This is a genomic window from Vibrio sp. 10N.247.310.17 (assembly GCF_041466605.1).
Taxonomy (GTDB): domain Bacteria; phylum Pseudomonadota; class Gammaproteobacteria; order Enterobacterales; family Vibrionaceae; genus Vibrio; species Vibrio tasmaniensis_A.
Genome location: NZ_JBFSTC010000040.1, coordinates 1 through 41634, shown reverse-complemented (window position 1 = coordinate 41634; position 41634 = coordinate 1). Strand labels below are relative to the sequence as shown.

The following is a 41634-nucleotide window of genomic DNA, read 5'->3' as shown; positions in this document are numbered from 1 at the left end:
TTTGGACATAAAAAGACCCCCAATAATTGGTGTCCAACTATTGGGGGTCAGTTCAAGAGTGGGCTTTGAGCATTTATATCCGCTTAACAGCGATACGCGTTAGTCTATTAAGCTAGAGAAGCTTTAACTTGTGCGTGTAGCTCTTGAACTGAAGTTACTGACGTTTTTGCGTCTGCAGTGTGCGCCATACAAGTCGCGAATGCTGCGTTTAGCGTAGTCGTGTAGTTCACTTTCTCAGCCAATGCGCCACGACGAAGAACTTTAGAATCTTCAATCGCTTGACGGCCAGCCGCAGTGTTCACGATGTACGTGTACTCGTTGTTCTTGATACGGTCAAGAATGTGAGGACGACCTTCGTGTACCTTGTTTACTAGACGTGGGTTAATGCCCGCTTCGCCAAGGATAACAGCTGTACCGTGAGTTGCGTCTAGCTGGTAACCAAGCTTAGATAGCTTAGATGCTAGGTCAACAACACGCTCTTTGTCGCCTTCGCGAACAGAAAGCAATGCACGACCACCTTCAGGGTAGATGTGACCACAACCCAATTCAGCTTTAGAGTATGCTTCAGCAAACGTTGCGCCAACACCCATAACTTCACCAGTAGAGCGCATTTCTGGGCCTAACAGTGGATCAACACCAGGGAATTTGTTGAACGGAAGAACAACCTCTTTCACTGAGTAGTAAGGTGGGATGATTTCTTTCGTAAAGCCTTGAGACTCTAACGATTGACCTGCCATCACACGAGCTGCAATCTTAGCGACTGCTGCGCCTGTTGCTTTCGATACGAACGGCACTGTACGTGCTGCACGAGGGTTAACCTCGATTAGGTACACTTGGTTGTTCTTAACAGCAAACTGCGTATTCATTAGACCACGAACACCCAACTCGAACGCTAGCTTTTCAACTTGCTCACGCATTACGTCTTGGATTTCTTGGCTTAACGTGTAAGCCGGAAGAGAACATGCTGAGTCACCTGAGTGAACACCCGCTTGCTCGATATGCTCCATGATACCCGCAATAACAACACGCTCACCGTCACAAATCGCATCAACGTCCACTTCAACAGCATCGTCTAGGAAGCTATCAAGTAGTACTGGAGATTCGTTTGAAACGCTAACTGCTTCGTTGAAGTAGCGGCGTAAGTCTTGCTCGTCGTATACGATTTCCATCGCTCGACCACCAAGAACATAAGAAGGACGAACAACCAGTGGGAAGCCGATTTCGCGAGATTTCTCTACCGCTTGATCCATTGTTGTTACTGTCGCGTTTTCTGGTTGTAGAAGACCAAGACGGTCAACAGCAACTTGGAAACGCTCACGGTCTTCTGCACGGTCGATTGCGTCTGGGCTAGTACCAATGATTGGTACGCCAGCAGCTTCAAGCTCACGAGCCAGTTTCAGTGGTGTTTGACCACCGTACTGAACGATAACGCCTTTTGGCTTCTCAACACGAACGATTGCTAGTACGTCTTCCAGAGTTACTGGTTCAAAGTACAGACGGTCAGACGTATCATAGTCTGTCGAAACTGTCTCAGGGTTACAGTTAACCATGATTGTTTCGTAGCCATCTTCACGTAGTGCTAGAGATGCATGTACACAACAGTAATCGAATTCAATACCTTGGCCGATACGGTTTGGACCGCCGCCTAAGATCATGATTTTCTCTTTGTCTGTTGGGTTCGACTCACATTCATCATCGTAAGATGAGTACATGTAAGCCGTATCAGAAGAGAACTCAGCCGCACAAGTATCTACACGCTTGTAGACTGGGTGAATATCGTATTGGTCACGTAGACGACGGATTTCGCTTTCTGCTACACCTAGAATCTTAGATAGGCGAGCATCAGCAAAACCTTTACGCTTAAGCTTCATTAGCTCGTCTTTATTCAGACCAGCAAAGCCTTTCGCTTTGAGTTCTTGCTCTAGTTTTACGATGTCTTCGATTTGAACTAGGAACCAACGGTCAATTTGCGTTAGGTTGAATACACCATCAACTGACATACCAGCACGGAAAGCATCTGCGATGTACCAAATACGGTCAGAACCAGCTTCTTTAAGCTCATGGCGAATCGTCGTTAGTGCGTCAGGTGCATCTAGGTCGACCATTTCGTCAAAACCAGTTGCGCCAACTTCTAGACCGCGAAGTGCTTTCTGTAGAGATTCTTGTTGGTTACGGCCGATAGCCATAACTTCACCAACCGACTTCATTTGAGTCGTTAGACGGTCGTTAGCACCTGCAAACTTCTCGAAGTTAAAACGAGGAATCTTAGTTACTACGTAATCGATTGTTGGTTCGAATGATGCTGGCGTTGCGCCACCAGTGATGTCATTCATTAGCTCGTCTAGCGTAAAGCCAACAGCCAGTTTCGCTGCAATCTTAGCGATTGGGAAACCTGTTGCTTTAGAAGCAAGTGCAGAAGAACGAGATACACGTGGGTTCATCTCGATAATAACCATACGGCCATCTTTCGGGTTAATACCAAACTGTACGTTTGAGCCACCCGTTTCAACACCAATCTCACGCAGTACCGCTAGAGAAGCGTTACGCATTAGTTGGTATTCTTTGTCTGTTAGCGTTTGAGCAGGAGCCACGGTGATCGAGTCACCAGTGTGAATACCCATTGGGTCAAAGTTTTCAATCGCACATACGATGATGCAGTTGTCGTTCTTGTCGCGAACCACTTCCATCTCATACTCTTTCCAACCGATAAGTGACTCATCGATTAGAAGTTCGTTGGTTGGAGAAAGATCCAGACCACGACGACAAATTTCTTCAAATTCTTCTTTGTTATAAGCGATACCACCGCCTGTACCACCCATCGTAAACGATGGACGAATGATACAAGGGAAACCAACCATTTCTTGAACTTTGTAAGCTTCTTCCATCGTTTTCGCTGTATCAGCCGTTGGACACTCAAGACCAATAGCTTTCATTGCTTTATCAAAACGAGAGCGGTCTTCAGCTTTATCGATAGCGTCAGCAGTTGCGCCAATCATCTCTACGCCGAACTCTTCAAGTACGCCGTATTTTTCTAAATCTAACGCACAGTTAAGTGCAGTTTGGCCGCCCATTGTCGGTAGAACTGCATCAGGCTTCTCTTTAGCGATGATGTTACGAACCACTTCCCATTGGATAGGTTCGATGTAAGTCGCATCAGCCATGTCTGGGTCAGTCATGATTGTCGCTGGGTTCGAGTTTACAAGAATAACTCGGTAACCTTCTTCGCGAAGTGCTTTACAAGCTTGAGCACCAGAGTAATCAAACTCACATGCTTGACCGATAACAATCGGACCAGCACCTAGAATTAGAACACTTTTAATGTCAGTACGTTTTGGCATTATCTACTACTCCGGATTACGCTTTGTCTTGTTTGTTTGCAACAGACTGGTTAATTAATTCAATGAAGTGGTCGAATAGCGGCGCCGCATCTTCTGGACCTGGACTTGCTTCTGGGTGACCTTGGAAGCTAAATGCTGGTTTGTCTGTACGGTGGATACCTTGTAGAGAACCATCAAATAGAGACTTATGAGTCGCTCGTAATGTCTCTGGAAGCGTATCTTCGTCAGCAGCAAAGCCGTGGTTTTGTGAAGTAATCATCACAACATCACGTTCTAAATCTTTAACCGGGTGGTTTGCACCGTGGTGACCAAACTTCATTTTCACTGTCTTAGCGCCTGACGCAAGAGCAAGAATCTGGTGACCTAGACAGATACCAAAGATTGGTAAACCTTTTTCTAGGAACACTTTTGTTGCTTCAATTGCGTAAGTACATGGTTCTGGGTCACCAGGGCCATTTGAAAGGAAAACACCGTCTGGGTTCAGAGCAAGTACTTCTTCAGCAGAAGTTTCAGCAGGAACAACCGTTAGGCGGCAGCCGCGGTCAACAAGCATTCGTAAGATGTTTCGTTTTGCACCGAAGTCATAAGCAACAACGTGGTATGGCAATTCAGAGTCTGCTTTCGCTTCAGGAAGTCCACCCGTAAGCGTCCACGAACCTTGTTTCCATTGATACGCTTCTTTTGTTGTAACTTCTTTCGCAAGGTCCATACCTTTCAGGCCAGGGAATTCTTTTGCTTTAGCTAGAGCCAAAGCTTCGTCTAAATTTCCATCATTTACTGAAGAGCCAGCTACGATACAACCGTTCTGTGCGCCTTTTTCACGAAGAATACGCGTCAGCTTACGAGTATCGATATCAGCGATACCAACAACGTTTTGCGACTTAAGGTAATCAGAAAGAGATTGTTCATTACGGAAGTTAGAAGCGATTAGAGGGAGATCGCGAATCACAAGGCCTTGAGCGTGGATTGAAGAAGATTCTTCGTCTTCGGAATTGGTTCCGGTATTGCCAATGTGAGGGTAAGTAAGGGTAACGATTTGTTGAGAATAGGAAGGATCAGTGAGGATTTCTTGGTACCCCGTCATCGAGGTATTAAAAACGACTTCACCAACTGCAGAACCTACAGCGCCAATGGCTTCACCGTGAAATACTGTCCCATCTTCTAGGACGAGTAGTGCTGACTTCTTCAAGACAACCTCCAGAAATAAAAATGCATTAAAATTGATTTAATTTGCAAATCTACCTTCCTGCAACACCAAAAACTGCGTGTTTATGGAAATTAGACAAATTGGCGGTATTTTAGTGATCTGCGTGATACGTGTCAACATTTAACGCAAAAGAAATTAAACATTTGTAATAACTAATTCAATTTCTCCCATCAAAGCTTCAAAAGTTCAACTTTCATACTCAATTAATAGGAATATTACGATTTTCTAATTTTCGCCCGTCATTTTCACCCACCATTAGGTGGCAAAAATATCACCAACAAAACGCAATCGATAAATACAATGAGTAAACACGTAGATTTAAAGCTTTAAATCAAAAATAAGAGTCAAGCGGTGATAAACAACAACTAAATACAGTTCTAATCAGGAAAATCGGAGAATAAGAAGAAAGTGACCAAGAGGAGTTTAAGTAGAAAAAAGGGGTAAATAAAGAAAGCGCCGGCAATTGCCAGCGCATAAATATCTATTTACAGATCGTTTAAACCAAGGACGTCTGTCATGGTATAAAAGCCTGCTGGCTTATCATTTAGCCAAACAGCTGCCTTGATTGCGCCATTAGCAAAGGTCATTCTATCCGTGGCTTTATGGGTAATTTCAACGCGCTCACCAATATCAGCAAACATTGCGGTATGCTCGCCAATGATGTCACCGGCACGGATTGTCGCAAAACCAATCTCATCTTTTGTACGCTCGCCCGTAATGCCTTCGCGTGACCATACAGCGACATCGTTTAGCTCATTGCCCATCGCACCAGCGATCGCTTCACCCATGCCGATCGCAGTACCTGACGGCGCATCGACTTTATGACGGTGGTGAGCCTCTACGATTTCAACATCACAGTAATCGCCCATCACTTTAGCGGCCTTCTCTAACAGCTTAAAAACCAAGTTCACGCCAACGCTATAGTTCGGTGCCATTACGATAGCCATTTCTTTTGAAGCCGCATCGATAACCTGCTTTTCTTCTTCAGAGAAACCCGTAGTGCCGATGATCAGTTTTTTACCGTGACGTTTACAAAGTTCAATATTCGCTAATGTGCTTACAGGTGCGGTAAAGTCGACGATCACGTCAAACTGTTCAATCGCTTTCGAAAGGTCATCAACTAGAGCCACATCAAAACGACCTTCACCGCATAACTCGCCGACGTCAACACCGACCAAAGATGATTCTGGACGTTCTGAACCAGCACCAACGCTTGCTTCTGAATTATGGTGAGCGGCTTTCACCAAGTTACGACCCATACGGCCAGCTGCTCCTGCAATTGCAATTCTTACCACTGCGAATATCTCCATTGTTTTGGTTACCGTTGCCACTTATCTCTTGCAGCAACGTTCAATCGATTAATCTCTTTAAACTAACAACAATCTCAAACTCAGGCTAGCAATTACGAAAACTCTTTTATTACTCGCTCTAAAATTGGCACGTTTGCTTCGGGGAAGGCGTATTGACTCAATGATTCAAGATCGACCCATTCACCTTGTTGACCTTCTTTACCATAAGGCTGTTGCTCGAATTCGGTCACAAGGATGAAATCAAACTTAAGTGACTTATCCGTATAGTCAAACTCAAGGTGTTCAAACAAAGTCTGTTCTGTCACCTTAATACCAATCTCTTCATCAAGCTCACGAGTCATTGCTTGTTCGATGGTTTCGCCCGCTTCAACCTTGCCACCTGGAAATTCCCAAAAACCGCCTTTGTGTTTATCGTCTGGGCGCTTAGTGATAAATACCTGTGACTTATCTTGATTGAAGATGATGCCCGCTACAATGTGGATTCTTTTCATATGATGGTGTTCCTTCTATGTTCCTAGCGTCATTCCCTACAATGAGGAACGAATTAGATAGGGAATCTGCTCTTTTGTTAGTTCGAAAGATCCCCGATTCGCTCGTCCCTCACTCTCGATGATGACGCTATCGAAACCTTATTATTTTCACATACAAAAAGAGCCGCCTAAGCGACTCTTTTTATCAATAAGTTTGTGTGAAGCTAAGCTGTGACGTGGTGAGTGCAAGGAGGAGGCACGGAGCTTACGTTAGTAAGTGAGTACCTCCGACACTACAATCATCCGTTACAGCAACGATTCACCAGACTTAGTCTATTTTACCGTGACACTGTTTGTACTTCTTACCACTTCCACATGGACATGGTTCGTTACGACCCACTTTACGCTCATCGCGTACTACCGTTTGTGGAGATGCCGCATCCGCTTCATCGTCAGCTAGCTGGTTTTCAGCCGTTGCATGTTGTGCTTGTGCACGACGCGCCGCTTGTTCAGCTTGAGCTTGACGTTGAGCTTCCATCTTTTCAACTTCTTCTTGTTGCTGAACACGAACTTTAGAAAGGATGGTCACAACGTCTGTTTTCAGTACATCTAGTAGGCCTTCAAACAGTTCAAACGACTCGCGCTTATACTCTTGTTTCGGGTTCTTCTGAGCATAACCACGTAAGTGGATACCTTGACGAAGGTGATCCATCGCAGCCAAGTGCTCTTTCCAAAGGCCGTCTAGCGTTTGTAGCATCACAGACTTCTCGAAGTTACGCAGTACTTGAGCACCAACCACTTCTTCTTTCTGTTTGTAAGAATCAACCGCCATACCAAGAATGCGCTCACGCAATGCTTCTTCATAAAGCTTGTCGTCTTCGTCTAACCAACCTTGAATGTCAAAGTCTAGATCGAAGTCATTCTTCAGACGATCTTGCAGACCCGCAATATCCCACATATCTTCAAGAGACTGAGGAGCGATGTATTCATCAATAACTGACGCCAGTACATCTTCACGGTTGTGTTCGATCATTTCACTGATGTCATCTGAACTCATCAGTTCATCACGTAGCTCATAAACAACCTTACGTTGGTCATTGGCTACATCATCGTACTCAAGAAGCTGCTTACGGATGTCGAAGTTACGACCTTCCACTTTACGTTGTGCTTTTTCAATTGAGCGAGACAGCATCTTAGATTCAATCGCTTCGCCTTCGTCCATACCACTTTGGATAAGACCAGCCATACGATCAGACGTAAATATACGTAGTAGAGAATCTTCCATTGATAGGTAGAAACGAGAAGAACCCGCATCACCTTGACGACCAGAACGACCACGTAGCTGGTTATCGATACGGCGAGATTCATGACGCTCAGTACCAATGATGTGCAGACCACCTGACTCAAGTACTTTATCGTGAATGATTCTCCAATCAGCTTTGATCTTCTCGATCTGCTCTTTGGTTGGGTTCTCTATCTTCTCAAGTTGTGCCTGCCAGCTACCACCTAGCACGATATCGGTACCACGACCGGCCATGTTAGTTGCGATAGTTACCGCACCAGGCATACCAGCTTGTGCAACGATCTCAGCTTCCATTTCATGAAACTTAGCATTTAGAACGTTGTGCTTAATTTTTGATTTTTTCAATGCGTTAGACAGCAGTTCAGATTTCTCGATAGAAACTGTACCAACCAGTGATGGCTGACCAGCCGCTACACGGTCTTTGATGTCTTCAATGATCGCATTGAACTTGTCTTCTTCAGTACGATAAACCACATCTGGCATATCGTTACGAACCATAGGCTTGTTGGTTGGGATAACCACCGTTTCTAGGCCGTAGATAGACTGGAATTCGAACGCTTCTGTATCAGCAGTACCTGTCATACCTGACAGTTTTTCATACAGACGGAAGAAATTCTGGAATGTGATCGATGCTAGCGTTTGGTTTTCATTTTGAATCTTCACACCTTCTTTAGCTTCAACAGCTTGGTGTAAACCTTCAGACCAACGACGACCTGGCATAGTACGACCAGTATGTTCATCAACGATAACCACTTCGCCTTCTTCAGTAACGATGTAGTCGACGTTTTTCTCAAACAATACGTGTGCACGAAGCGCAGCATTCACATGGTGCAATAGGCTGATATTGGTTGGAGAGTAAAGTGTGTCACCCTCTTCCATCAAGCCGTTTTTGACCATTAGTTCTTCTACAAATTCTTGACCGTTTTCAGTCAGGTGAACCTGTTTTGATTTTTCGTCCATGGTGTAGTGACCTTCACCACGGTACTCTTCTGAATCTTCTTTATCTTGACGCTCTAGAGAAGGAATTAGAGTGTTAATGCGCGTATAAAGGTCAGAACTATCTTCAGCTGGGCCAGAGATAATTAACGGAGTACGAGCTTCATCAATTAAGATTGAGTCAACCTCATCGACTACAGCGAAGAAGCGCTCACGTTGAACTCGGTCTTCAGCACGAAAAGCCATGTTGTCACGAAGGTAATCAAAACCAAACTCGTTGTTTGTTCCGTATAGGATGTCAGCTTGGTACGCTTCTTTTTTCTCTGGCGGAGCCATGTTTGCCACATTCACGCCAACAGTCATGCCAAGGAATTCAAATAATGGACGGTTTGTTTCCGCATCACGCTTCGCTAGGTAATCGTTCACCGTTATTACGTGCACACCTTTGCTTGGTAGCGCGTTTAGATAAGCTGGTAGGGTTGCGGTAAGTGTCTTACCTTCACCAGTACGCATCTCTGCAATTTGGCCAGCATTTAGAACCATGCCACCAATCATTTGCACGTCAAAATGACGCATGCCGTAAACACGCTTCGACGCTTCACGTACCGTAGCGAATGCTTCAGGTAGAAGTTGATCTAACGATTCACCTTTATCTAAGCGCTCGCGAAACTCAACCGTTTTTGCTTTTAGCTCATCGTCTGAAAGAGCTTCAAACGTTGGTTCGAAGTTATTAATTTCTTTTACAATTTTTCTAAGGCGGCGCAGTGTTCTGTCATTGCGACTGCCAATTACCTTTGTCAGCAGCTTAGTAATCATGTGCTTGGAATCTCTTCGTTCTCAGATCGTCCGCGATCTATTTTAAATGCCGTCAGTCTCTACTAGCTATAAACTAGTCTTTAGTTACTAACCAAGGATACTGAGATAAATCTAGTATCTTTGATATTGTACTTGAGAGTAGAGTTTTCAAGGCTTTCGTTAAAATTAATGCCCTCTAGTGTAAGTAATTTTCACACCAACGACCATTTATAACCCCATTTGTTTGATGTGCTTGGTACTTTTCTTTCTAATTGTTGATGGATTAGCCAGACTGTAGCCAAATACTAGACAACTTTTAAATACTGACGACACTGTATCTGGAAAATAGATACAAAAAAACCAGGTCAATGACCTGGTTTTCAAAATCTTATATTGTCGTAAACAACAATTACGCTAGAACCATTCCTGGTTCGGCAAACGCAACAGGAGAACCAACTTCTTCTTCGAATGTTGCCCATTCCCAAGCTTCTGCATCAGCAAGTACTGCGCGTAGTAGTTGATTATTTAGGCCGTGACCTGATTTGTATGCACGGAACTCACCGATAATAGCGTGTCCACACATGTAAAGGTCACCAATCGCATCTAGCACTTTATGCGTTACGAACTCGTTTTCGAAACGTAGACCTTCTTCATTAAGAATTCGGTATTCGTCTAGTACTATTGCGCAATCAAAGCTACCACCCAAACACAAGTTTTGTGATTGTAGATATTCAATATCACGCATGAAGCCGAAGGTACGAGCACGAGAAATTTCTTTCACAAAGCCTTGTGAAGAAAAATCAAACAACAGGTGCTGTTCATCAGATTCAATTGCTGGATGGTTGAATTCGATTTCGAAGTCCATACGGAAGCCGTTAAATGGCACAAACTCTGCCCACTTATCGCCATCTTCAAAACGGATTGGCTTTTTGATTCGAATAAAACGTTTCGCTGCATTCAGTGTTTCTACACCCGCTTGCTGTAGCAAGTATACGAATGGGCTTGCGCTACCATCCATAATTGGGATCTCTGGTGCATCGACTTCAACAATAATGTTGTCGATACCCATACCCGCTAGAGCTGCGTTAAGGTGTTCCACTGTAGAGATACGTACGCCTTCGTCATTAACAAGAGCAGTACATAACATAGTGTCACGAACTGACGCTGGATCAGCTGGGAAATCTACAGGTGGATTTACATCTGTACGACGATAAACAATACCTGTATTTGCAGCTGCCGGGCGAAGAGTAAGTGTGACTTTACGACCAGAGTGGAGACCCACACCAGTTGTTTTCACAATTTCTTTCAGAGTACGTTGTCTGATCATCTGCTTGCCTCGTTATCAGTGCTACAAATCACGGTCAGTATTTACCGACCGCGAATTTTACCATTAATTCGACGATAGTCAAACTTTGGGTATTTGTTAATCAGCCTGACGTCGTAAGAATGCCGGAATATCTAAGTATCCACTCTCTTTCTCAGCTTTAGGTGCTGCACTTTGGCTAGCGCCTGTACCTGAAGAAACAGGTGACGTTGTTGGCTGCGGCTTAACTTGAGGTTTTACCTCAGTTTTTTCTTGCAATGGTTGTGCCACTTTATCTTCCACTTTTGGTGCAGTTTGAGCCGCGACCTGTGGTTGAGGAGTTGGTGCAACCTTAGCTTTACCACCAGCAACTAATGTAATGTCTGGTTTTTTCTCTGTGCCGATACCTGTTGCTACAACAGTTACACGGATTTCATCCGTCATATCAGGGTCTAGAGAAGTACCAATCACAACTGTTGCGTTATCAGATGCGAATGCCTTAACTGTATTACCTACTGTTTCGAATTCATCTAAGCGCATATCTAGGCCTGCTGTGATGTTCACAAGAACGCCACGAGCACCAGCTAGGTCGATGTCTTCTAGTAGTGGGCTAGAAATTGCCGTTTCAGCAGCTTCTTCAGCACGGTCTTCGCCTTTTGCGATACCGCTACCCATCATTGCATGACCCATCTCTGACATTACGGTGCGAACATCCGCGAAATCGACGTTAATCATACCTGGGCGAGTAATTAGCTCAGCGATACCTTGTACAGCATTTTTAAGTACATCATTTGCACTTGCGAAAGCTTCTAGCAGAGTGACGCCGCGGCCAAGTACCTTAAGTAGCTTTTCATTTGGAATCGTAATTAAAGAATCCACATGCTTAGACAGCTCTTCGATACCTTGCTCAGCAAACGCTAAACGCTTTTTGCCTTCGAAGCTAAATGGCTTAGTTACAACAGCAACCGTTAGCACACCCAGCTCTTTCGCAACTTCAGCAATAACTGGAGCAGCACCTGTACCCGTACCACCGCCCATACCAGCTGCGATAAATACCATATCGGCGCCAGTTAGAACTTCTTTAATTCTTTCTCGATCTTCGAGAGCTGCATCACGGCCTACTTGTGGGTTTGCACCAGCGCCCAAACCTTTAGTGATATCACCACCAATTTGGATCACGCTGCTAACGCTTGTTTTACGAAGTGCTTGTGCATCAGTGTTAACACTGATGAATTCTACACCTTCGATTGATTCACGTACCATGTGCTCAACAGCGTTACCGCCACCGCCACCAACTCCAACGACTTTAATTACTGCATCGTCAGACATTTCCATCATCGGTTCAAACATGTGTTATCTCCGTTTTTTCCTGCAACTCAGGTTAAAACTCTTTTTGTATCCAATTACGCAATTTACCAAATAAACCAGACATAGAAGGTGCTGAACGCTTAGGTTCGCTGTAATCACCTTCATCGCTGATCTGACAATCTCTTGCGTAATGAAGTAAACCAACCGCCGTAGAATGATACGGCTCTTTAACATAGTCGGTTAAACCACTAACTTCTAACGGCTTACCAACTCGAACTTGATTGCGGAAAACACGTTCCGCACACTCTACCAATCCGTCAATTTGTGCCGCTCCACCAGTGAGAACGACGCCAGCTGCAAGGTGGTGTTTAATACCTTCATCTCGTAGCTGTAATTGAACCGTATCAATAGTTTGGTTAACGAGCCCCATAAGTTCAGTGTAACGTGGTTCAATCACTTCCGACAAAGTTTGTCTTTGCAAACTTCTCGATGGACGGCCACCTACACTAGGGACGTTAACAGAATCATCCTTGCTTACGAGTTCACTCAGAGCGCAACCATGCTTTACTTTTATCTCTTCAGCATCGCTCACTGGCGTGCCAAAAGCGAAGGCAATATCACTGGTTACTGCATTTCCTGCGTAGGAAAAGACTTCTGTGTGTCGCAGTGCGCCGCCAGTCCAAATGGAAATATCCATCGTACCAGCACCAATATCAACAACACAGACTCCAAGCTCTCTCTCGTCGTCAGTAATGACCGCATTACTTGAGGCAAGTCCTGAAAACACGATTTGTTCTACAGTGAGACCACATCGTTCAACAGCTTTAATAATGTTTCTCGCCATGTCGCTATGGCAAGAAATTAGGTGAACACTGACTTCCATTCGAACACCAGATAAACCAAGAGGGTTCTTAATCCCTTCTTGATAATCAATGGTAAATTCTTGTGGGATCACGTGCAGAATTCTCTGCTCATCACCTATTTTAATTGATTTCGCGGTATGGATCGCTCGATCCATATCGTCTTGAGACACTTCTTCATCAGAGATAGTGCCCATGCCTTTTTCAATTCGGCTTGCGATATGTTTACCCGATAGCGAGATAAATACATTGCTGATTTGGCATTCCGCCATCAACTCTGCTTGATCAATAGCTCGCTGAACCGACTTAACTACCGACTCTAGGTCGTTTACACCACCTTTATCCATACCTCTGGATGGGCTTTGCCCAGAACCAATGATATTGATTTGACCATCAGGCAATATTTCACCAACTAGAGCTGATATGGTCGCAGTGCCTATATCAAGACCAACGATTATGTTGTCATCTGCGGTCTTAGTCATCTGTACTCTCTTCTAACTCTTGCTCTGGAAACCAGCCTACAGCGGCTCCCGTATCGTACCTGAGGTCGATGTAGCTCACTTGATTCGCCTTACTACCTAATTCGTTGTAAAGCGAAATAAAGCGCTCAACACGCTCATCTAAAAAATCTTTACCTAATTCTAAACGAATACCGTTGTCTAGAATGATTTGCCAGGCGCGACGCTCATTGAGAACGAGCGAGGTAACGGTTAACCCTAGGCTGTTAATTAAAGGCGTTATCTGTCGCCACTTTTCAATCACTTGTTGGCTAGTGCCATCTGGACCGTAAAGTTTAACTCTATCACCCTTCAAAAGGCCAATATCACCATTAAACACCTGACCATCTTCATTCAACAGCATATTGCCATTCCAGATAGCTGCTGCATGATACTCAGTCAAAAATACTTTTATTGTGTCTGGCCACTGCTTACGAATCGAGACAACAGAAACCCAAGGCAACGCTTCTAAACTGTGTTGCAACACGCCAATATCTTGAGACATGAATGTTCCAATATGCTCTAGCTCGCTAAAGGCATGTTGAACATCACCAGCGGTTACATAAGTTAAGTCGCCTTGCAGTACTATTTTAGAGAGAGGCAATCGCTGATCGTCCCACATCCAAGTCAGTGTGGTATAGAAAAGAAATCCAATGAATAGCAATACCATGACAAAAAAAGACCCGCCTAAGGCGTGTTTCTTGAGCGACGGTAAACTGAATAGGTGGCGGTTTTCGCTAAAAGTACTTTCTACCAAAGCCCGCATTCCCTGTCGTTGGTTCGCAATTCTATTCCCTATCTTCGTAATAGAGGTAAAAGCACTTACTTTAACCTATGAATTATACTGAGCAAAACTAAACTATCAAACGTTGATAATAAGATTTTTGGTCAATTTTAGGTCAATCGCAAGAAGTGAGCGATTGACCACAGTCTGTAGACAGTATTCTGTTACGCGTTCTGCATCTTATTAATGTCTAACTGCAATGATTCCAACTGCTTCGCTACACGGCCAACGTCGCCCGCACCCTGCGTTAAAACAAGGTCACCGCCTTGAATTACGTTGGCTAAAGCCGATGGCAGTGCGTTGATATCGGCAACAAAGATTGGATCTATCTTACCACGCCCGCGAATAGTTCGACTTAATGAACGCCCGTCAGCCCCTGCAATAGGTTTCTCACCTGCAGAATAAACATCTAACAGAATTAGGACATCAACTTGTTCAAGAACGTTCGCAAAATCATCATACAGATCGCGAGTACGGCTATAACGGTGCGGTTGGAAGATCATAACAAGACGTTTATCAGTCCAGCCACTTCGTGCAGCTTGAATGGTTACGTCCACTTCGGTTGGGTGATGACCGTAATCATCAACCAGCATTGCAACACCTTTACCTGTTTCGTACTCACCTAGGTGATCGAAACGACGACCCGTGCCTTCGGTTCCCGCCATCGCTTTTAGAATCGCTTCATCGCTGATGTCATCTTCTGTTGCAACAGCAATCGCAGCGGATGCATTCAATGCATTGTGACGACCCGGAATGTTTAGCGTAATATCAAGGTTAGCTTTACCTTCACGTACCACCGTGAATTTGCCTTGCTGACCTTCTTGTACGTAGTTTTCAATACGGATATCAGCATCTTCTGAGAAGCCGTAAGTAATCACTTGGCGGCTAACCTGAGGTATAAGCTCACGCACTACAGGATCATCAACACACATCACAGCCTGGCCGTAGAATGGCAGGTTATGTAAGAAATCAATAAACGTCTGCTTCAGCGTTTCAAAATCGCCGCCGTAAGTGTCCATATGATCCGCTTCAATGTTAGTGACGATACTAACCATTGGTTGCAGATGTAAGAATGACGCATCACTTTCATCAGCTTCAGCGATAAGAATACGGCTCGAACCTAAACGTGCGTTAGTACCTGCACTTTTCACCAAACCACCGTTTACGAAGGTTGGATCTAGGCCTGCTTCAGAGTAAATCTGTGTCACTAGCGCAGTCGTGGTTGTTTTACCGTGTGTACCTGCCACAGCAATGCCGTGACGAAAACGCATCAGCTCAGCCAGCATTTCAGCACGACGTACGATCGGTGTGCGCGCTTCACGAGCAGCAATAATTTCTGGGTTTTCTTCGTTGATAGCGGTTGAAACCACCACAACACTTGCATCGGCAACGTTACTTGCTTGGTGACCAACGTAAACAGTAGCCCCCTTGCTAACTAAGCGTTCTGTCACTGGGTTTTGAGCAATATCAGAACCTGTGATCTGGTAGCCTTCATTAAGCAAGACTTCAGCAATCCCGCTCATTCCGGCACCACCAATACCAATGAAGTGGATAGATTTAACACGGCGCATCTCTGGCACCATTGCACGGATTTGCGCTAAGTATTGGGTATGTTCAATCGTCATCAATTCAATCTCATTATTTTGCTAAAGCTTTGATCGCTTCAGCGACAGTCACATCAGCATCAAGCTTGGCGGCTTGACGAGCTTTTGTTGCCATCATTTTTAATTCATTTCTATCAAGCTGCGCGATAGTGTTCGCGAGTTTATCAGCCGTTAGTTGAGGCTGTTCAATCATTAACGCCGCGCCACATTCTACTAAATGATCGGCATTCAACGCTTGTTGTCTGTCTTTGTGCATAAACGGAACGAAAATAGAACCTACACCAGCAGCAGACACTTCAGATACGGTTAATGCACCAGAGCGACACACTAATAGATCTGCCCACTCATAAGCTTGCGCCACATCATCAATAAATTCAGTCACTTGAACATTATCTACAGAATGTGATTTGTATTGTTCAATCACTTGCTGTTGATTGTTCTTACCTGCTTGATGCACCACAGTGAAGCCTTCACCAAGCTGCGCCATCGTTACTGGCAAGGTATCGTTCAGGATTTTTGCGCCCTGACTACCGCCCATAACCAAGATGCGGATGTCACCATCACGCTCAGCCATGCGTTGCTCGGGTTCCGCTAAGGCAACAACATCTTCGCGTACTGGGTTACCCACCACTTCTGCGGTAGAAAACGCACCAGGAAAAGCTTGGAAAACCTTTTTAGCAATCTTAGACAGCCATTGGTTGGTTAAACCTGCCACTGCATTTTGTTCATGTAGAACCACTGGAATACCAGATAACCAAGCCGCGATACCCCCCGGGCCACTGACGTAACCACCCATGCCAAGCACCACATCAGGTTGCCATGCTTTAATATGTCGTCTGGCTTGAAGTATGGCATTAATAATCTGGAACGGCGCTTTAATTAGCTTGCTAATGCCTTGACCACGCAGGCCTTTCACCTTAATGAAGTCGATCTCAATACCATGCTTTGGCACCAGTTCCGCTTCCATTCGGTCCGCCGTTCCTAACCAGCGAATTTCCCAACCTTGTTGCTGAAGCTTTTTCGCCACCGCTAATCCAGGGAAAACGTGACCGCCAGTACCACCAGCCATCACTAAAAGTTTTTTGTTTTGTTTCATAACGTTAGATTCTTATTCTACTAATTCGTTTTGATTGTCGGCTTGTTCTTTTTGTTGAACTCGGCATTCATGATCGATACGCAGCAGCATAGAAACCGCTACTGACATCACGATAAGGCTTGAACCTCCGTAACTGATCAGCGGTAAGGTTAGACCTTTGGTCGGAACAATACCTGAAGCGGCACCTACATTAACAAGCGTCTGAAAAGCAAACCAAATACCAATGCCAAACGCCAGATAACCGCTGAACACTTGGTCGTTTTCGAAAGCTTTTTTGCCAATAAAAATAGCTTTAAAAACCAAACTAAAGATCAGCATCAACACTAAGGTTACGCCAACAAAACCCAACTCTTCAGCCAGTACAGCAAAAACAAAATCGGTGTGTGCTTCAGGTAGGTACTCGAGTTTTTGAATTGAATTACCAAGCCCTTGCCCCATCCAATCACCACGACCGAACGCCATCAATGATTGAGTTAGCTGATAACCACTACCAAACGGGTCACTCCAAGGTTCCCAGAATGACGTAACACGTCGAACACGATAAGGCTCAATAACAATCAATCCCACAACGGCAGCAATACCTGCCACCATTAAGGCTATAAATTGTGACAGCTTAGCACCTGCGATAAACAACATGCCAAACAAGGTAACCAACATTACGACAACGGTACCCAAATCGGGCTGGCCAAGTAGCAACACCGCAAAGGCACCGAACACCATGATCGGTTTACCAAAACCACCGAAGAAGGTTTTTCTCACTTCATCCTGTTTACGTACCAAATAGCCCGCCATAAAGATAAACAGAGATAACTTAGCGACTTCAGCAGGTTGTAAGTTAAACAGCCCGAGAGGAATCCAACGTGAGGCACCGTTAACCGACTTACCGACGGCTAACACCACCACTAGCAAAAAGAAGGATAAGCCCAATAGGTACATACTGTATTGAAACCAGCGTTTCATCGGGATTTGTAATATTACGCTGGATACACCTAACGCTAACACCAGGAAAATGGCGTGGCGGAACATGAAGTGAAACGGCTGATCGGTTAAACGAGCACTGATTGGGAACGAAGCCGACGTTACCATTACCAAGCCCGTCAGCATCAGTCCAAGAGCAATCCATACCAACTGACGATCGTAGAGCGCCTCTGGTGTGGCACGGTTAAGCCATTGCCAAATAGATTGATTAATCTCTTTCACTCTTTGCACTGAATGTTAGTCCTTCAACACGTTAGGCATACTCATGAGCAAGTTCAGTGAACGCATCACCTCTCGCCATGAAGTTATTAAATTGATCGAAGCTTGCACATGCAGGAGACAACATCACCATGTCACCCGACACCAATTGTGCAGAGATACTCTCGATGATGTCACGCATGGTATCAAACGTCTTAGCCGATGGATGTAATGGCATAAATTGCGCAGCATCTTCACCGAAGCAACACAGTTGTACGCGGTCTAGTTGCGCCAACACGGGGTTAAGCTCGCTAAAGTCAGCACCTTTGCCCACACCTCCGACTAAGAGATACAAAGTACCTTGGTATTCTAATCCCGACAGAGCCGCTAATGTACTGGCTACGTTGGTCGCTTTCGAGTCGTTAACCCATTTAATTTCGCGTTTGTCAGCCACTACTTGGCAACGATGCGTCAAACCATTGTAGGCTTTCAAAGCTTCAAGACTTTTGCTGTAATCGATACCGACTTGCTTAAGCAGTGCTAAAGAGACTAAAGCATTCGCCACATTATGACGTCCAACCAATGTTAAATCTTGGCTAGGAAGTACAGGCTTACCGTTGTCCATTAGCCATTCGGTGCCATCAATCGTCGCTACACCAAACTCTTGGTCATCGAGTCCGAATGTCACTAATGGCATACTGTGGTCAGGATAAGTCTCTTTGTCTTCGCGGTTTACGATCGCGTACTGAGCATTATTAAAAATTCTTAATTTAGCGTCACGGTAATCGGCCATGCCTTGATAGCGATCCATATGATCTTCTGACAAGTTCAAAAAGGCCGCCGCTACAAGATTTAGACTGGATGTTGTCTCTAGCTGAAAGCTTGAAAGCTCAAGGACATACAAGTCGGCATCAAGCTCAAGAAGATCCAAGGCAGGAATACCTATGTTGCCACCAATGCCAACGTTAAGACCAGCAGCTTTGGCAAGCACACCCGTTAGATCGGTCACCGTACTCTTGCCATTGGAGCCTGTTATTGCCACGACGGGTTTGTCTACCGCCCAACCAAACAGTTCAATATCGCCAACAACCGGAATACCCGCTTGAATAACATCTTGTATTTCAGGGGTCGCTAAGGCGATACCTGGGTTAGCAACCACTAAATCAGCTTCCGCTAACCATTGGCTATTCCAACTTCCAGAATGCAGCTCTACCGATTCAGGCAAAGATTCTTTTCCTGGTGGTAGCTCTCGCGTATCAATTACCTTCACATGCGTATGAGGTTGATATTTTACGAGATGTTTAACGACAGAGAGCCCGGTAATACCGAGCCCCACAACAACTACATTTTGAATATTTTGCCAATGTTCCATTTAAACAAGATGCTCTTAATAGTTTTAAAGAGCCTCTAATTAAGAGGCTCACATAGGATTAACGAACTTTCAGCGTTGCTAGGCCAACCAGTACTAATACCATTGAGATGATCCAAAAACGCACGATGACACGTGGCTCCGGCCAACCTTTCAGTTCATAGTGGTGGTGAATTGGTGCCATGCGGAAAATACGCTGACCGCGCAATTTGTAAGAGCCAACTTGCAGTATCACTGACAAGGTCTCCATTACAAACACACCGCCCATGATAACCAATACCAACTCTTGGCGAACTAACACAGCGATCACACCCAGAGCACCACCAAGCGCTAGTGAGCCAACATCGCCCATGAATACTTGTGCAGGATAAGTGTTGAACCATAGAAAACCAAGTCCAGCACCGACGATAGCAGTACATACCACAACCAGCTCGGAGGTGTATGGGATGTATGGAATGTGTAAGTATGACGCAAAGTTAACGTTACCGGTCGCCCAAGCAATTACAGCAAAACCAGCCGCAACCATAACCGTTGGCATAATGGCCAAGCCGTCTAGACCGTCTGTTAGGTTTACCGCGTTACTGGTTCCCACAATAACAAAGTAAGTTAGTACGATATACAGTAAACCAAGTTGTGGCATCACATCTTTAAAGAAAGGAACAACCAATTGAGTTGCTGCAGTATCGTGTCCGTGAGCATACAGAGCAAACGCCACGACTAACGCAATTGCTGATTGCCAGAAGTACTTCCAGCGAGCGATCAAACCATCGGTGTTCTTACGAACGACTTTACGGTAGTCATCAACAAAGCCAACCGCGCCATAACCAGCAAGTACAACTAATACAGCCCAAACATAAGGATTCGAGAGATCAGCCCACATCAATACCGTAATAATGATCGCAGCAAGGATCATCACACCGCCCATGGTTGGCGTGCCACGTTTGCTGAAATGAGATTCAGGGCCGTCATTACGAACAACTTGGCCAATTTGTAGCATTTGCAGACGCTCAATTAAACGAGGTCCCATCCACAGTGACAGACATAACGCCGTCAAAATACTCGCGATTGCACGAAACGATAAGTATTCGAACAAACGGAAAAAAGAAAAGTGTGGCTGTAGTAGCTCTGCAAGCCAAATTATCATGAAAAGTTCTCCTTTAAAGCAGCGGCTATTTTACTCATTCCTGCACTATTCGCGCCTTTTACCAATAAGGTATGTGACACGCTTTCTGGCAAGCTTAGGTGCTGCTCTATGTGCGCGATCATCGCTTGATGCGTTGTAAAGTGGGTACCATTACAGACCTCACTAATCACCTTGGTATCATCACCGTAAGTAAGTACATGCTCAAAAGCGAATGGGGCAGCATATTCACCGACTTGACGGTGAAGTGCAAGGCTTTCATCGCCTAATTCAGCCATATTACCTAAAATTAACCAACGCTGACCTTTGAAGCTCGAGAGTAGCTTCGCTGCCGCCTTCATTGCTGGCACGCTGGCGTTGTAACTGTCATCTATGAGTTTGATATTCTGACTTAATTGTTGAACCTCAACTCGCCCTTTGACAGAGATCAGATTCGCTAAACCATTTTTCACCTCATCAAGCGAGGCTCCAAATTGGATGCTCAACGCTGCAGCTGCTAATGCATTCGCTACGTTATGTTGACCGATGATACCAAGCTCAACAAATATGGACCCTTGAGGTGTCTGCATATCAAAGCACGCTTCACCTTGCTCATTGATGCGAATATTCTTGGCAAAATAATCCGCCTTGCTGTCGCTTTCTGAAAATGTCAGCACGCTTTTATCTGCAAGCACGTCATTCCAAAAGTCACCACCGTTGCTCTCTAGATTAACAATAGCAGTATCATCAGCAGCAAGCCCCTGAAAGATTTCACCTTTCGCTTGTTTCACACCATTGATAGACCCAAAGCCTTCTAAGTGCGCTGCAGCTACGTTATTAACTAACGCCACCTGTGGTTTCACAAGCTGCGTGGTATAGGCAATTTCACCAATGTGGTTCGCGCCCAGTTCTATCACGGCATAGTCGTCATTTGCTTCACTGCGCAGCAAGGTTAATGGCACTCCAATATCATTATTGAAGTTACCTGCGGTAAACAACACCTTGCCACGTTGCTGCAGAATGCTTGCCACCATCTCTTTAACCGTCGTTTTACCACAACTGCCTGTAATCGCCATGGTTGGCACGTTACACTGTTTATGGATCCAAGCACTTAGCTGACCTAAAGCAAGTTTAGTGTCTTCAACAACCACCTGAGTAATATTTAGGTCAAGTTTTCGTTCGACTAACAACGCGCTCGCATTAGCCTCTACCGCTTGATGACAAAAGTCATGCGCATCAAAGCGCTCGCCAACAAGAGCAACAAACAGTGCGCCCTCTTCAACGGTTCGAGTGTCAGTAGAAACCGCATTAATAACACTATTGCTCGACTTGCCAGCCTCAATCAGCTGACCGCTCACCGCTGAACAAATCTGCTCGAGTGATACATCAATCATTATGAAATACCTAAAAGTTGTAGCGCAGACTCTCGATCTGAGTAATGGATCGTTTCGTCTTTCAATACTTGGTAATCCTCATGGCCTTTACCAGCCAAAAGAATAATGTCATTACTGCCAGCCTGTTCTAGGGCAAACTTAACCGCTTGATAGCGGTCGTGCTCGACGAATGCAGATTCAGGTTCGCTTAAACCAGCTAGCATGTCTTTAACAATCAGTGCAGGCTCTTCGCTGCGAGGGTTGTCATCTGAAATAATAATTTTGTCGGCAAACTGCTCTGCTGTAACTGCCATCATTGGGCGCTTACCTGTGTCGCGATCGCCACCACAACCGAAGATAGCCCACAGCTTTCCAGAGCAGTGTACACGCAGTGCAGCCAATGCTTTTTCTAGCGCATCGGGCGTATGCGCGTAATCGACAACGACTTTTGCTTTGCTCGGAACTTGAAACAGTTCCATACGACCAATAACAGGTTGAAGCTGAGACGCGGTGTCGACCAAGGTTTGCTTGTCGATGCCTAATGAAAGCAAAGTCGCGAAAGCAACCAGTACGTTTGATGCGTTAAACTGACCAATCAATGGAACCGAAAGATCACCTTGCCCCCAGCTACCATCGAAAGAGAGCTTAATCCCAGTTTCTGCATAGGCGACATCAGATGCCCACACCGACTGTTGGTAACCAGACAACGGAAGCAATGAAACAGCTATTGCATTGGACAAATCTGACATCCACGCTTTGCCGACTTCATCATCCACATTGATCACTGCATGTTTGCATTTGTGTTGAGTAAACAGGCTTTTCTTAGCCAATGCGTACTCTTCCATCGTGCCGTGGTAATCAAGGTGATCACGACTCAGGTTAGTGAACACACCAACCTCAAAATCCAATGCTTTTACTCGGCCTTGAACCAAACCATGAGAAGAGATTTCCATCGCGGTATAAACTGCACTTTCCTCAGCCAACTCGCTCAGTGTACGTTGTATTTCAATCGCGCTGCCTGTGGTATTAGCCGCTGTTTTTAGGTTATCTAAGAAGCCATTACCCGTGGTGCCCATTACCGCCGAACGCTGGCCGACCAAATCAAGCCACTGAGCAATCAATTGGGTGATGGTGGTTTTGCCATTGGTGCCGGTAACACCAATCAACTTAGTCGCTTGAGAAGAATAAACTCGGCCAGCCAGTTCGGAGAGAATTGAATTTAGCTCAGAGACATAAACAACAGGAACTGCATTTAACCACTCAACCAAGCCATGAGCTTTGTCATCACTCGCTTGTGCAATGACAGCTTTCGCACCTTGAGCGACGGCTTTGTCGATAAAGCGACGACCATCAATGGCATGTCCAACAATGGCAACAAAAATATCGCCTTCCTTGATGGTACGGCTATCCAACTCCAATTGCTCAACAGCAATCGCATCTAGCTCAAGTGAACTAAAGTCCCCCCAAGGAGAAAGTAAAGATGACAGCGTGAGGCTATTACTCATATTGAATCCTGATTGGCTCTATTCTTGAAACTTGTTTTCATCAGCAGGGACATTGAGTATTTGCAGTGCACCCTTCATGATTTCAGAAAAAACGGGGGCAGCAACTGAACCACCATAGTAAAGGTCACCTTGCGGCTCATTGACTACGACAACCAGAGCGACTCTTGGATCGCTGACTGGAGCAAAACCCGACGTTATAGCAATATACTCATCACTATAGCCACCCGCAGCAGCTTTACGAGATGTACCCGTTTTTGCCGCAACTCGATAACCCGGAACAGCGGCTCTGGTTGCAGTTCCGCCCTTTTGAGTCACGCCTTCTAACATTTGCAATACCATCTCTGCATTTTCACGTTTGATGATCTGCTTTGAGAAATCTTGGTCGTTGCTTTTAATGATATGAATCGGTTCATACATGCCTTTGTTGGCTAACGTTGCGTAAGCATGAGCCAACTGAAGCGGGGTCACAGATAAGCCATAACCAAAGGATAGCGTCGCGATTTCGAACTTGGACCAACGGCGACGGTTAGGAAAAATACCACTCGTTTCACCCACGAGATTTAGCCCAGACATTTCGCCTAAACCAACCGAACTGTACATACCAAGTAACGCTTCAAGCGGCATATCAAGCGCTAATTTCGCAACGCCGATGTTACTTGATTTTTTAAGGATCAAGGCTAAATCAGCCTTGCCCACTTTAGAGGTATCACGTACTCGGCTACCTCCAATTTGCATGATGCCATTACCCGTATCAATAATAGATTTCGCATCAGCTGTACCATTTTCTAATGCGGCGAGCACCACAAAAGGTTTCACTGTTGAGCCGGGCTCCATAGCATCGGTCAGCACGCGGTTTCGCATTTTAAAGCTTTGTAAATCAGAGCGGTTGTTCGGGTTGTAAGATGGTGCATTGACCATGGCTAACACAGCGCCCGTTTTCACATCGAGTAATACTGCAGAGCCTGAGGTCGCTTTATGATCGGCCACCGCTTGCTTAATCGCTCGATAGGCTATCGCCTGCAATCGTTGATCGATGGTGAGTTCTAGTGGTTTGCCTTCTTCGCGTTCTTCTAACGCAATGTTTTCGACAACGCGTCCGTAGCGGTCTTTACGAATCGTTCGCTTGCCTGCTTCGCCCGTAAGCCATTTATCGTAACTGCGTTCAACCCCTTCCAGGCCGTGCCCATCAATTCCGGTCACACCGATAAGGTGTGCACTGACTTCACCAGCAGGGTAGTAACGTCGAGATTCCGCTTTTAGGCCCACACCCACCAGCTTAAGTTCACGGATATACTTAGCCATCGCAGGGCTAACTTGTCTTTGTAGATAAATAAATCGACGGGATTTATTGCTAGAGATCTTATCGATCATCGATTGTCGCTGTAGGCCAAGTACATCGGCTAACGCATACCAACGATCAATCTGGGCCATGCCATTTTTATCGAAAATCGTTTTTGGGTCGGCCCATACTGCTTCAACGGGAACACTCACAGCAAGCGGCTCGCCATTGCGGTCAGAGATAATACCGCGAGCAGAAGGAATAGCCTTAACACGCACTGAGCGAAGATCGCCCTGGCGAATTAAGTTATCGGGTTCAATGATTTGGATGTAAGCCACACGGCCAACGAGTGCAGCAAAGGCTAGAAACACGAAAGCAATAACAACGTTGAAACGCCATTTAATAAGAATTGGATCCGAATCCTTTTCGCTCTTCACTCGCTCTTTCGTTGATTCATTAACGGTTTTTGCGGGTGTTTTTTCCTTTTTACCGGTCATTTCAGTGTGATCACAACTTCTTTGTCGGAGTCTGGACGTTTCATGTCTAGCTCTCTTTTTGCCGATGCTTGAACGCGGCTGTGTTCTGCTAGCGCCGTCTCTTCAAGCATTAAATTTCGCCACTCATCATCAAGTTGTTCCCGCTCCACCAATGCCATGTCTTTTTGCGTAATCGCCTGACGTGATACATGTGTCGTAAGAACGACCCCCATCGCACTCGCAAAGATGCAGATAAGAAGCCCCAATGGGACTTTGCCCACGGAGATCAAATCAAAAAAGATTATCTTGGCTAAGTTGGGTTTGGAGGTCTTCATTGACTATAGCTTTTCTGCGATTCGTAGTACTGAACTACGCGAACGAGTATTCTCATCCACTTCATCTTTAGAAGGCTTAATTGCTTTACCAATTGGTTTCAGATCGGCACTGCCTAGCGCTTTGATCTGCTCTTCAGTTAGTGGCAGGCCATGTGGTACTTGCGGTCCTTGGCTCTCTTTACGGATAAAGCGCTTCACCATACGGTCTTCAAGCGAGTGGAAACTGATAACAGAGATACGACCTTGAGGAGCTAGAATGCTTGCCGCGCCTTTCAGTGCTGTATCGATCTCTTCTAGTTCACTGTTAATGTAGATACGGAATGCTTGGAAAGCACGTGTTGCTGGGTGTTTTTTCTCTTTGAAGCTTTTTGGAGCGACATCAGAGATAAGCTTAGCCAGTTGACCAGTGCGCGTTAGCGGTTCGTTCTCTTCATTCTCTTGATAAGCAATGATGCCTTTCGCGATACGACGAGCGTGTTTGTCTTCACCGAACTCACGAATAACCCATGTGATGTCATCAAGATCAGCTTCAACCAACCACTGAGAAACAGGAATGCCGGTTGTTGGGTCCATACGCATATCAAGCGGGCCATCTTTCATAAAGCTAAAGCCACGCTCAGCGTCATCTAGCTGTGGTGAAGAGACACCTAAATCCAGCAATACGCCATCCACTTGACCGACTAAGTCATAACGCTCTGCATATTCAGCCATACCTGAGAACGGGCCGTGAATAATCGTAAAACGAGGGTCATCAATCTTTTGTGCTTCGGCAATCGCTTGTGGATCGCGGTCGATACTAAAGAGTCTTCCATTCTCGCCCAGTTTAGACAGGATTGTACGGCTGTGACCACCACGGCCAAAAGTACCATCAATATAGGTACCGTCAGGTTTGATCGCAAGTCCGTCAATAGATTCGTTAAGCAATACTGAAATATGTTTGAATGCTTCTGTCATAGTCTTCTCAGTGAATGGATTGAGCCATTAGTTCGGCAATAATATGTTCTATTAACGTTTTAGTTTACTGATTTCACGCCGTATCTCCACCATATTGTGTATAGGCTTTGGGAATTTTTGACCCAAGCTCATATCAAGATGATGGATTCTAAGGAAATCTAAATAATTAACGTCAATATAAAGCAAAAAACCCATCACTACCGTTAAGTAATGATGGGTTCTTTATATAGGTGGAGTTGACACATACGCCGGGTTCTGTTCCGCTTGCGCGGCGGTAACCATTCGTCTAGGCCTGCAATCGCTCACAGGCTCAAGCAATCTACCCGCCCCCATACGCGAGCAGCGCAATGCGAGGGCCTATTTGATCTTGCTCCGGGTGGAGTTTACCTTGCTACGAACTGTTGCCAGTCGCACGGTGCGCTCTTACCGCACCCTTTCAGCCTTACCTGTGCCTCTTCCGAAGAAATGAGGCCATCGGCGGTCTTCTCTCTGCTGCACTTGTCGTGGGCTCGCGCCCCCCAGACGTTATCTGGCACCCTGCTCTATGGAGCCCGGACGTTCCTCCCCTCTACCAGTCTCCCGAAGGACTTCAACGTCAGTTTCCCGAAGGACCTCAACGTCAGTCTCCCGAAGGACATCAGCAAAGCAGCGATTACCCGTTCAACTCCGAGGGCGGATTGTATAGAGATTAGTGTGCAGTGTCTAGCGAGATCACAAATATGCTGCAAACCATTAAGCAAGTGCACGAATTTCACACAATCCAAGCACAAAAAAAGGAGCGACGGTATTACCATCACTCCTCACAAGCTTTTCAATACAGGTTAGCTACTCTATAAATAGGTATCTAGTCTATAAAGAGCTATCTAGTTGTCTAGATGCTCTAAGCCCCATTTGTATAAAGCGTTCTTTTTCAGATTGTAGATTTCTGCCGTCATCGCCGCTGCTTTTTTAAGTGGCAGTTCTTTGGTTAGAATACCCAGCGTGCGAGTCGCTTCGTCTGGCAACTCTGTGCTCGCTTCTTCACGGTGACCGTGAATTAGCAATACCATCTCACCGCGTTTACGGTTTGCGTCTTCTTCAATCCACTCAATAAGTTCACCAAGTGGCAGACCTTGGATGGTTTCGAAGGTTTTGGTTAGCTCACGCGCCAATACAACCTCACGGTCAGGGCCTAAGATCTCTAGCATGTCTTGTAGAGAATCAGTAATACGGTGCGGAGATTCGTAGAAGATACACGTGCGTTCTGCTTTTGCGATCTCTAAGAACTTGTCTTTACGACCTTTGCTCTTTGGCGGTAAGAAACCTTCAAAGCTGAAACGATCAGACGGCAAACCAGACGCACTTAGTGCGGTAATCACAGCACAAGCACCAGGAAGTGGCACAACTCTCACACCCGCTTGACGACATTGTGAGACAAGATGGTAACCTGGATCACTGATTAAAGGAGTACCCGCATCAGAGACTAATGCGATAGACTGACCTTCTAATAACCTTTCGACTAGAACTTGTGCTTTAGTTTGTTCATTATGATCATGTAAAGCGAACGTTCTGGTTGATATATTGAAGTGAGCAAGCAGCTTACCCGTGTGGCGTGTGTCTTCGGCTGCAATAACATCGACACTTGATAAAATTTCAATTGCTCTTTGAGTGATATCTCCCAAATTTCCGATTGGGGTTGGCACAATATAGAGAGTTGGGCTCTCTGTGAGCAAGGTTTTGTTATCTGTCATTTGTTTACCATCACTTCAACGATTAATATAGATACAAATTTATACGGAATTTAAAGAACTCATGGCAACGATGAACCATAAGAGACTCAGTGTACCACGCTTACTCACTCCAATTGCATTAGCAATTACATTGGCGGCTTGTTCTTCAGGTCCTCAAGCACCAACGCGTGTTGATATTACACTAGATCCAGCGCAATCAACTGAAAGTTACATGATGCAGGCGGATAGTAGCAAAGGAAGTCTACAAAACGACTGGTTAATCATGGCGCTTAAGGCTTCTGTGCAAGCTGGAAAAACCGATCAAGCGACTCTGCTGATCAAACGCTTAGCCAAACAAGAGCTGAGTGAAGTTCAACAAGCAGAATGGCAATTAGCTCGCGCTCAACTGCTGGTGAATAACTCACAACCACAGCAAGCGTACAGCCAACTGAACTTTCAGCCTTGGTGGAAGCTTCCGAACGAGCAATGGAAAGATTATCACGAGCTACGCGCTAACATTTCTGAAATACAGAATGAGTATTTCGAAGCGAGCCGTGAGTTAGTCCTTTATTCTGAATATCTGGACGCTAGCGACGAAAGCCAACAGCAAACGGCCAACCGTATTTGGCAGAACCTGAATAGCTACTCTCAATACGAGATTCTAGAACTGAAAACATCGCCGACAGAAGATGTGCTTTCAGGTTGGTGGCAACTGGCTATCTACATGAAGACGCTGAATTCGAACCTTCCAAACCTACAGGAAACCCTGTCTGATTGGTTAGCCGAGAACCCTCAGCACCCTGCGGCTACTTATACACCTCAAGCGATCACCGACATATTAGCGTTAGAAATCAGCAAGCCGACCAGCACCGCTTTGTTACTGCCTTTAACAGGTAAGTACGGCAAGCAAGCTCAGCTCGTTCGTGACGGTTTTATCTTTGCGATGATGAATGACAAAGAGCGTGAAGAAGATGCAACGCTGACCGTAATGGATACCAACGTACAAAGTGCCGCTGAAATTAAAGCAACACTGGAAGAGAACAACGTTGATTTCATTGTTGGTCCGCTGATTAAGAGCAACATCACCAAGCTTCAACAAGCGCAGAAAAATCACGAGAACTCGATTCCTGCGTTAGCTCTGAACATTCCAACTCAGCTAGAACCAGATACTAATATTTGTTATCTCGCTTTATCGCCAGAACAAGAAGTCGCTCAGGCTGCGAAACATCTTTTTGCACAAGGCTATAAGTACCCACTTATTCTTGCACCCAAAGGACGTTTAGGTGATCGAGTTGAGCAAGCATTTAACGAAGAGTGGCAGAAATACAGCAACAACGACGTTGCAATCAGCTTCTTCTCTGACAAACGCCAACTGCAGCGTAATGTGAATCAGATTTTCGGTTTACAAGAGAGCCAACAACGTATCGCTCAAATGGATGGGCTACTTAACTTAGACCTAGAAACAGAACCACGCAGTCGTCGTGATATCGATTCTGTCTACATTGTCGCTAAGAACTCAGAGCTAACACTCATCAAACCCTTCATTGAAGTTGCAATTAACCCTGATGCTAGCCAACCTGCACTGTTTTCAAATTCACGCAGCAACAGCGGTGACAAGCAATATGAAGACCTAACGGGTGTCTTCTACAGCGATATCCCGCTATTGGTCGAGAACAAAAACGAGCTTAACAAAGCGCTTAATGACCTATGGCCTTCACACTCGAACAGCCAAAAGCGTCTACAAGCTCTAGGAATGGATGCATACTATCTAATGGATGCACTACCACAGATGAAAGCCGTACAAGATTACAGCATTACAGGTGAAACCGGCGTATTAACCATCGACAACAACTGTGTTGTTCAACGTGAAATCAGCTGGGCAGAGCATGGGGCTTTTTAGCCGTAAGTTCCTATCCAAGCCAACAATCACCCACAAACAAGTGGGTGATAAATACGAGACCGTGGCAAAGAATTATTTAGTTCGCCACGGTTTATCGTTAATTGAAGAAAACTTCATAGCAAAGTGTGGCGAAATTGATCTTATAATGCGCCATAACAATACGGTTGTGTTTACTGAGGTAAAATACCGCAAGCAAACACGCTACGGACATGCCGCTGAAATGGTGACTGCCAAAAAGTCACAAAAGCTACTCAAAACAGCCAATGTTTGGCTTATGCAGCAAGGCTTGTCGGTACACTCTACAGATTACAGGTTTGATATCATTGCCATCGAAGGGCCGAATGACACTATCGACTGGATTCAAAACGCGATTACCCAAGGATAAACATGCTAGACAGCATCAAAGAAAGTTTTACAGAAAGTATTCAAATCCAAATTGCGGCGGCAGAAGCTCTGCCAGACGCAATCACGCATGCCGCTCAAGCAATGGTTGCAACCCTGCTTAACGGAAACAAGATTCTTTGTTGTGGTAACGGTGGTTCGGCATCGAATGCTCAGCAATTTGTCTCTTGCCTACTTAATCGCTTTGAAACCGAGCGCCCTAGTCTTCCAGCAATGGCTCTCACTGCTGACAACACTACGCTAACGGCTGTGGCTAACGACTACCACTATGAAGAGATCTTCTCTAAGCAGGTACGTGCGTTTGGTCAAACTGGTGATATTTTACTGGCTATATCTACTAGTGGTAACAGTAAAAATATCATCAAAGCAATGGAAGCTGCGGTAACACGTGATATGACAATCATCGCCTTTACTGGTAAAGATGGTGGTGAAATGGCTGGCCTGCTTGGTGAGCACGATGTAGAAATTCGTATTCCCTCACACCGTACAGCACGTATCCACGAAGTACACATGGTGACACTACACTGCTTATGTGACCTAATCGATCAAGTACTCTTCCCAGCTCACGAAGAGTGATATACGGAGCATCACGATGAAATCATTAACTTCTATGAAGCTGCTTAAGCTGATTAGTGTTTCGCTACTTACACTGTCGTTATCTGGTTGTGCTGGTCTTTTCATTGCTGGTGCAGCAACTACTGCAAATCTAGTCACAGATACACGAACCACCAAAGAGATTTGGAGCGACAACAATATCGAATTTGAAGTTGCAGCTATGACTAATAAACCGCCATTTCGCGGCAATGTCAGTATCACAGCAAGCTCTTACCGTGGTTCAGTAGTTCTGATGGGGCAAGCAACGACAGATGCTGAACGTCGTGCTTTTGAAAGCCAAGCTAAAGCAGTAACGGGGGTTGAAAGTATACACAACCAGATCCGAGTGAAAGAGCCACTGTCTGTTAGTGCTATCAGCAAAGACAGTTGGATTACCACTAAAGTGAAGTCTGCCCTACTTGCCAAGTCTGAGCTTAACGGTATCAAAGTCAAAGTCATTACTGAAGATTCAGAAGTATTTCTGCTTGGATTAGTTTCTCGAGAACACGCTGATATCGCGACAGAAGTTGCGCGTAATATCTCTGGTGTGAAGCAGGTGATTCGAGCGTTTGAATATGGTGAAGATGACAATTTGGTAAACTAACACCCTCTGAATTTACTTAGCCAACTTAGCTGCTTATTAGCTGGTTGGTTGGCTGGTAAAGCCTAACGAAATGAATCAGATTAATAAAAGTCAGTTAGCACAAAAAGAAAAAGCAGCGATAAATCGCTGCTTTTTTTTGTATTTGGAGTTATTTAAAAAATAACGCTATTTGATAACACGAAGGCTTGGGCGACCTTTCGCTGGACGAGATGGCTCAGGTTCTGAGTCAGACTCTTCAGCATCTACGTCTGCTGTTGCAACACTCAAAGATGGGCCTTTTTCTGGTTCTTCAAAAGGACTTTCTTCAATTCCTTCTTCAAACGCTTCCATGTAAGCCTCTTCAGGTTCAAACATGGTACCAGCACCATTCTCACGAGCATAAATTGCTTGTACTGCGTATAGCGGAACGATCACAGAGTGTGGACGACCACTAAAGCGAGCACTAAACGTCACAGCTTCGTTACCCAGTTCAAGTTGTCCAACCGCACGAGGCGCGATGTTCAGAATGATCTGACCATCTTGAACAAACTCGTCTGGAACTCTCACACCCGGCAATGTTGCTTCAACAACCAAGTGTGGAGTCAGTTCGTTATCAACCAGCCATTCATAAAATGCACGAAGCATGTATGGTCGGCGTGGAGTCATATTTGAAATATCCATAAACGCTTAGCGAACGAGTCGCATCTCGCGCTCAGCTTCCGTTAGAGAAGCTAGGAATGAATCACGTTCGAATACGCGGTTCATGTAAATCTTAAGTTCTTTAGAACCAGGACCAATCAGTTCGATACCAAGCTCAGGTAAACGCCATAGTAGCGGAGCTAGGTAACAATCAATTAGGCTAAACTCTTCGCTCATGAAGTATTCATACTCAGCGAAGATAGGAGCAAGAGTTAATAGGTCGTTGCGTAATTTCACGCGAGCTGCTTCAGATTCTTCAGCGTTGCCTTTAACGATCTTCTCTGCAACTGAATACCAGTTACGCTCAATTCGGTACATCATTAGACGACTGTTACCACGAGCAACCGGGTATACAGGCATCAATGGTGGATGAGGGAAACGCTCATCTAGGTATTCCATGATGATCTTAGAGTCATATAGAGCAAGCTCACGATCAACAAGAGTAGGTACTGATTTGTACGGGTTCAGTTCAACAAGCTCTGCTGGTAGATTTTTTTCATCAACCAACTCAACTTCAACACTTACGCCTTTTTCAGCAAGAACAATGCGCACCTGATGGCTATACATATCAGAAGCACTTGAGAAAAGAGTCATTACAGAACGTTTATTGGCAGCTACAGCCATGGAGCCCTCCAGTACACTTTAAATAAAAACAATGGAGGCCTAAAGCCTCCATTGAACATTAACATAATTTGGGAATTAGCACGGTATTATAGCACAATTAGTGCACATCACGCCAATACTCTTTCTTCAGCAAAATCACGATGATAGTGAAGATTACTAAGAAGGCCATTACCCACCAACCCATAGCATGACGCTCAAGTTGAACAGGGTCGCCCGAGTAAACCAAAAAGTTAACAAGGTCACGAACTGCTTCGTCATACTCACCAGCACTTAATTCGCCAGAACCATCCGTTTCAGTGCCAACAACAACCTTAACTTCCTCACCATCGACCATGTGAGTATCGTAGATTGGCGTTGGGATACCTTGTAGCTCTTCAAGAACATGCGGCATACCAACACTTGGGAAAACCAGGTTGTTCACACCAAATGGACGAGACGGATCTTCATAGAAAGTACGAAGGTACGTGTATAGCCAATCTGCGCCACGAACACGAGCAACCAATGTTAGATCTGGTGGTGGAGCACCAAACCAACTAGCAGCTTGCTCAGAAGGCATAGCGTTAACCATCAAGCTACCAATTTTCACTTCAGGATCGAAGATCAGGTTTTCCTTCATTAGGTCTAAAGGAATCTCCAAATCATTCGCAACACGTTCATAACGTTGGTACTGCGTTGAGTGACAAGCGAAACAGTAGTTCATGAACATCTTAGCGCCATTTTGCAATGAAGCTTTGTCTGTTAAATCATTGTTTGCTTTGTCTAATGGTACGCCTGCACCCGCTGCCATCGCTAGTGACGGCAACATAGCAAATAAAATTACAATCCACTTTTTCATTTGAATGTCACCCTTTCTGGTAATGGTTTCGTCGCTTCATTTTTACTGTAGAACCACAGCAGAACGAAGAACATGAAGTAACCTAAGCTAAAGATTTGAGCTAATAGCGTGTATGTAGGCGTTGCTGGAAGCGCACCAAGTACACCAAGCGCAATAAAGCTTATTGTGAATTGGATGATGTTAATCAAATGCAGTTTGCTACGGTAACGGTAAGAACGCACTTTACAACGGTCGAACCATGGCAGTAGGAATAGCACAACAATTGAAGCGCCCATTGCAACTACACCTAACAGCTTATCTGGAACAGCACGAAGTACAGCGTAGAACGGCGTGAAGTACCAAACTGGAGCAATATGCTCAGGTGTTTTCAGCGGGTTTGCAGCTTCAAAGTTAGGCGGCTCAAGGAAGTACCCACCCATTTCTGGGTTAAAGAACAGCACGTAACAGAACAAGAATAGGAAACCAGCAACACCAACCATATCTTTTACCGTCCCGTATGGGTGGAAAGGAATAGAGTCAATGATGTCGTATTTCTTAGTGTAATCCTTGTGGAATGGGAACTGAGTTTTGTAGTCGTCGCCCATTGTGCCTTTAGGAAGCTTAGTTTCGATACCGTCTGGGTTGTTCGAACCCACTTCGTGCAGCGCCAGTACGTGAAGTACGATAAGCAGCAGAAGTACAATTGGCAGAGCAATAACGTGCAGTGCGAAGAAACGGTTCAGCGTTGCACCAGAGATGATGTAGTCACCACGGATCCAAAGCGTTAGGTCATCACCTATAACAGGGATCGCACCAAACAGAGAAATGATTACCTGAGCACCCCAGTAAGACATTTGACCCCATGGTAGTAGGTAGCCCATGAAAGCCTCAGCCATAAGCACTAAGAAGATCAACATACCGAAGATCCAAAGTAACTCACGAGGCTTTTGGTAAGAACCGTAGATTAGACCACGGAACATATGCAGGTAGATCACAACGAAGAATGCCGATGCACCTGTTGAGTGCATGTAACGCAGTAGCCAACCGTATTCCACATCACGCATGATGTATTCAACAGAAGCAAATGCACCCTCACCAGACGGTACATAGTTCATTGTCAGCCAAATACCCGTAAGGATTTGGTTAACCAGTACTAACATTGCTAAAGAACCAAAAAGGTACCAAAAGTTAAAGTTCTTAGGCATTGGGTATTCAGATAAATGCTTCTTGTAAGCATTCATCGCGGGTAGACGTTTCTCTACCCAATCAAGCAATCCTTGCATTACGCGTCTCCCTCGTCCACACCGATCATGATCTTAGTGTCACTCAAATACATATGCTTTGGTACAACAAGATTCAATGGAGCAGGTACGCCTTGGAATACTCGACCTGCCATATCAAACTTTGAACCATGGCAAGGACAGAAGAAACCAGACTTAACACCCTGAACTTGTTCTGCAAAAGAATCTGGCAGGTAAGTTGGAGAACAACCTAAGTGCGTACAGAAACCAACAGCAACGAAGAATTCCGGCTTAATTGAACGAAACTCGTTCTGCGCGTATTCTGGTTGTTGTTCAGCTTCAGATTGAGGGTCACGAAGTTGACCACCGATCGCTTTTAGATTCTCTAGCACCGATTCAGCACGGCGTACAACCCATACAGGCTTACCTTGCCACTCGACACGAACCATTTGTCCCGGCTCTAACTTACTGACTTCCACTTCAACCGGTGCGCCTGCAGCTTTCGCCTTGGCACTCGGGTTCCATGATTTAATAAAAGGCACGGCTACAGCAGCTGCTCCTAAACCACCAACAACGGCTGTTGTTGCGGTTAAGAAACGCCTGCGACCGTTATTTAAAGGCGCGTTGCTCATCCAAACATTCTCCCATTTGCTCCTTATGGATTGAAATAATTCCGAATAAAGAGCATGGCTAACAAAATATGTATTTAGTTCTATTTATTGACGGCAAATGATAAATAAAACCCTACTTTTTGACAAGATAAAGCTACCTTTTTGTAACAATCATGAGGCAAAGCGCACATTGGGTTACAAAAGCTTTCAAAATATAAGAATTTGGAAATAAAACGAGGGAGGGAAAGCGTTTAGAGGGGGCATAAAAACAAAAAGCCCGGCATATAGCCGAGCTTTGAACCACAATTCCAGTCGAAAAACTGGGAGCGTGTACTTTTTCGTAAAGAAAAATTAACGCTTAGAGAATTGAGGTTTACGACGTGCTTTACGTAGACCAACTTTCTTACGTTCAACGCAACGAGCGTCACGCGTAACATAGCCAGCCGCACGTAGAGCAGGACGTAGAGTTTCATCGTATTCCATAAGAGCACGAGTGATACCGTGGCGGATTGCGCCAGCTTGACCTGAAATACCACCACCAGAAACAGTGATGTAAAGGTCAAGTTTCTCAGTTAGTTCAACTAGCTCAAGAGGTTGTTTAACAACCATACGAGAAGTTGGACGACCGAAGTAAACATCAAGGCTGCGCTTGTTGATTACGATCTCACCAGAGCCTGGTTTGATGAAAACACGAGCTGCTGAGCTTTTGCGACGACCAGTGCCGTAGTATTGATTCTCTGCCATTGTCTTAATCCCCTTAGATGTCTAGTACTTGTGGCTGTTGAGCAACATGGTTGTGCTCAGTACCAGCGTACACTTTAAGCTTACGGTACATCGCGCGGCCTAGTGGACCACGTGGAAGCATACCTTTAACTGCTAGTTCAAGAACCATTTCTGGTTTCTTAGCAATTAGCTTTTCAAAAGTGATAGTTTTAAGACCACCTGGGAACTCAGAGTGACGGTAGTAAACCTTACCCTTAGCTTTGTTACCAGTTACAGCAACTTTCTCAGCGTTAACAACGATGATGTAATCACCAGTGTCTACGTGAGGAGTGTATTCTGCTTTGTGCTTGCCGCGTAGGCGAGAAGCGATTTCACTTGCTAGACGGCCAAGAGTTTTGCCTTCAGCGTCTACAACATACCAGTCGCGTTTTACAGTTTCTGGTTTAGCAACGAAAGTTTTCATGCTAATAATTACCTATTTAAAAAATTTACACTTAAGGAATACTCGCGTATTCCCACTGTCTAAGAGTTACCATTCATCACCCCTTCGAGTGTTGGAAAACTCTTGGCATAACGTGATTTTACTCATCGCTAGAGGCCCGCAGTAACGGTAGGTCGCAGGATTATAGAGAAGAGCGAAGAAAAAATCACCTCTTTTTGAACAAAATCACGATTTTTTTAATTCTCTTTCTTATTCGAGATAATCAAAGCTAACTTAAGTGTTCTTTTGCCAAATACTCATGGCTCTGCATTTCAATTAAACGCGACTGACAACGTTTAAACTCAAACTCTAGTTGACCATGGGTGTATAGTTTTTCTAGCTCCACTTCCGCTGAAATAATCAGTTTCACATTGCGCTCATAGAACTCATCAACTAACGCAATAAAGCGTCTAGCAGCGTCATCGGAAGTCACGCCCATTTGCAACACATCAGCCAATAGAACCGTGTGATAAACCCGAGACAACTCAATATAATCGTTCTGGCTACGAGCCGACTGACAAAGCTGAGCAAAAGTACCATGCAGCACACCATCACTCGCTTCGACCACATCTAATTGACGGTGATTAACCTCTATCTGCTTAAGCTTCTCTTTATCTTCACCAACAAGCTGCGCGTAATATGTTTCGAGGTTAATGTTAGCTTGGCTATCCAGTGGGTAATGGTAGATCTCAGCCTGCTCTAAGGTTCTCAGACGATAATCAATTCCGCTATCAACATTAAGAATATGACAGTTGTCTTGAATGAGCTTAATAGCGGGTAAGAAACGCGCTCGCTGTAACCCGTTGCGATACAGATCCGCAGGTGGAATATTAGAGGTCGCAACCAAGATAACGTTTCGAGCGAATAACTCTTGGAACAAGGTTCCTAAGATCATCGCATCCGTGATGTCTGAAACAAAGAATTCATCAAAACAGATAATATCCGCTTCTTCTTTCAACTTATCTGCGACTAGAGGCAACGGGTCGCTAACATTACCTAGTGCCCTTAGCTCATCATGGACTCGATACATAAAGCGGTGAAAGTGAACGCGCATTTTTTTTGTGGTCGGTAAGGCATCGTAGAACGTATCCATTAAATAGGTTTTACCGCGCCCGACGCCGCCCCAAAAATAGAGGCCTTTTGGTGGCAGTGGCAGTTCTGGCTTTTTGCCCATTAACTTCTGGAATCGAGTCAGTTGAGGAATAGGGGCATTCATGTAATCTTGGAATTGATGAAAGAGTTCATCTAAAGATTTAACGGCTTGCTCTTGTGCTGGATCTCTTTGAAATCCATGTTCTTTTATATCTTGTTCGTATTTTTTAATGGGATTCATGACGACATTTCCACAATGAAAGCGATATCAGACAGCAAATAAAAATGAGCCCAAACAGTATGAGACATGTCGCTATGCGGTGAATAATGCAGCATCAAACTGCTAACTAGCGCACACGCATTTCTCTTTATACTGCGGCTTTCTCATAGTACCATGGAGCTGTATCACGTGTAACTAAGCAGTAACAAACATGTTAAAAAACAATAATAAGGAGCTGTTATGCCTTGGATGTATGCCGTTGCCGGTTTACTAGTCGGAGTTATTTTAGGGGTCGCTATTTCTCGTCTCATGACACCTGAATACAAAAAACAAAAGAACGTACAGAAAGAATTAGATAGCGCAAAGTTTGCCCTGGAACAGCAGCGACAAGAGCTAGCTGACCACTTTGCGAAATCAGCAGAAATGTTGGACACCTTAGGTAAGGACTATACAAAGCTTTACCAACACATGGAAAAAACAAGCTCAGAGCTACTCCCTAACCTGCCAGAGCAAGACAACCCATTTGTGAAAACAGCCGCTGCTCATTCGGATAAGCCACAAGATAAGTCTTCAGTTAAAGAGTCGACGCTTGAAGAACAACCGAAAGATTACGCTAATGGCGCAACGGGTTTATTTACCGAGCAGAAGAAAGAAATCATGGATGCTCCCGATGTCGTTACAGCAAAAGCATCGTAAACATTTAACACTTCTGTGAACTTTACAAAGGTTTTTGAGTCATAACTTTCACTCAGGTCATTTGAAACTTCTCATACTTATTAAACGTATAAGAGGGTTAAGACCTTAACTAGAGAGGAGTTTATGATGAAAAAACCTTTGCTTGCTTTATCAGTACTGACTTTAAGCTTAAGTTCAATCATCACCCCCATTCAAGCTACAGCCGCACTTCCATTAAGTGTGGGTAATGAACAATTACCAAGCCTTGCTCCTATGCTTGAACAAGTAACCCCCGCTGTGGTTAGTATTGCCGTAGAAGGCAAACAGGTACAACGTCAGCAAATCCCTGAACAATTTCAATTCTTTTTTGGTCCAGAACAAACACGAGAGCGTCCATTCCGCGGGCTAGGCTCTGGTGTCATCATTGATGCCAAGAAAGGCCATATTGTCACCAATTACCATGTCATCAATGGTGCCGACGATATCAAAGTAAAACTGCATGATGGTCGAGAGTACGATGCAGAACTCATCGGCGGCGACCAGATGTCTGATATCGCGCTATTAAAACTCGAAACAGCCAAAAACCTTACCCAGATAAAAGTCGCAGATTCCGACAAATTGAGAGTCGGCGATTTCAGTGTGGCTATCGGCAACCCATTTGGGCTTGGTCAAACCGTAACATCCGGTATCGTTTCAGCGTTAGGACGTAGCGGTCTCAATCTAGAGAACTTCGAAAACTTCATTCAAACCGATGCCGCGATTAACAGTGGTAACTCTGGAGGTGCGTTAGTGAATCTTAACGGTGAACTGATTGGTATCAATACTGCCATCCTAGGACCTAACGGAGGCAATGTCGGTATCGGCTTTGCCATTCCATCCAATATGATGACAAACCTGACTGAACAGATTCTCGATTTCGGTGAAGTAAAACGCGGCATGCTTGGTGTCCAAGGTGGAGAGGTCACCTCGGAATTGGCTGAAGCGCTTGGTTATGAGTCCAGCAAAGGTGCTTTTGTTAGCCAAATTGTACCCGACAGTGCTGCAGACAAAGCCGGATTGAAAGCGGGCGATGTCATTGTCTCCATTAACGGTAAGCGTATTGACACTTTTAGTGAGTTAAGAGCCAAAGTAGCCACCTTAGGTGCAGGTAAACAGATCGAGTTAGGCGTGGTTCGTGACGGTAAGAATAAGACCTTTGACGTCACGCTTGGTGAATCCACAAATAGTAAGACACAAGCTGAAAAGCTCCATGAAGGACTTGCCGGTGCAGAGCTCACCAACACAACCGACAGCGATTCAGCGACAGGCGTCAAGGTATCAAGTGTCGCTCAAGGTTCGCCAGCAGAAGCTTATCAGCTTCTTAAAGATGACATCATCATCGGGGTAAACCGCCAACCAGTTAAGAACCTTGCTGAATTTAGAAAGATTCTTGAAAAACAACCTGGCGTATTGGCACTTAATATACAGCGAGACGATAGGACTATCTATCTAGTTATTCGATAGCCATACGTCAGCGTAATTACAGGGAGGCTCAGTAAGTTTGCTTTAAACTTACTCAGTCTCCCTTTTCTTTAGATCAATCAAAATGCTATGCTTCACTGATAATCAAGTCAGTCATCCATTGACGGATGCTTCATACCTTACTTGTTGAAGAGGGAAACATGCTGTCCTTTCTATTTCGTTCTATTTCCCTTGGACTCGTTTCAGCGGCGCTTATTCTTCTCGCATTCCCGAGTTTAAGGCCGGCGATTGTTGCAGACGTCACGAACCCTCAAGTCGATAATATTGGCTCTCTTCAGATCTCATTTAACCAAGCGGTGCGACGAGCTGCACCCGCAGTGGTCAATATTTATAGTCGTAAATACGCAGAAAGCGATCGCAACAAGCTACTAACTCAAGGATTAGGTTCAGGGGTGATTGTTAGTGAGAAAGGCTACATCATTACCAACTTCCATGTTGTTGCTCAAGCTGACCAAATAGTCGTGGCACTTCAAGACGGACGAGTAGCGGCCGCACAACTTGTCGGCTCAGACAAACGCACCGATATTGCGATACTCCGAGTCAGCGGTGACAACTTACCTGTTATTCCACTGAACCCGAATTACAAAGCAAATGTCGGCGACGTGGTGCTGGCTATCGGTAACCCATACAACCTAGGGCAAACGACAACCTTTGGCATTATCTCTGCAACAGGTCGTTCTTCGATCAGTGCAGATGGTCACCAAGCCTTTATCCAGACTGATGCTGCAATCAATGAAGGTAACTCAGGTGGTGCACTGGTTAACTCACAAGGTGAGCTCGTCGGTATCAACACGGCTTCTTTCCAACAAGCTACCGACATGGAAACCTACGGGATCTCATTTGCAATCCCCTACTCACTTGCTAATAAAATCATGGAGAAGATCATCGCCGATGGTCGTGTCATTCGTGGTTATATTGGTATCGACGGACAAGACATCAATTCGGTGACATCACGCTTGCTCGGTACTAAGAACATCGGTGGTATTGTTGTCTTAGGCATTGACCCGAATGGTCCTGCAGCCGATGCCGGCTTTGAAGCACAAGATATCATTATCAGCATCAACAACACCCAAATTAGCGGACGACAGAGCGTAATGGACATTGTTACTGACCTTCGCCCGGGTACTATCATTGATGTTGGTGTATTGCGCAAAGGTGAAAACAAGACACTCAAGGTCACCATTACCGAAGACACACGCCTGTAGTCTTTATTTAGTTTGATTGCTAATAGCGAGTAACTCAAACCGCCAATTACAGATACAAAAAGTATAGATACAAAAAACCCAGCTCTTAAGCTAACACTGATCATTTAAGCATTTTCCTGATCAGTTGAACGATCCTACAGAT

Annotated in this window: 35 protein-coding genes and 1 other RNA gene; 7 read left to right on the top strand and 29 right to left on the bottom strand. The window is 45.0% G+C overall.

The window, feature by feature from the left end; all coding sequences use genetic code 11:
* Positions 1-107: 107 nt before the first annotated feature.
* The 21 genes from carB to rsmI all read right to left on the bottom strand — a co-directional run bounded on the left by carB (position 108) and on the right by rsmI (position 28128).
* A complete protein-coding gene (gene carB, locus AB6D80_RS12790) occupies positions 108-3338 on the bottom strand; it encodes a carbamoyl-phosphate synthase large subunit (protein WP_372188678.1) in 3231 nt (1076 codons plus the stop codon).
* 16 nt (positions 3339-3354) lie between these two features.
* Positions 3355-4527 (bottom strand): glutamine-hydrolyzing carbamoyl-phosphate synthase small subunit, encoded by a 1173-nt coding sequence (carA, locus tag AB6D80_RS12785; protein WP_371702220.1) that lies wholly within the window; start codon positions 4525-4527, stop codon positions 3355-3357.
* 503 nt (positions 4528-5030) lie between these two features.
* Complete coding sequence (dapB, locus tag AB6D80_RS12780) at positions 5031-5855, bottom strand: 4-hydroxy-tetrahydrodipicolinate reductase (protein WP_020477212.1); 825 nt, start codon at positions 5853-5855, stop codon at positions 5031-5033.
* A 92-nt stretch (positions 5856-5947) separates the two neighbouring features.
* Positions 5948-6346, bottom strand: a complete 399-nt coding sequence (gene mutT, locus AB6D80_RS12775) for an 8-oxo-dGTP diphosphatase MutT (RefSeq protein ID WP_009848390.1) — start codon at positions 6344-6346, stop codon at positions 5948-5950.
* Between the two features lie 307 nt (positions 6347-6653).
* The gene (gene secA / locus AB6D80_RS12770; protein ID WP_009848389.1) at positions 6654-9380 is read right to left on the bottom strand and encodes a preprotein translocase subunit SecA; all 2727 of its coding nucleotides are present in this window, start codon (positions 9378-9380) and stop codon (positions 6654-6656) included.
* A 388-nt stretch (positions 9381-9768) separates the two neighbouring features.
* Positions 9769-10686, bottom strand: a complete 918-nt coding sequence (gene lpxC, locus AB6D80_RS12765; RefSeq protein ID WP_009848388.1) for a UDP-3-O-acyl-N-acetylglucosamine deacetylase — start codon at positions 10684-10686, stop codon at positions 9769-9771.
* Between the two features lie 96 nt (positions 10687-10782).
* The gene (ftsZ, locus tag AB6D80_RS12760) at positions 10783-12012 is read right to left on the bottom strand and encodes a cell division protein FtsZ (RefSeq protein ID WP_012603216.1); all 1230 of its coding nucleotides are present in this window, start codon (positions 12010-12012) and stop codon (positions 10783-10785) included.
* 31 nt (positions 12013-12043) lie between these two features.
* A complete protein-coding gene (gene ftsA, locus AB6D80_RS12755) occupies positions 12044-13312 on the bottom strand; it encodes a cell division protein FtsA (RefSeq protein ID WP_372188675.1) in 1269 nt (422 codons plus the stop codon).
* Entirely contained in the window at positions 13305-14084 is a 780-nt protein-coding gene (locus AB6D80_RS12750; protein ID WP_065680328.1) for a cell division protein FtsQ/DivIB, read from the bottom strand. The genes ftsA and AB6D80_RS12750 overlap by 8 nt, the downstream gene beginning before the upstream one ends.
* A gap of 191 nt (positions 14085-14275) precedes the next feature.
* The gene (murC, locus tag AB6D80_RS12745) at positions 14276-15736 is read right to left on the bottom strand and encodes a UDP-N-acetylmuramate--L-alanine ligase (RefSeq protein ID WP_372188673.1); all 1461 of its coding nucleotides are present in this window, start codon (positions 15734-15736) and stop codon (positions 14276-14278) included.
* Positions 15737-15749: 13 nt separating this feature from the next.
* A complete protein-coding gene (murG, locus tag AB6D80_RS12740) occupies positions 15750-16811 on the bottom strand; it encodes an undecaprenyldiphospho-muramoylpentapeptide beta-N-acetylglucosaminyltransferase (protein WP_102250321.1) in 1062 nt (353 codons plus the stop codon).
* Between the two features lie 12 nt (positions 16812-16823).
* Positions 16824-18020 (bottom strand): cell division protein FtsW, encoded by a 1197-nt coding sequence (gene ftsW / locus AB6D80_RS12735; protein ID WP_009848956.1) that lies wholly within the window; start codon positions 18018-18020, stop codon positions 16824-16826.
* A gap of 22 nt (positions 18021-18042) precedes the next feature.
* On the bottom strand, positions 18043-19359 hold the full coding sequence (gene murD, locus AB6D80_RS12730) for a UDP-N-acetylmuramoyl-L-alanine--D-glutamate ligase (protein WP_371702218.1): 1317 nt from the start codon (positions 19357-19359) through the stop codon (positions 18043-18045).
* A gap of 58 nt (positions 19360-19417) precedes the next feature.
* Positions 19418-20500, bottom strand: a complete 1083-nt coding sequence (gene mraY / locus AB6D80_RS12725; RefSeq protein WP_009848954.1) for a phospho-N-acetylmuramoyl-pentapeptide-transferase — start codon at positions 20498-20500, stop codon at positions 19418-19420.
* Positions 20497-21870, bottom strand: a complete 1374-nt coding sequence (gene murF / locus AB6D80_RS12720) for a UDP-N-acetylmuramoyl-tripeptide--D-alanyl-D-alanine ligase (protein WP_371702216.1) — start codon at positions 21868-21870, stop codon at positions 20497-20499. The genes mraY and murF overlap by 4 nt, the downstream gene beginning before the upstream one ends.
* Positions 21870-23354 (bottom strand): UDP-N-acetylmuramoyl-L-alanyl-D-glutamate--2,6-diaminopimelate ligase, encoded by a 1485-nt coding sequence (gene murE, locus AB6D80_RS12715; protein ID WP_371702214.1) that lies wholly within the window; start codon positions 23352-23354, stop codon positions 21870-21872. The genes murF and murE overlap by 1 nt, the downstream gene beginning before the upstream one ends.
* A gap of 18 nt (positions 23355-23372) precedes the next feature.
* On the bottom strand, positions 23373-25130 hold the full coding sequence (locus AB6D80_RS12710) for a penicillin-binding transpeptidase domain-containing protein (RefSeq protein ID WP_009848951.1): 1758 nt from the start codon (positions 25128-25130) through the stop codon (positions 23373-23375).
* Positions 25127-25444 (bottom strand): cell division protein FtsL, encoded by a 318-nt coding sequence (gene ftsL / locus AB6D80_RS12705; protein WP_009848950.1) that lies wholly within the window; start codon positions 25442-25444, stop codon positions 25127-25129. The genes AB6D80_RS12710 and ftsL overlap by 4 nt, the downstream gene beginning before the upstream one ends.
* Before the next feature lie 3 nt (positions 25445-25447).
* Positions 25448-26398 (bottom strand): 16S rRNA (cytosine(1402)-N(4))-methyltransferase RsmH, encoded by a 951-nt coding sequence (gene rsmH, locus AB6D80_RS12700; RefSeq protein WP_009848949.1) that lies wholly within the window; start codon positions 26396-26398, stop codon positions 25448-25450.
* 228 nt (positions 26399-26626) lie between these two features.
* An RNA gene (gene rnpB, locus AB6D80_RS12695) (RNase P RNA component class A) lies at positions 26627-27066 on the bottom strand.
* A gap of 195 nt (positions 27067-27261) precedes the next feature.
* Positions 27262-28128 carry a 16S rRNA (cytidine(1402)-2'-O)-methyltransferase gene (gene rsmI, locus AB6D80_RS12690; protein WP_009848948.1) on the bottom strand — a complete coding sequence of 289 codons (867 nt, stop codon included), beginning with the start codon at positions 28126-28128 and terminating at the stop codon, positions 27262-27264.
* 61 nt (positions 28129-28189) lie between these two features.
* Between rsmI and AB6D80_RS12685 the strand changes: the two genes are divergently transcribed.
* From AB6D80_RS12685 to AB6D80_RS12670, 4 genes are read left to right on the top strand one after another with little or no spacing between them, the layout of a single operon-like run.
* Positions 28190-30007 carry a penicillin-binding protein activator gene (locus tag AB6D80_RS12685; protein ID WP_372188671.1) on the top strand — a complete coding sequence of 606 codons (1818 nt, stop codon included), beginning with the start codon at positions 28190-28192 and terminating at the stop codon, positions 30005-30007.
* Positions 29994-30392 carry a YraN family protein gene (locus AB6D80_RS12680; RefSeq protein WP_009848946.1) on the top strand — a complete coding sequence of 133 codons (399 nt, stop codon included), beginning with the start codon at positions 29994-29996 and terminating at the stop codon, positions 30390-30392. Before AB6D80_RS12685 ends, AB6D80_RS12680 begins: the two co-directional genes overlap by 14 nt.
* Before the next feature lie 2 nt (positions 30393-30394).
* Positions 30395-30985, top strand: coding sequence for a phosphoheptose isomerase (locus AB6D80_RS12675; protein ID WP_004729817.1), 591 nt, complete (start codon positions 30395-30397; stop codon positions 30983-30985).
* Positions 30986-31001: 16 nt separating this feature from the next.
* A complete protein-coding gene (locus tag AB6D80_RS12670) occupies positions 31002-31607 on the top strand; it encodes a BON domain-containing protein (protein ID WP_009848945.1) in 606 nt (201 codons plus the stop codon).
* Positions 31608-31772: 165 nt separating this feature from the next.
* Here AB6D80_RS12670 and sspB read toward each other — a convergent pair whose 3' ends face one another.
* From sspB to zapE, 8 genes are all read right to left on the bottom strand, one after another.
* Complete coding sequence (gene sspB, locus AB6D80_RS12665) at positions 31773-32267, bottom strand: ClpXP protease specificity-enhancing factor (RefSeq protein ID WP_012603204.1); 495 nt, start codon at positions 32265-32267, stop codon at positions 31773-31775.
* Between the two features lie 6 nt (positions 32268-32273).
* Complete coding sequence (gene sspA / locus AB6D80_RS12660; protein WP_009848943.1) at positions 32274-32909, bottom strand: stringent starvation protein SspA; 636 nt, start codon at positions 32907-32909, stop codon at positions 32274-32276.
* A 97-nt stretch (positions 32910-33006) separates the two neighbouring features.
* Positions 33007-33744 (bottom strand): cytochrome c1, encoded by a 738-nt coding sequence (locus tag AB6D80_RS12655; RefSeq protein ID WP_009848942.1) that lies wholly within the window; start codon positions 33742-33744, stop codon positions 33007-33009.
* Positions 33741-35006 (bottom strand): cytochrome bc complex cytochrome b subunit, encoded by a 1266-nt coding sequence (locus AB6D80_RS12650; RefSeq protein ID WP_009848941.1) that lies wholly within the window; start codon positions 35004-35006, stop codon positions 33741-33743. The genes AB6D80_RS12655 and AB6D80_RS12650 overlap by 4 nt, the downstream gene beginning before the upstream one ends.
* A complete protein-coding gene (petA, locus tag AB6D80_RS12645) occupies positions 35006-35596 on the bottom strand; it encodes a ubiquinol-cytochrome c reductase iron-sulfur subunit (RefSeq protein WP_010434692.1) in 591 nt (196 codons plus the stop codon). The genes AB6D80_RS12650 and petA overlap by 1 nt, the downstream gene beginning before the upstream one ends.
* 330 nt (positions 35597-35926) lie before the next feature.
* Positions 35927-36319 carry a 30S ribosomal protein S9 gene (gene rpsI, locus AB6D80_RS12640; RefSeq protein WP_004740758.1) on the bottom strand — a complete coding sequence of 131 codons (393 nt, stop codon included), beginning with the start codon at positions 36317-36319 and terminating at the stop codon, positions 35927-35929.
* A gap of 13 nt (positions 36320-36332) precedes the next feature.
* The gene (rplM, locus tag AB6D80_RS12635) at positions 36333-36761 is read right to left on the bottom strand and encodes a 50S ribosomal protein L13 (protein WP_010434689.1); all 429 of its coding nucleotides are present in this window, start codon (positions 36759-36761) and stop codon (positions 36333-36335) included.
* Positions 36762-37008: 247 nt separating this feature from the next.
* Complete coding sequence (gene zapE, locus AB6D80_RS12630) at positions 37009-38112, bottom strand: cell division protein ZapE (RefSeq protein WP_102250313.1); 1104 nt, start codon at positions 38110-38112, stop codon at positions 37009-37011.
* Positions 38113-38331: 219 nt separating this feature from the next.
* Between zapE and zapG the strand changes: the two genes are divergently transcribed.
* From zapG to degS, 3 genes are all read left to right on the top strand, one after another.
* Positions 38332-38787 carry a Z-ring associated protein ZapG gene (gene zapG, locus AB6D80_RS12625; RefSeq protein WP_009848969.1) on the top strand — a complete coding sequence of 152 codons (456 nt, stop codon included), beginning with the start codon at positions 38332-38334 and terminating at the stop codon, positions 38785-38787.
* Positions 38788-38913: 126 nt separating this feature from the next.
* Positions 38914-40269 (top strand): DegQ family serine endoprotease, encoded by a 1356-nt coding sequence (locus AB6D80_RS12620; protein ID WP_029225534.1) that lies wholly within the window; start codon positions 38914-38916, stop codon positions 40267-40269.
* 158 nt (positions 40270-40427) lie between these two features.
* A complete protein-coding gene (degS, locus tag AB6D80_RS12615; RefSeq protein ID WP_029225535.1) occupies positions 40428-41492 on the top strand; it encodes an outer membrane-stress sensor serine endopeptidase DegS in 1065 nt (354 codons plus the stop codon).
* Positions 41493-41634: the final 142 nt, after the last annotated feature.

Coding starts and splice junctions, on each gene's coding strand:
- murE (WP_371702214.1), bottom strand. CDS start 23,354: ATGAGTAATAGCCTCACGCTGTCATCTTTACTTTCTCCTTGGGGGGAC.
- murC (WP_372188673.1), bottom strand. CDS start 15,736: ATGACGATTGAACATACCCAATACTTAGCGCAAATCCGTGCAATGGTG.
- AB6D80_RS12710 (WP_009848951.1), bottom strand. CDS start 25,130: ATGACCGGTAAAAAGGAAAAAACACCCGCAAAAACCGTTAATGAATCA.
- ftsL (WP_009848950.1), bottom strand. CDS start 25,444: ATGAAGACCTCCAAACCCAACTTAGCCAAGATAATCTTTTTTGATTTG.
- murF (WP_371702216.1), bottom strand. CDS start 21,870: ATGATTGATGTATCACTCGAGCAGATTTGTTCAGCGGTGAGCGGTCAG.
- mraY (WP_009848954.1), bottom strand. CDS start 20,500: ATGATAATTTGGCTTGCAGAGCTACTACAGCCACACTTTTCTTTTTTC.
- AB6D80_RS12685 (WP_372188671.1), top strand. CDS start 28,190: ATGGCAACGATGAACCATAAGAGACTCAGTGTACCACGCTTACTCACT.
- dapB (WP_020477212.1), bottom strand. CDS start 5,855: ATGGAGATATTCGCAGTGGTAAGAATTGCAATTGCAGGAGCAGCTGGC.
- rpsI (WP_004740758.1), bottom strand. CDS start 36,319: ATGGCAGAGAATCAATACTACGGCACTGGTCGTCGCAAAAGCTCAGCA.
- AB6D80_RS12675 (WP_004729817.1), top strand. CDS start 30,395: ATGCTAGACAGCATCAAAGAAAGTTTTACAGAAAGTATTCAAATCCAA.
- ftsZ (WP_012603216.1), bottom strand. CDS start 12,012: ATGTTTGAACCGATGATGGAAATGTCTGACGATGCAGTAATTAAAGTC.
- degS (WP_029225535.1), top strand. CDS start 40,428: ATGCTGTCCTTTCTATTTCGTTCTATTTCCCTTGGACTCGTTTCAGCG.
- AB6D80_RS12680 (WP_009848946.1), top strand. CDS start 29,994: ATGGGGCTTTTTAGCCGTAAGTTCCTATCCAAGCCAACAATCACCCAC.
- lpxC (WP_009848388.1), bottom strand. CDS start 10,686: ATGATCAGACAACGTACTCTGAAAGAAATTGTGAAAACAACTGGTGTG.
- murG (WP_102250321.1), bottom strand. CDS start 16,811: ATGAAACAAAACAAAAAACTTTTAGTGATGGCTGGTGGTACTGGCGGT.
- AB6D80_RS12655 (WP_009848942.1), bottom strand. CDS start 33,744: ATGAAAAAGTGGATTGTAATTTTATTTGCTATGTTGCCGTCACTAGCG.
- ftsA (WP_372188675.1), bottom strand. CDS start 13,312: ATGACTAAGACCGCAGATGACAACATAATCGTTGGTCTTGATATAGGC.
- zapG (WP_009848969.1), top strand. CDS start 38,332: ATGCCTTGGATGTATGCCGTTGCCGGTTTACTAGTCGGAGTTATTTTA.
- sspB (WP_012603204.1), bottom strand. CDS start 32,267: ATGGATATTTCAAATATGACTCCACGCCGACCATACATGCTTCGTGCA.
- sspA (WP_009848943.1), bottom strand. CDS start 32,909: ATGGCTGTAGCTGCCAATAAACGTTCTGTAATGACTCTTTTCTCAAGT.
- AB6D80_RS12650 (WP_009848941.1), bottom strand. CDS start 35,006: ATGCAAGGATTGCTTGATTGGGTAGAGAAACGTCTACCCGCGATGAAT.
- rsmI (WP_009848948.1), bottom strand. CDS start 28,128: ATGACAGATAACAAAACCTTGCTCACAGAGAGCCCAACTCTCTATATT.
- rsmH (WP_009848949.1), bottom strand. CDS start 26,398: ATGACAGAAGCATTCAAACATATTTCAGTATTGCTTAACGAATCTATT.
- mutT (WP_009848390.1), bottom strand. CDS start 6,346: ATGAAAAGAATCCACATTGTAGCGGGCATCATCTTCAATCAAGATAAG.
- carB (WP_372188678.1), bottom strand. CDS start 3,338: ATGCCAAAACGTACTGACATTAAAAGTGTTCTAATTCTAGGTGCTGGT.
- AB6D80_RS12620 (WP_029225534.1), top strand. CDS start 38,914: ATGAAAAAACCTTTGCTTGCTTTATCAGTACTGACTTTAAGCTTAAGT.
- secA (WP_009848389.1), bottom strand. CDS start 9,380: ATGATTACTAAGCTGCTGACAAAGGTAATTGGCAGTCGCAATGACAGA.
- petA (WP_010434692.1), bottom strand. CDS start 35,596: ATGAGCAACGCGCCTTTAAATAACGGTCGCAGGCGTTTCTTAACCGCA.
- murD (WP_371702218.1), bottom strand. CDS start 19,359: ATGGAACATTGGCAAAATATTCAAAATGTAGTTGTTGTGGGGCTCGGT.
- rplM (WP_010434689.1), bottom strand. CDS start 36,761: ATGAAAACTTTCGTTGCTAAACCAGAAACTGTAAAACGCGACTGGTAT.
- AB6D80_RS12670 (WP_009848945.1), top strand. CDS start 31,002: ATGAAATCATTAACTTCTATGAAGCTGCTTAAGCTGATTAGTGTTTCG.
- zapE (WP_102250313.1), bottom strand. CDS start 38,112: ATGAATCCCATTAAAAAATACGAACAAGATATAAAAGAACATGGATTT.